General features: G+C 34.6%; 52 protein-coding genes, 1 tRNA gene and 1 riboswitch (1 of these 54 running past the window's edge). Of the genes, 23 read left to right on the plus strand and 30 right to left on the minus strand.

All coding sequences use genetic code 11. The features are described 5' to 3' along the window. Nucleotides 1-127 precede the first annotated feature (127 nt). Entirely contained in the window at nucleotides 128-898 is a 771-nt protein-coding gene (recX, locus tag LAB100_RS10560) for a recombination regulator RecX (RefSeq protein WP_119326995.1), read from the minus strand. A gap of 69 nt (nucleotides 899-967) precedes the next feature. Between recX and rlmD (LAB100_RS10565) the strand changes: the two genes are divergently transcribed. Then, on the plus strand, nucleotides 968-2350 hold the full coding sequence (gene rlmD / locus LAB100_RS10565) for a 23S rRNA (uracil(1939)-C(5))-methyltransferase RlmD (protein WP_119326996.1): 1383 nt from the start codon (nucleotides 968-970) through the stop codon (nucleotides 2348-2350). A 125-nt stretch (nucleotides 2351-2475) separates the two neighbouring features. Here the strand turns inward: rlmD (LAB100_RS10565) and LAB100_RS10570 are convergent, their stop codons facing one another. After that, a complete protein-coding gene (locus tag LAB100_RS10570; RefSeq protein WP_119326997.1) occupies nucleotides 2476-3573 on the minus strand; it encodes a mandelate racemase/muconate lactonizing enzyme family protein in 1098 nt (365 codons plus the stop codon). Between the two features lie 250 nt (nucleotides 3574-3823). On the opposite strand from LAB100_RS10570, the gene LAB100_RS10575 reads away from it, so the two are divergent. After that, a complete protein-coding gene (locus LAB100_RS10575; protein ID WP_371851221.1) occupies nucleotides 3824-4021 on the plus strand; it encodes a helix-turn-helix transcriptional regulator in 198 nt (65 codons plus the stop codon). Nucleotides 4022-4076: 55 nt separating this feature from the next. Here LAB100_RS10575 and LAB100_RS10580 read toward each other — a convergent pair whose 3' ends face one another. The 3 genes from LAB100_RS10580 to LAB100_RS10590 all read right to left on the minus strand — a co-directional run bounded on the left by LAB100_RS10580 (nucleotide 4077) and on the right by LAB100_RS10590 (nucleotide 6231). Beyond that, the gene (locus tag LAB100_RS10580) at nucleotides 4077-4787 is read right to left on the minus strand and encodes a GntR family transcriptional regulator (RefSeq protein ID WP_119326998.1); all 711 of its coding nucleotides are present in this window, start codon (nucleotides 4785-4787) and stop codon (nucleotides 4077-4079) included. Between the two features lie 237 nt (nucleotides 4788-5024). Further along, on the minus strand, nucleotides 5025-5375 hold the full coding sequence (locus tag LAB100_RS10585) for a VOC family protein (protein ID WP_119326999.1): 351 nt from the start codon (nucleotides 5373-5375) through the stop codon (nucleotides 5025-5027). Then, nucleotides 5365-6231 carry a DegV family protein gene (locus LAB100_RS10590; RefSeq protein ID WP_119327000.1) on the minus strand — a complete coding sequence of 289 codons (867 nt, stop codon included), beginning with the start codon at nucleotides 6229-6231 and terminating at the stop codon, nucleotides 5365-5367. Before LAB100_RS10590 ends, LAB100_RS10585 begins: the two co-directional genes overlap by 11 nt. Before the next feature lie 145 nt (nucleotides 6232-6376). On the opposite strand from LAB100_RS10590, the gene LAB100_RS10595 reads away from it, so the two are divergent. From LAB100_RS10595 to LAB100_RS10610, 4 genes are all read left to right on the plus strand, one after another. Next, nucleotides 6377-7558 (plus strand): galactokinase, encoded by a 1182-nt coding sequence (locus LAB100_RS10595; RefSeq protein WP_119327001.1) that lies wholly within the window; start codon nucleotides 6377-6379, stop codon nucleotides 7556-7558. Continuing rightward, nucleotides 7558-9003 (plus strand): UDP-glucose--hexose-1-phosphate uridylyltransferase, encoded by a 1446-nt coding sequence (locus LAB100_RS10600; protein WP_119327002.1) that lies wholly within the window; start codon nucleotides 7558-7560, stop codon nucleotides 9001-9003. Before LAB100_RS10595 ends, LAB100_RS10600 begins: the two co-directional genes overlap by 1 nt. Further along, nucleotides 9000-10001: a LacI family DNA-binding transcriptional regulator gene (locus LAB100_RS10605; protein WP_162894252.1), complete on the plus strand. Its 1002-nt coding sequence runs from the start codon at nucleotides 9000-9002 to the stop codon at nucleotides 9999-10001. The genes LAB100_RS10600 and LAB100_RS10605 overlap by 4 nt, the downstream gene beginning before the upstream one ends. A 605-nt stretch (nucleotides 10002-10606) precedes the next feature. After that, entirely contained in the window at nucleotides 10607-10957 is a 351-nt protein-coding gene (locus tag LAB100_RS10610; protein WP_119327004.1) for a DUF1516 family protein, read from the plus strand. A 75-nt stretch (nucleotides 10958-11032) separates the two neighbouring features. Here LAB100_RS10610 and LAB100_RS10615 read toward each other — a convergent pair whose 3' ends face one another. Continuing rightward, a complete protein-coding gene (locus LAB100_RS10615) occupies nucleotides 11033-11884 on the minus strand; it encodes an alpha/beta hydrolase (protein WP_119327005.1) in 852 nt (283 codons plus the stop codon). Between the two features lie 187 nt (nucleotides 11885-12071). Here LAB100_RS10615 and LAB100_RS10620 point away from each other — a divergent pair, with 187 nt between their 5' ends. From LAB100_RS10620 to LAB100_RS10630, 3 genes are all read left to right on the plus strand, one after another. Continuing rightward, the gene (locus LAB100_RS10620; protein WP_119327006.1) at nucleotides 12072-13103 is read left to right on the plus strand and encodes a branched-chain amino acid aminotransferase; all 1032 of its coding nucleotides are present in this window, start codon (nucleotides 12072-12074) and stop codon (nucleotides 13101-13103) included. A gap of 512 nt (nucleotides 13104-13615) precedes the next feature. Then, nucleotides 13616-14095, plus strand: a complete 480-nt coding sequence (locus LAB100_RS10625; protein ID WP_119327007.1) for a nucleoside 2-deoxyribosyltransferase — start codon at nucleotides 13616-13618, stop codon at nucleotides 14093-14095. Nucleotides 14096-14268: 173 nt separating this feature from the next. Next, on the plus strand, nucleotides 14269-15060 hold the full coding sequence (locus LAB100_RS10630) for an RlpA-like double-psi beta-barrel domain-containing protein (protein ID WP_119327008.1): 792 nt from the start codon (nucleotides 14269-14271) through the stop codon (nucleotides 15058-15060). 1234 nt (nucleotides 15061-16294) lie between these two features. On the opposite strand, the gene LAB100_RS10635 is transcribed toward LAB100_RS10630, so the two are convergent. Genes LAB100_RS10635 through LAB100_RS10645 form a run of 3 tightly spaced genes read right to left on the minus strand, consistent with a single transcriptional unit; the run spans nucleotide 16295 to nucleotide 19841 of the window. Beyond that, a complete protein-coding gene (locus tag LAB100_RS10635) occupies nucleotides 16295-17449 on the minus strand; it encodes a hydroxymethylglutaryl-CoA synthase (RefSeq protein ID WP_119327009.1) in 1155 nt (384 codons plus the stop codon). Further along, nucleotides 17449-18690, minus strand: a complete 1242-nt coding sequence (locus LAB100_RS10640) for a hydroxymethylglutaryl-CoA reductase, degradative (protein WP_119327010.1) — start codon at nucleotides 18688-18690, stop codon at nucleotides 17449-17451. The genes LAB100_RS10635 and LAB100_RS10640 overlap by 1 nt, the downstream gene beginning before the upstream one ends. After that, entirely contained in the window at nucleotides 18687-19841 is a 1155-nt protein-coding gene (locus LAB100_RS10645) for a thiolase family protein (RefSeq protein ID WP_119327011.1), read from the minus strand. Before LAB100_RS10645 ends, LAB100_RS10640 begins: the two co-directional genes overlap by 4 nt. Before the next feature lie 93 nt (nucleotides 19842-19934). Between LAB100_RS10645 and LAB100_RS10650 the strand changes: the two genes are divergently transcribed. Further along, a complete protein-coding gene (locus LAB100_RS10650; protein WP_119327012.1) occupies nucleotides 19935-20219 on the plus strand; it encodes a hypothetical protein in 285 nt (94 codons plus the stop codon). Here LAB100_RS10650 and galU read toward each other — a convergent pair whose 3' ends face one another. From galU to map, 3 genes are read right to left on the minus strand one after another with little or no spacing between them, the layout of a single operon-like run. Beyond that, nucleotides 20220-21137, minus strand: coding sequence for a UTP--glucose-1-phosphate uridylyltransferase GalU (galU, locus tag LAB100_RS10655; RefSeq protein WP_119327013.1), 918 nt, complete (start codon nucleotides 21135-21137; stop codon nucleotides 20220-20222). A 3-nt stretch (nucleotides 21138-21140) separates the two neighbouring features. Next, the gene (locus LAB100_RS10660) at nucleotides 21141-22094 is read right to left on the minus strand and encodes a YihY/virulence factor BrkB family protein (protein ID WP_119327014.1); all 954 of its coding nucleotides are present in this window, start codon (nucleotides 22092-22094) and stop codon (nucleotides 21141-21143) included. Nucleotides 22095-22109: 15 nt separating this feature from the next. Beyond that, nucleotides 22110-22904: a type I methionyl aminopeptidase gene (gene map, locus LAB100_RS10665; RefSeq protein WP_119327015.1), complete on the minus strand. Its 795-nt coding sequence runs from the start codon at nucleotides 22902-22904 to the stop codon at nucleotides 22110-22112. A gap of 131 nt (nucleotides 22905-23035) precedes the next feature. Between map and LAB100_RS10670 the strand changes: the two genes are divergently transcribed. Beyond that, on the plus strand, nucleotides 23036-23491 hold the full coding sequence (locus LAB100_RS10670; protein ID WP_119327016.1) for a flavodoxin: 456 nt from the start codon (nucleotides 23036-23038) through the stop codon (nucleotides 23489-23491). A 2-nt stretch (nucleotides 23492-23493) separates the two neighbouring features. Next, nucleotides 23494-23952: a GtrA family protein gene (locus tag LAB100_RS10675; protein WP_119327017.1), complete on the plus strand. Its 459-nt coding sequence runs from the start codon at nucleotides 23494-23496 to the stop codon at nucleotides 23950-23952. Nucleotides 23953-24248: 296 nt separating this feature from the next. Here LAB100_RS10675 and wecB read toward each other — a convergent pair whose 3' ends face one another. Further along, on the minus strand, nucleotides 24249-25391 hold the full coding sequence (wecB, locus tag LAB100_RS10680) for a non-hydrolyzing UDP-N-acetylglucosamine 2-epimerase (RefSeq protein WP_119327018.1): 1143 nt from the start codon (nucleotides 25389-25391) through the stop codon (nucleotides 24249-24251). A 398-nt stretch (nucleotides 25392-25789) separates the two neighbouring features. Between wecB and fba the strand changes: the two genes are divergently transcribed. The 3 genes from fba to LAB100_RS10695 all read left to right on the plus strand — a co-directional run bounded on the left by fba (nucleotide 25790) and on the right by LAB100_RS10695 (nucleotide 30281). Then, complete coding sequence (fba, locus tag LAB100_RS10685; protein WP_057867538.1) at nucleotides 25790-26659, plus strand: class II fructose-1,6-bisphosphate aldolase; 870 nt, start codon at nucleotides 25790-25792, stop codon at nucleotides 26657-26659. 194 nt (nucleotides 26660-26853) lie between these two features. Beyond that, nucleotides 26854-29763 (plus strand): L-type lectin family protein, encoded by a 2910-nt coding sequence (locus LAB100_RS10690; protein WP_119327019.1) that lies wholly within the window; start codon nucleotides 26854-26856, stop codon nucleotides 29761-29763. Nucleotides 29764-30101: 338 nt separating this feature from the next. Continuing rightward, nucleotides 30102-30281 (plus strand): hypothetical protein, encoded by a 180-nt coding sequence (locus tag LAB100_RS10695; RefSeq protein ID WP_162894243.1) that lies wholly within the window; start codon nucleotides 30102-30104, stop codon nucleotides 30279-30281. A 184-nt stretch (nucleotides 30282-30465) separates the two neighbouring features. Here the strand turns inward: LAB100_RS10695 and LAB100_RS10700 are convergent, their stop codons facing one another. The 3 genes from LAB100_RS10700 to LAB100_RS10710 all read right to left on the minus strand — a co-directional run bounded on the left by LAB100_RS10700 (nucleotide 30466) and on the right by LAB100_RS10710 (nucleotide 36065). Then, complete coding sequence (locus tag LAB100_RS10700; RefSeq protein WP_119327021.1) at nucleotides 30466-32709, minus strand: HAD-IC family P-type ATPase; 2244 nt, start codon at nucleotides 32707-32709, stop codon at nucleotides 30466-30468. Nucleotides 32710-32718: 9 nt separating this feature from the next. Next, a complete protein-coding gene (gene eno / locus LAB100_RS10705; RefSeq protein WP_119327022.1) occupies nucleotides 32719-34002 on the minus strand; it encodes a phosphopyruvate hydratase in 1284 nt (427 codons plus the stop codon). A gap of 91 nt (nucleotides 34003-34093) precedes the next feature. Next, nucleotides 34094-34159: riboswitch (Fluoride riboswitch) on the minus strand. Between the two features lie 562 nt (nucleotides 34160-34721). Next, nucleotides 34722-36065: an FAD-dependent oxidoreductase gene (locus tag LAB100_RS10710; RefSeq protein WP_119327023.1), complete on the minus strand. Its 1344-nt coding sequence runs from the start codon at nucleotides 36063-36065 to the stop codon at nucleotides 34722-34724. Nucleotides 36066-36270: 205 nt separating this feature from the next. Between LAB100_RS10710 and LAB100_RS10715 the strand changes: the two genes are divergently transcribed. Beyond that, nucleotides 36271-36705: a GNAT family N-acetyltransferase gene (locus LAB100_RS10715; RefSeq protein ID WP_119327024.1), complete on the plus strand. Its 435-nt coding sequence runs from the start codon at nucleotides 36271-36273 to the stop codon at nucleotides 36703-36705. 57 nt (nucleotides 36706-36762) lie between these two features. Beyond that, complete coding sequence (locus LAB100_RS10720; RefSeq protein ID WP_119327025.1) at nucleotides 36763-37446, plus strand: EAL domain-containing protein; 684 nt, start codon at nucleotides 36763-36765, stop codon at nucleotides 37444-37446. Between the two features lie 76 nt (nucleotides 37447-37522). Here LAB100_RS10720 and LAB100_RS10725 read toward each other — a convergent pair whose 3' ends face one another. Next, nucleotides 37523-38875: an FAD-dependent oxidoreductase gene (locus tag LAB100_RS10725; protein ID WP_119327026.1), complete on the minus strand. Its 1353-nt coding sequence runs from the start codon at nucleotides 38873-38875 to the stop codon at nucleotides 37523-37525. 252 nt (nucleotides 38876-39127) lie between these two features. Between LAB100_RS10725 and LAB100_RS10730 the strand changes: the two genes are divergently transcribed. After that, on the plus strand, nucleotides 39128-40324 hold the full coding sequence (locus LAB100_RS10730) for a GGDEF domain-containing protein (RefSeq protein WP_119327027.1): 1197 nt from the start codon (nucleotides 39128-39130) through the stop codon (nucleotides 40322-40324). A gap of 296 nt (nucleotides 40325-40620) precedes the next feature. On the opposite strand, the gene LAB100_RS10735 is transcribed toward LAB100_RS10730, so the two are convergent. The 4 genes from LAB100_RS10735 to LAB100_RS10750 form a co-directional block, all read right to left on the minus strand. Beyond that, nucleotides 40621-41274 (minus strand): YczE/YyaS/YitT family protein, encoded by a 654-nt coding sequence (locus LAB100_RS10735; RefSeq protein ID WP_119327028.1) that lies wholly within the window; start codon nucleotides 41272-41274, stop codon nucleotides 40621-40623. A gap of 273 nt (nucleotides 41275-41547) precedes the next feature. Then, the gene (locus LAB100_RS10740; RefSeq protein WP_119327029.1) at nucleotides 41548-43008 is read right to left on the minus strand and encodes a multicopper oxidase family protein; all 1461 of its coding nucleotides are present in this window, start codon (nucleotides 43006-43008) and stop codon (nucleotides 41548-41550) included. Between the two features lie 272 nt (nucleotides 43009-43280). Continuing rightward, nucleotides 43281-43910 carry a DUF421 domain-containing protein gene (locus tag LAB100_RS10745; protein WP_119327030.1) on the minus strand — a complete coding sequence of 210 codons (630 nt, stop codon included), beginning with the start codon at nucleotides 43908-43910 and terminating at the stop codon, nucleotides 43281-43283. A gap of 8 nt (nucleotides 43911-43918) precedes the next feature. Next, a complete protein-coding gene (locus tag LAB100_RS10750) occupies nucleotides 43919-44368 on the minus strand; it encodes a DUF3290 family protein (RefSeq protein WP_119327031.1) in 450 nt (149 codons plus the stop codon). Between the two features lie 162 nt (nucleotides 44369-44530). Between LAB100_RS10750 and LAB100_RS10755 the strand changes: the two genes are divergently transcribed. After that, the gene (locus LAB100_RS10755) at nucleotides 44531-44965 is read left to right on the plus strand and encodes a MarR family transcriptional regulator (RefSeq protein ID WP_119327032.1); all 435 of its coding nucleotides are present in this window, start codon (nucleotides 44531-44533) and stop codon (nucleotides 44963-44965) included. Nucleotides 44966-45004: 39 nt separating this feature from the next. Beyond that, on the plus strand, nucleotides 45005-46171 hold the full coding sequence (locus tag LAB100_RS10760; RefSeq protein WP_119327033.1) for an MFS transporter: 1167 nt from the start codon (nucleotides 45005-45007) through the stop codon (nucleotides 46169-46171). 158 nt (nucleotides 46172-46329) lie between these two features. Here the strand turns inward: LAB100_RS10760 and LAB100_RS10765 are convergent, their stop codons facing one another. From LAB100_RS10765 to LAB100_RS10780, 4 genes are all read right to left on the minus strand, one after another. Continuing rightward, on the minus strand, nucleotides 46330-46836 hold the full coding sequence (locus tag LAB100_RS10765) for an acyl-CoA thioesterase (RefSeq protein WP_119327034.1): 507 nt from the start codon (nucleotides 46834-46836) through the stop codon (nucleotides 46330-46332). Between the two features lie 574 nt (nucleotides 46837-47410). Next, nucleotides 47411-47484, minus strand: a tRNA-Arg gene (locus LAB100_RS10770). Nucleotides 47485-47754: 270 nt separating this feature from the next. After that, the gene (locus tag LAB100_RS10775) at nucleotides 47755-48972 is read right to left on the minus strand and encodes a DEAD/DEAH box helicase (RefSeq protein ID WP_119327035.1); all 1218 of its coding nucleotides are present in this window, start codon (nucleotides 48970-48972) and stop codon (nucleotides 47755-47757) included. Nucleotide 48973: 1 nt separating this feature from the next. Then, nucleotides 48974-49969, minus strand: coding sequence for a Gfo/Idh/MocA family protein (locus tag LAB100_RS10780; RefSeq protein WP_119327036.1), 996 nt, complete (start codon nucleotides 49967-49969; stop codon nucleotides 48974-48976). A gap of 123 nt (nucleotides 49970-50092) precedes the next feature. Here LAB100_RS10780 and LAB100_RS10785 point away from each other — a divergent pair, with 123 nt between their 5' ends. From LAB100_RS10785 to LAB100_RS10795, 3 genes are all read left to right on the plus strand, one after another. After that, the gene (locus LAB100_RS10785) at nucleotides 50093-51433 is read left to right on the plus strand and encodes an APC family permease (protein WP_119327037.1); all 1341 of its coding nucleotides are present in this window, start codon (nucleotides 50093-50095) and stop codon (nucleotides 51431-51433) included. Nucleotides 51434-51502: 69 nt separating this feature from the next. Continuing rightward, nucleotides 51503-52828 carry a PTS transporter subunit EIIC gene (locus LAB100_RS10790; protein WP_119327038.1) on the plus strand — a complete coding sequence of 442 codons (1326 nt, stop codon included), beginning with the start codon at nucleotides 51503-51505 and terminating at the stop codon, nucleotides 52826-52828. Then, nucleotides 52828-53718, plus strand: a complete 891-nt coding sequence (locus LAB100_RS10795; RefSeq protein WP_119327039.1) for an alpha/beta hydrolase — start codon at nucleotides 52828-52830, stop codon at nucleotides 53716-53718. The genes LAB100_RS10790 and LAB100_RS10795 overlap by 1 nt, the downstream gene beginning before the upstream one ends. A 163-nt stretch (nucleotides 53719-53881) precedes the next feature. Here the strand turns inward: LAB100_RS10795 and LAB100_RS10800 are convergent, their stop codons facing one another. The 5 genes from LAB100_RS10800 to gatB all read right to left on the minus strand — a co-directional run. Next, nucleotides 53882-54172, minus strand: coding sequence for a hypothetical protein (locus tag LAB100_RS10800; protein WP_119327040.1), 291 nt, complete (start codon nucleotides 54170-54172; stop codon nucleotides 53882-53884). Beyond that, nucleotides 54165-54440, minus strand: coding sequence for a DUF2089 family protein (locus LAB100_RS10805; RefSeq protein ID WP_119327041.1), 276 nt, complete (start codon nucleotides 54438-54440; stop codon nucleotides 54165-54167). The genes LAB100_RS10800 and LAB100_RS10805 overlap by 8 nt, the downstream gene beginning before the upstream one ends. Before the next feature lie 94 nt (nucleotides 54441-54534). Further along, complete coding sequence (rlmD, locus tag LAB100_RS10810) at nucleotides 54535-55893, minus strand: 23S rRNA (uracil(1939)-C(5))-methyltransferase RlmD (RefSeq protein WP_119327042.1); 1359 nt, start codon at nucleotides 55891-55893, stop codon at nucleotides 54535-54537. 577 nt (nucleotides 55894-56470) lie between these two features. Continuing rightward, on the minus strand, nucleotides 56471-57475 hold the full coding sequence (locus LAB100_RS10815; RefSeq protein WP_119327043.1) for a diacylglycerol kinase: 1005 nt from the start codon (nucleotides 57473-57475) through the stop codon (nucleotides 56471-56473). 12 nt (nucleotides 57476-57487) lie between these two features. Next, nucleotides 57488-57671 carry the final stretch of an Asp-tRNA(Asn)/Glu-tRNA(Gln) amidotransferase subunit GatB gene (gatB, locus tag LAB100_RS10820; protein WP_119327044.1) on the minus strand. It continues 1247 nt past the right edge of the window, so 184 of the gene's 1431 nt are visible here — the last part of the coding sequence; its start codon lies beyond the right edge, outside the window — the gene reads right to left on this strand; its stop codon occupies nucleotides 57488-57490.

The raw sequence follows: 57671 nt of genomic DNA on the forward strand, positions 1-57671 counted from the left end.
CCGAGCTTGGAGACAATTGCGAATTTCAATTGGCTTCAAGTCGTGTCCACCACGTTCCAGTGGCTCACAGATTTTTTACGGACGACGGCATCCTTCAACTTAACCGTTATAAAAGTAAGAAAGAACCTCAATCATCTGAACTCAAAACTCTTTTTATTTCATCAAAGTGATAACCCTTTGTCATCAAATAATGGATTAATTTTTCTGGTTTGTCATAACGATGTTGAACCTTATTTACTAAAACCTTTAACTTGGCTAGTTCTTCATCTTCATCTGGCTCCAAGTCCAAATTATTAAGTACTATTTCAATTACTTCATTATTAAATCCCTTTTGATAAAGACTTTGTTTAATTTTCGTCAGCATTTGTTTAAAGGAAGCTCGTTTTTGTTTACGAACTTGTTTTTTGGCAAAATCGGTCGCATTCTCTACCAAAATATCTTGATCAATATCCAAAATTTTATTCTGAACAATATCATTCGGTACACCCTTTTGAATCATTTTTTGTTCAATAATCTTCGGTCCATTAGCCGTCGTTCTCAATTGCGTATTGATAAAACTCTTTGCATAAGATTCATCATCTAAATAATGCAAATTCTCCAGTCTTTGAATCACATCGTCAACAGCATCACGATGATATTCCTTTTTATATAGGTAATCTTTGATTTCTTTTTTGGTTCGTAATTGATAACTCAAATAGTTTACAGCATCGCCATAAGCTTTATTCACATTCTCTCGATCTTGTATTTCTTTAATCTGACTATCGGTCAATTCTGTTTCATTCATTAAACGAAATTCGATTAAAGTTGTCTCCGCAACTGGGAACGCATACTTACCATCTAAGTAAACGTTATAGCGTCCTTTACGTTTCTGTGCTTGTATTTTTGTGACTTTAGCCAATATATTTTTACCTCACCATGTTATACTCTCAAGAGTAAGTTTATCTCAAAAACGTTCAAAGGAAAAATTATGCATACAAACAATATTACGAAAGATTTAAAAGTCGGTGATAGATTTCCACTAACTATCAAACGTATCGGAATCAATGGCGAAGGTATTGGTTTCTTCAAACACGTGATTGTCTTTGTTCCCAAAGCTGTACCTGAAGATGTCATTGTCTGTGAAATCACCGATGTTCATGACCGATTCTTAAATGGTCGCATTCACAAAATTAGAAAGGCTAGTCCTTTCCGTAACCCCGATGCTCCTAAATTAGCAGATGAAGTCGGCGGACTCGAATTTGCTCACATCAATTATCAAGATCAATTGCACTTCAAAAGTAACATTCTTCGTGAATCACTGGAAAAATATAAGCCTTATGCTCACGAAAAATATATGATCAAACCAACTGTTGGTTCAGTTCAACAAGAGAAATATCGTAACAAAGCTCAATTTCCTATTCAAGAAATTGATGGTGAGATTCGTTGCGGATTATACAAAACTGGTACTCAAGAATTAGTTGATCTCAAAGAAATGCCTACTCAAATGGATTTAACTATGAATGCTATGCGTAAAATTGTTCAAATGGTTAAAGACCTCGGAATTCCCGTTTTCAATCCTGAACAAAAATCTGGAATTCTCAGTATGATTGTTATTCGTGAATCAGTTGAATTCAACCAACTCCAAATTACTTTCATTACTCGTTCACCAAAATTCGTTAAAGAGCATCAATTGATTGAACGAATTCAAAAAGAAATCCCTGAAGTAAGTTCTATTTCTCAAAACATCAACAAAGAAGATAAAGCTGGAGTTTGGGGCGATGAAACAAAATTACTTTGGGGCGATAAATACCTTCAAGAAGATATCAATGGATATCTCTTCAATTTCTCACCACGAGCCTTCTTGCAACTAAATTCATTACAAACCGACAAACTATATGATTTAGTTACTCAAGCTTTGGAACCAAACCAACGTGATATTCTTCTTGATGCTTATTGTGGTGTTGGTACGATTGGTATCACTATGGCTGAAAAGGTCAAACATGTTTATGGTATTGAAATTATTCCTGAAGCCATCGAGGATGCTAAAGCAAACGCCAAACTAAATGAAGTTGAAAATGCTGATTATTATGTTGGCTCAACTGATGAAGTTTATCCTCAACTATTAAAAGATGGTAAAGAAGTTAATGCTATCGTTGTCGATCCACCAAGAACAGGCCTTGACAGTAAATTGGTTACTACTTTAGTCAAGAATCCTGTTAACAAATTAGTTTACGTTTCATGTAACCCATCAACTCTGGCCAAAGATCTAGTTCTCCTAACAGATCAATATCGTGTAGTTTATCTTCAACCTGTTGATATGTTCCCTCAAACACCACATGTTGAAACTATTGTAAAAATGGTCCGTAGATAAAATTAAGGCCAGTTGCTTTCTCAAATTCGGTACATTACGAATTTAAAAATAAAAAATAACGTCTATTAAAATAGTATTCAAGGTATGTAAAAATACTTGAATCTTTTAATAGGCGTTATTTTTTATTAAAAATCAGTAATATAATTTTTCAACTTATTCTCTAACAAACCAATTCCCAAACCGATACTTTGCTCTGGTATCTCAATATTTCCGCATTTATCCTGAATTCCACCAATAAAAGGACTATCTGCAATATAATCCAAACCATCAAGATCAATATATTTTATGCTCGACACGCCAGAACTTATATAAGCTGCCGTGGTCAAGGCAACATTTGCTTCAGTTGTACAGCCAAATAAACAATCTATTCCATGTCTTTTAGCAAAACCAGCTATTTCAATTGCTTCCAATGGTCCGCCACATTTGATCAGCTTAATATTAATGGCCGTCCCATAGCCATGATCAATAATATTTTTGGCATCTTCTAAATTAAAAACCGATTCGTCAGCGACTATCGGAATAGTAGTTTTTGCACTAATTTTTTTCATTGCTTCATAATCTAGAATTTTTACAGGTTGCTCAATAAACTCAATGTTTAACTTCGATTGATCAAATTCTCTAATTGCGGTCAAAGCTTCTTCATAGTCCCAGCTCTGATTCGGGTCGATTCTAATCGAAACTGTTTTTGGAATTAAATCCTCTAACTGTAATATTCGACTTAATTCATCATTTCCAGAAATCATCTTGTACTTAATATGATGATATCCTCTAGCTAAAATTCGCTTTGTTTCTTTAATAGTTTCTTCAGAATTCAAAACACTAACGGTCGTATCATTAGCTAATACTCTCTTATTATTTGATATACCCAATTCTTCCGAAATTCCTACCTGGTTGGACCTAGCAAGAGCATCCAGAATGGCTGTTTCCATCCCATAACGAATAGAAACATGATTAATAAATCCTTGTAAAGATAAGAGTGTATCTTCAACATCATCATTTAAGTGTTCATCAAAAAAATCTTTGGCAAAACGATACATTTCATCGCGACTTTCACCGGTCAACTTAATATTTTCAGCTGATTCACCTAAGCCAATTGAACCATCATCCAATCTAACACGGCAAAAAATTCCTTTGAGATTTTTTGACATCCGAATACTAGTAATAAACGGTCTTTTTAAAGGAATATCCAATTTACTAATTTGATAGCCGATTATCTTTACCATGATTTAACCTCCAGCCACTGACCTCAAATATTCCAAATCGTCATTTTGAATTGCCTATACTATAACCCCAAACACTATTAACACGGTACAATTTAACATCAAAATTGCGAAACCTTTTTATTACAATAATTATCTGTAAAAAGAAAATAATTAATTACATTTACGAGTATTTAATTATCATAAATCTTTGCTATTGGGTAAAGTATCCTTTACAGTAACCTGTAAATAATTTAGAAATCAGGTTTTCAAAATGATTAAAAATAACGTTAGGAAGTTTCGGCAAGAACACAAATATTCACAAAAACAACTAGCTGAGATGGTTCATGTTTCCCGACAAACGATCATTTCCGTTGAATCTGGTCGTTACCAACCAACTCTAGAACTAAGTTTTAAATTAGCTCGAGCTTTTGAAAAAACCGTTGAAGAAGTTTTTATTTATTATGAATAATATTGTTGTTTTAAATAATTACCGAAAATTGGCATCATATAAAAAATTATCTCTTTTAATTCTCAATATTATGTCTGACATGATATGAAAATTCATCACTTCGAGCAACACTCAACGTAAACTCAATAATCTGATGATTCAAATCATAAGTCGTTCGTTTCAAATGCAAACAAGGAGTACCTTCTTTTAGATTCATAATTTTACTATCACAAGCGCTAATAATTCCAGCAGAAAAGTATTCATCCGCATAGCTGATTTCTTCTCCAAAATCATCCCGAAAAACATCATACATTGATCTATCCTGTAACATTTCTTGATTCAAAGTCGGAAATAATTTTTGAGGCAAAAAACTTCTCTCCAACATCATGGGCACATTATCAGCTAAGCGTAACCGATCAACGCGAATAATAATATCTCCTAATTTCAAATTCATGTTTTGAGCAAAATAAGCATTGATATCCTTTTTTTCAAAATTAATAATTTTAGTACTAGGCGTTTTGCCTAACATTCTCATCTGTTGGCCAAATTTAAAAGAACTACCTAAATCACTATTTAAGTTGATACGATTGACAAAAGTACCCTTGCCATGAACCCTTTTGACCAGATCAGTCGCCTCTAATCCCAATAAAGCATTACGTATTGTATTACGTGAAACCTCATACTTATCAGCCAATTGTCGTTCAGAAGGTAGTTTTGCGTTAGCTGGTAAGTTCTGAATATAACTCGTTAAAAGATTGATTAATTGTTCTTGAAGGTTAATTTTCATAAGAAAGATTTCCTTTCCAAATAACTATATGATAATTGTATGAAGCACCAAAACGACTTGCAATTATTTGTCTGAAAATGGACATATTGTCATTTCAGAAAATCTTCTATCAATACTGTTTAATGTAAAAACAAAAACAGCGTCTATTAATAAGCATTCAAAGTATATAAAATATACCCCGAATCTTTTAACAGACGTTATTTTAATTGATAAATTTAGAATTGGAAAAACAGTGCATTACGCCTTAGCAACTACAAAATAATTACCTTCAGGATCTTGAAAATTAAATGTTAAAACACCATTAACTTCAGTTATTTCCCCTGCACTGATCAGTTCATCATGCAATCGGTCAAAATCATTGGAGAAAAACATTAAGGATGGAACATTTTCTGACACTTCTGGAGAATAGATTCTAATATAATCCTTTGGAAAAATTGATAGCTCTACTTCGCTAGAAATTCCTACAATAACGTTCTGATACCCACCGTTTAGAGTTTGTCTGGCAACTACTGTTGCTCCAAATTCTTCAGTCCAAAACTCAACACTCATATCAACATCATCGACGTAAATCATAATTCTAGTCTTCATCTTCAAAGTCCTTATCCCAGACGACACCCATAGTCTTTTCACCTGTATGAACACTGATAGCTGGTCCTAAATGGCTAGTTGATACTCGTGCTTCAGGGAAATTATCTTGGAAATCGGTCGACCATTTAGTCAACATCTCCCGGTTGTTAGAATCAACTACGGTAATATGTAATTTCCAATCTGGATGTTCTTCTGCATATTTTTGTATTTCTAATGAGATCACTCTAAAAGCTCGATGCATCGTACGTTCTTTGCCAATCGCAAATATCTTGCCATCCTTAAAAGTTAGCAAAGGTTTAACGTCTAATAAACTACCGATAATAGCGGAACGATTACTCAATCTACCAGTACGACTAAGATGTTTTAAATCATTAACAGCAAAATAAATATCCGTCGAATCACGCAATTCTTCCAATTTTGTCATAATCGTTTCTGGAGCTACATTCTTTTGAGCTAAGGAACCAGCCAACATGACTAAATCAGCTTCAGCGGCACTGGCAGCCATTGAATCAAATGGATAAACTTTGGCCTTATCATAGCTCTTAACAAACATTCGTAAATTATCCATAAATGAAGTAATTCCTAAAGATAAATGAATTGAAATAATCGTATCGTAGCCTTCTTCGACTAAACGATCATAGGCTTCCTGAATCTGCCCCATTGATACTTGAGCGGTCGTAGGAAGTTCTGGTTCATTACGTAAGTAATCATAAAATTTTTCGTCAGTTAATTCTTCGGTTTCTTTATATTGGTTATTACCAAGAATTACTGTAATTGGTAAAACGGTAATATTGTACTTCTTGATTTGTGCGGGTGTTAAGTAAGATGCTGTGTCAGTTACTACTGCAGTTTTCATTAACTTCTCCTTTTCCCATAACGTACATTCCATTCTTATAATAATAACATTTTATTAAAAATATTAAATCTTAAGGTCTTGTTTTAGTTATCAGAAAGCGCTATCATTTTGTTAAGTAAATATTTAGTAAAAATGGAGAATGATTATGGACACTAACACAATTTTGCAAGGTTACAAAAACATTTTTAATGAATCTGCCGATAAGCTCTTTTTCTCACCTGGACGTATCAATTTAATTGGTGAACACACTGACTACAATGGTGGCAATGTTTTCCCTTGTGCTATCAGTTTAGGAACATATGCAGCTTTTGGTAATCGTGATGATCAAACTATCAAAATGTATTCAGAAAATTTACCTGATACTGGTGTTATCACGGTTTCTTTAGATGACTTAAAGTACAACAAATCTGATGACTGGGCTAATTATCCTAAGGGAATGATTTATTTGATAACTCAAGCTGGATATAAGATCAATCATGGCTTCAATCTTTATATTCAAGGTAATCTTCCTGATGGCGCCGGTCTTTCTTCATCAGCCTCAATTGAATTGTTGATGGGAAATATTTTAAATGATGTCTTCAAATTGGGAATCGATCAACTAGATCTTGTTAAAATGGGCCAACAAAATGAGAACAACTACATCGGTGTTAACTCTGGTATTATGGATGAATTTGCCGTTGGGATGGGTAAGAAAAATCAAGCTATCCTATTGGACACTAATATCATGGAATACCACTATGCCCCTGTTGAATTGGGAAACCACGTCATTGTTATCATGAACACTAATAAACATCGTGCCTTAGCCGATTCTAAATACAATGAACGTCGTAGTCAATGTGAAAAAGCCTTAGCCCTTCTCCAAACTAAACTAAACATTAAATCTCTTGGTCAACTTTCAATTGACGAATTTGACCGTAATTCTTATTTAATCAATGATGATACTTTGATTCGCCGTGCTCGTCATGCAGTTTTTGAAAATCAAAGAACCCTCAAAGCTATTAAGTATCTTAAAGACAATGACTTAGTAAACTTTGGTAAATTAGTTAATGCCTCTCATATCTCACTTCACTATGATTATGAAGTAACAGGTATTGAACTAGATACTTTAGTTGAAGCTGCTTGGCAACAGGATGGAGTCTTAGGAGCCAGAATGGTCGGCGCTGGCTTTGGTGGCTGTGCTATCGCTTTTGTTGAAAAAGATAAAGTTGAAAACTTCAAGCTTAACGTCGGTAAAATTTACCAAGAAAAAATAGGTTACGCTGCAGACTTTTATATTGCTGAAATTTCTGACGGACCTAGCGAAATCAAAATCGGGGTGGAAAAATAATGTCTTGTGTCGATAAATTTGTTGATCAAATAATCAATACTGATAACGATTATCAAGCTTTAGATAGAATCTATCTTTACAATCGTATCTGTGCATTGGTTGGTGATGATAATCATCAAACTGATGATGACATCAAAACCGCTTTGATAAATACAGCCATCAAAAATAATAAAATTGAAGATAATCAGACAGCTAAAGAAATCTTGAATGATCAATTAATGGATTTTGTCACACCCTTACCTTCAAAAGTTAATCAAAAATTTTGGGATCTTTATCAAAATGACCCCGAAGAAGCAACTAATTATTTCTATCAATTAAGTCAAAATAACGACTATATCAAGGTCAAAGCCATTGCAAAAAATATTTCCTATCAAACAGCAACTGACTACGGTAATTTAGAAATAACTATCAATCTTTCTAAACCTGAAAAGGACCCCAAAGCCATTGCCGCTGCCGGTAGACAAAAGCAAACTGGTTATCCTAAGTGTCAACTTTGTATAGAAAATGAAGGTTACTTAGGAAGATTAGGCTACCCTGCCCGTAGCAATCATCGAGTAATTCGTTTTACTCTCGGTGGACAAACTTGGGGATTTCAATATTCTCCTTATGCTTATTTCAAAGAACATGCTATTTTCTTAAATAAAATTCATCAACCAATGATTATTAATCAACATACTTTTAATAATTTGTTGGAGATTGTCCGTATCTTTCCACAATATTTTGTTGGAAGCAATGCCGATTTACCAATTGTCGGTGGTTCAATGCTTAGCCATGACCACTATCAAGGTGGACGACATAACTTTCCAATGATGAAAGCCAAGATTGAACGAGAAATTGATATTCCTGTCGACAACGTCAAAGCTGGAATCGTTAAGTGGCCTATGTCAACCATTAGATTGACTAGTTCTGATCCTGAAGAATTAGTTAAGGCAGCTACATTGATTCACGAAAATTGGATGAACTATTCTGACGAATCCGTTTCAATCAAGGCTTATACTGACGAAACACGACACCACACCGTAACTCCAATCGCCTATCGTAATGGAAATGAATATGTCATGGACATCGTTTTACGAGATAATCAAACATCTACGAAATATCCAGATGGAATTTTCCATCCCCATCAGGACGTTCAACATATTAAAAAGGAAAATATCGGATTGATCGAAGTTATGGGACGGGCAATTCTTCCTGCTCGCCTTAAAATCGAACTAAAAGAAGTAGAAAAATACTTACTCAATGAATCAAATGATATTGCTGAATATCACCGTCCTTGGGCCGATCAATTACAGGAAAAATACAACTTTAACAAAGATAATGTTTCTGAAATAGTTGAAAAAGAAACTGGTTTAGTCTTTGCCCGCGTTCTCGAAGATGCTGGTGTCTTCAAATGGAATCATCAAGGACAACTAGCTTTTGACAAATTCATTGGTAGTTTAAAATAATGGCTACTCTAAGGGACATTGCCCAACGTGCCAACGTATCACCAGCTACGGTCTCACGTGTTCTCAATAATGACTTAACTTTATCAGTTACTGACCAAACTCGAGCCAATATTTTAAAAATTGCGACTGATTTAAACTATCAAAAAGCTAATCATCGTAATACCCGTTTCCAAAAACATATTGCTCTAGTTCAATGGTATTCTGAATCTAAAGAACAAGATGATCTTTATTACATGACCGTTCGTGAAGGTATCGAGCAACAAGCTCCGACCTACGGTTTTGATATCATTAGAATTTTTCATAATGATTTAGACGAAATCCCTCAAGATATTGATGGTATCATTGCAGTTGGAAAATTCAGTCATCAACAAGTCACTAAGTTAAACAATATTTGTTCCAAAATTGTTTTTATCGACGACGACCATTTTGCTGAAGGATTCGATTCAGTTTTGACCGACTTTCGTTACGGCATCAAACAAGTTGTGGATTATTTTGTGGAACAAGATATTCAAGATATTGGCTTGATTTATGGTGAAGAAAAATCAACCGATAACTTACGAACGATTCATGATCCCCGATATGATAATTTTAAATTGGCAATGGATCAACATAACTTATTTAATATTAAATATTGTTTTAAGGGCAGTTTTACAAAGGAATCCGGTTATCAACAAATGAAAAAAGCCATCCAAACCTTATCAAAATTACCTCAGGCATTTTTTATCGCCAATGATCCAATGGCAACAGGTGCTTTAAAGGCCTTACAAGAAGCTAATTTAAAAGTACCCGACCGCATCAACATCTTTAGTTTTAATAACACTTCTTTAGCCAGTTACGTTAATCCCGAACTGAGTTCAGTGGACGTTGCAACAACACAAATGGGTTCAACCGCAGTTGATTTAATGCAAGACATCCTTAATAATCCACGTCATGTCGCTAAAAGAGTTGACTTAGCAACTAAGCTAATTTTTAGACAAAGCGCACCAGAGATACTTTAATTTTTTTATACTGATGAATTTCTAATACCATGGATTTTTCATTTAAGTATGCCGCCCGTAACGAAACTAGGAATGGTCTGGAACGCTGCGGGCACAGATTTGAACCAACTCAAATTCGGAGTTGTTTCAAATACTGGCCTTATTCTAAGTGGGAAACCCACTAAGAATAATGTCGCGGCTGAGACCATCCTAGCTTCGTTACGGGCTAGATAATTGCTTGATTTTTTTTATTTTATTTTAGACTTGGTATTTACATAAAAAGAGACACTAATGAATATAAAAATCATTAATGTCTCTTCTTTAATATGTTTAGCAAAATAAAATAGTCAACAGACACTTTAGCCTGGAATAAAAATTAGGATTAGCTCAGCCGTGATATTTCACTTAGTGGTTTACCACTTAGTGAAAGGTCGAGTTTGAAGACCGTGGGCATAAGCCCATGGGCTCCAAGTCGTGCCCACAGCGTTCCAGCTAAATCCCAATTTTTGTGGAAGGCGGGAATTAAATACCAACCAAACTTAAGTAAGAACTGTAAATTCTTAATATTGTTTTTTTATTTGTAAATTGGTGTTACTTTTATACTTGTTAGTTTAGGAGGAATATTTATGGTTTGGTTATGGACACACTTAGTAACTTGGATAGTTATGGCGATTATGATCTTATTAGCTTTATTTACAAATAAAAATACCAAGATTTACGAAATGATAACTAGGGTTGGTTATTTAATTATTATTGCCACTGGTATCAAGCTAGCAATTAGAGCTTGGTCAGTTGAACCAACACTATTAATTGTTAAGATTATCGTTGCACTTATTTTCATTGCCTTAGTTGAAATTGCTTTTGCCCGTAAGGAGCAAAAAACAATCAATGAATCTTTAATTTGGGCAGTAATTATCTTTTGCATTGTAACGGCATTGATTGGGTTCGCCTTAGCTGGTTGGTATCCTTTCGTTTAAAAATAAAAAGACGGTCTATTACAGATACGGTATGTGTAAATAACATACAATATCTGTAATAGACCGTTTTTTTAATTATTTTTTCCACAAAAAGTTTATCAACAGCTTATCCACTTCTTTATTTTCGTGTAATTTACTGTGTTGTGCCATTTTACCCATGATCTTCTTTTCTTTATACGAATGCGCTCTTCCAGATACTAAATACTTTAAAGACTTAGAAGAAGCATTGCTGACGGATCCATCTGAATGTGTTCCATCATTCTTATCACCATAAATATTCAAAACATCGGTATTGGTTGGATAAATTTTTCTCAATTTGAGCAATTGTCGATACGACTTATCCATTTTTTCTGGCTTGCCATTGCTGTTCAACTTCATCTGATTGGGTTTGTCATCCATTCCTAAAATTCCATTAAAGTGACCCGCAATATCAACAACTTTGTTTATTTTAGGCATACCCTTTTTACCAGCATTTTCCAAAATATAATAATTAATTGCCATATTTCCCATGGAATGCCCGACCAAGTTAACACTATTAAATTGATAATCTTTCTTCAACAATTCAATGACATTCTTGGCCCATTTACCTGCAGTATAATAATCAGTCATCTTATTGTTATCATAATTAACTTCAACAATCGGATTTTTTGAACTTTTTGGAATTGAACCAATCAATTTTGCATAGCCATTGGGACTTACATTTACTCGAACGACTTTTCTTGTCACTCCTGCTTCTTTAGCAGCATTGGTCATATGTGTTTCGGCATTAAAACTACTGCCATAACCGTGAAAAAATAAAGTAGGTGTAGAACTTTGAACATACTTTTCAGAATTAGTAGCCTGTATATGTTTACTAAAGCCAAAGAAACTGCCTACTACAACAATAATTGCTAAAACAACTGGAAGAATAATTCTTTTTTTATTCATAATTTCCCCTCCGATACTTTTCTCTTTTATTGTAATCACCGTTATAATATTGTCCTAAGAATATGACTTAAATTAGAAAACATTAAATTCCTTATTGACACTTAACAGCGCTTTAATTATGATAAGTCTAATAAATCTAATGATATTTTAATTTATTAGATTTAATTTAACAAAGGAGATATAAAATATGGCAAAAGCAGATGCAACAAAAATTGATTGGAACAATTTAGGTTTCAATTATATGGACTTACCTTACCGTTTTATTGCTCATTGGAAAAACGGCGAATGGCAAGACGCTGGATTAACGGAAGACAGCACACTTCATATTAGTGAGGCTTCACCAGTCTTGCACTACGGTCAAGCAGCTTTTGAAGGTATGAAAGCTTATCGTACACCGGATGGTCATATCCAATTGTTCCGTCCTGATCGTAATGCTAAACGTTTAAAGGACTCATGTGAACGTCTCTTGATGCCCGTATTTCCAGAAGATAAATTCGTTGAAGCAGTAAAATCAGTTGTTAAAGCTAATGCTGACTTCGTACCACCTTATGGCAATGGTGCCACACTTTATATCCGTCCTTTGATTATCGGTACTGGTGAACAAATTGGTGTTCACGCAGCTCCAGAATATATCTTTACTATCTTTGCAATGCCTGTTGGCAATTACTTCAAGGGTGGCTTAACTCCTGTCAACTTCACAACTTCTCAATATGACCGTGCCGCCCACAAAGGTACTGGTCAAAGTAAAGTTGGTGGCAACTATGCAGCTAGTCTTTACCCTGGTGCTAAAGCACACGACAATGGCTTTGCTGACTGTGTTTACTTGGATCCAATTGAACATAAAAAGATTGAGGAAGTTGGTTCTGCAAACTTCTTCGGTATCACTAAAGATGATGTCTTTGTAACACCAAAATCACCTTCTATTCTTCCAAGTATCACAAAGTACTCATTACTTTGGCTTGCTAAGAATCGCTTAGGTCTTGGCGCTGAAGAAGGAGACGTTTATGTTGATCAATTAGATCGATTTAAAGAAGCCGGTGCCTGTGGTACTGCCGCAGTTATCTCACCTATTGGTGGCCTAGAACACAATGGCAATCTTCACGTCTTTTATAGTGAAACTGAAGTTGGTCCTGTAACTAAAAAATTATACGAAACCTTAACCGGAATTCAATTTGGTACTGTCGAAGCTCCTGAGGGTTGGGTTCAAGTTGTTGAATAATTAATGTCATTATTTATAAATACAAAAGAAGCCATGGCAAGGGGTGCCATGGCTTCTTTTAATTATATTGATGTTATATTGTTGAGAAAATCGGTTATACACTGAAAACAAACTCGAATCGAAGGGTAAGCGAATTTACAATGTATTAACGATTGATGAGGTAGCAGGATTTAAGTAATAATACCTTCAATTCCCTGTTTATTGATAGTCCTAAAGGCCATTAAATATGGCCGTCCCCAGAATTACCATCACATAATTCAGGTCTGAATTTTATCGCCAAGCAAGAATTTATTACCACTGAAACCTTACAAGACATATTGTATATTTATTTTGCCACTAGCTTTTATCCTAATATGTAAACTTTTCTATCAAAAATTAGAATATTTATTTATGTAATTAATGGTATATTTCAAATACTTACTATCTTTATTTGAATTTAAAATTAGTTTTCTTCTATTAATGTAACCATGATAAGATATTACAGAACCACTAATAGAAAGAGGGATTTTTAAATGAAAATTTATTTTGCCAATGGGCTATTTGCTTTAGCTGACCGTATGTTCAACGAATTCGTTGTTGAAAAAATCAGAAAAATGGATGATCAAATCGAAGTTTACCTTCCACAAGAGAATGGTGATATTAATGACAAGATGAACTATGCCGACTCAATCAAAATTGCTCAAGAGGATAACAAAGAACTCTTGTCATCCGATTTAGTAGTCGCAATTCTTGATGGTGACACAATGGACGACGGTGTTGCCTCAGAAATCGGTTTGGCCTTTGGAAAAGAGATTCCAGTTATTGGAGTTTATACTGATCTACGTCAACATGGTTACGAAAACCCTGAAAAGCTTGCTGCCGTAAGGGGTCTTGGCGAAAATCCTTTCGCATATATTAATAATTACACTATTGGTTTAATTAAAATGAATGGCGTAATGGTTAACAATATTGACGATATGTTAAGTGCAATCAAAAAATATTCCGAAAAATAATTTGTGTTTTTTGACAAAATTGTATTTCAATTCGATTACGCAGTCTTTACAGTTAAGTTATAACTAATTTACAGTTGGGTTATTTTCAACATTTCATGACCTAGACGTTATATGATTACTCTCGTTGAGAAAATTAATAAATAAGTTTTTTAATTCGGGGGAATCCTTTTATAATGAAGATCAAAAATATTGCAGCATCAATCCTAACAGTTACAACTCTTGCTTTAATGGGAGTAACAACAGCCACACAGACTGTTAGTGCTGCAACAGTATCAATGGATACCAGTAGTGTCATCTATATTTCAAATGCTAACGGAGCACAACTTTATTCGCTCTCTGGCCAAAATGGTTCAATGGTAACTACAAATCAAAGTTTAGCTAATCAATCTGGTTGGCAAACAAACAAGACTATCAATGTTGATGGTTCTGTTTACTATCAAGTAGCAGAAAATACATGGGTTGCTGCGGGCGATACAACTGACCAAGCACCTGCTGTTGCCGTTAATAAAGATATGTACGTTCAAGCTAATGGTGGCGTAAATATTTACGATGCACCAAATGGTAATTACACAGGTTTCGTTAATGGTGGCGATAAGGTTTATGCCTCAGAAAGTAAAACTGATCAAAGTGGTGCTACATGGTACAACATTGGTAATGGTTGGATTAAATCTGACTTCCTTTCAAATGATAACGTTAAAGAAACATTAACAATGTCTGCAACAGCTTATGATCCCGTTGTCTTGGGCTCAGATATGGGTTACAGTGGTGTTGCCGCTAACCTATCAAAATTCCCTAAGGGAACACATCTAAGAATTACAGACAGTAACGGTAAGGTTTATGACCGTGTCGTAAATGATACAGGACTTTTTGCTTACAGCAATCCTAATCAATTAGATATTGCTATGCCTAATTCAGAGGCATTACAATTTGGTCGTCAAAATATTACTGTTCAAGTACTTGGATAATTAAATTTAATATAGATATTAAGAAAGGATTGAATCTGTGAGGGATTCAATCCTTTTTTGACGTACAAAAAAAGAGCCCTCACTCATCGAGGACCCTCAAAATATGCGTGATAAGATGAAATTTACTGCAGTTTCATCAAATGAACCTTACTACTTAAAAACATATCTCTCTTTTTATAATATGTATTTTATTTCAATTAAAGAATTCTAGCGAAACATGTAATGATCTTGTGCGACTACTCAATAAAGTCGATCTTATGTACACTCTTGTCACTAGCTTCTAAAGTGCCATTGAACTGTATAGCCATAAATGGATACTGTTCCTAACACTTCACCGTTACCACATATCTAATATATCATCTAATAACAATGTTTACAATTTTTTGATTCAAAAAAAGAGCCCTCCATTGAGGACTCCTAGTAGATATAAGTGGCAAGATGAAATTTACTGCAGTTTCATCAACGTTAAAATGAATCTAAACCTTAAATGAATCTTACTACTTGAAAACATATCTTACTATAATGCTATACGTAATTCGTTCAACTAATGGATCCTAGCGAAACACGTATTGAGTTTGCGCGACTACTTTTTAGGTCGATCTTATGTTAACTTTTGTCGCTAGTTCCAAAAATGTCGTTGAACTGTACTGACTCTATCTTTCCTTTGTTTCTTACTAATCCTATCATACTAAACGATAAAACTTTCTTAATCAAACTATTCTAGGGCTACAGTTCCTGACACTTCATCTTTACCACATCTATAATATAGCACCTTTAGTAAGCGTTTACAAGAATTATGTTTATTCACTATTTATCCACTAAAAAAGGGTTCTCACTTGTGGAGAACCCCCTAGTTAGATATAAGTGGTAAGATGAAATTTACTGCAGTTTCATCAACGTTAAAATGAATCTAAACCTTAAATGAATCTTACTACTTGAAACATATCTTACTATATGAATCTATATTGTTTGTTCAACTAAAGGATCCTAGCGAACTATGTATTGAGCTTGCGCGACTACATTAATTAGGTCGATCTTATGTTAACTTTTGTCGCTAGTTCCTAAAATGCCGTTGAACTGTATTTCCTTCATTTTTTTGCTCTTTACTAATCCTACCATCTCCTGAAAAAAACGATAAAACTTTCTAAATCAAAATCTTTTAGGGCTACAGTTCCTGACACTTCATCTTTACCACGTCTTTAATATAGCATTGTAAGTAAGCGTTTTCAATACTTTATTTGGACTTTTTGTAAAGTCGTTCATTTTCTTTAATTTCACTTAAATAGAACTTAGTATCAACGGTAATTGGATCAACAATTGTACCATCTTGATATTCAATCTGATACATCTTTTCATAATTTGAAATACTTAGTTTTTGACGATTAGTCAACATTTTTTGTAAAGCACTCTTATCCACAACTTGTTCAAAATCTGGTTGAACTTTGGCACTGTACAATTCCCCTACAGCACCTGAACCATAACTAAACAATAATAATTGTTCATTTGGTTGTGCGCCATAAACGAGATATGATAATAGGCCTAAATAAAGCGAACCAGTATAAAGATTACCGACTTCTCGACTAAACTTAATACTTTCCTGATAATGTTTTGTTAATTCCGCATACTTAGTATCTGAAACAGTTTCTTCAAGTGTTCTAAGTGCCTTAGTCCCCATTTTAGTATAAGGAATATGGAACAACATTGTTGAAAAATCATCTGCTGTCATACTATATTTATTTTGAAATTTTTGCCATAGAGTTTGAAAGAAATCGACATATACTTGATTAGAAAACTTTCCTCTAGCAAAAGCAGTTTTAGAGAAGGTTGGACGCCAGAAATCACCAACGTTTCGGGTCATATAAACTGATTTATGATCTAATTTCAAAACCCGTGGATCTTTACTAATAATCATTGCCACTGATCCAGCACCCTGAGTCACTTCTCCTGGTGTTTTAATGCCATAACGAGCAATGTCTGTAGCAATTACTAAAGCTTTTTTATCAGGATTTAAACTGACAAAATCATAAGCGCTTTGTAGACCCGCAGTTGCTCCATAACAAGCTTGTTTTATTTCAAAAGCTCTGATATCTTCTGGTAATTCCAAAAGGTCCATTAAAAAGGCAGCACTCGATTTAGATTCATCAACACTGCTTTCAGTTCCAACAATCAATAATCCGATGTCTTTTTTATCTTCAGAGGTTAAAATACTGTCAGCGGAACTAGCTGCCATAGTTACAGCATCCTGATAAGGTTGTGGAACAGCTTGTTTATCTTGACCGATTCCAATCGTGAACTTATCTGGATCGACATTTCGAGCCTTTGCTAATTCAACAATATCAATGTAATCCTTAGGCACATAAAAGCCTATTTTATCAATACCTATATCCATTATTTACTCCTCAACTCCAATAATATATTTTCTGCATTCTTAATCGTATATTCTTTAGTTCGATTTAATTCTTTTGCAACCAATTCAATTTCGTCACCGATTGCACCTGCTGAAACTGCTAGTGATTTACTCTGTAACCCCATATGCCCAGCTTGGATACCTGTTGTTACTAGCGCTCTTAAAGCCGATAAATTATTAGCCAAACCAACTGATCCAACAACTGATTGCAATTGTTTGCTATTTTCAATTCTCATCATAGCCAAACTCAATTGTGCCATTGGCAAAGCTCGAATTGCTCCACCAACACTACCTAATTCAATTGGCATCTTCAACATACCTAGTAATCTATTACCAACAATTTGCCAATCACTGAATGGTTGATATTCCCCCGATTCTAAAGCAAAACTATGGGCAGCGGCCTCTTGAGCTCGAAAGTCATTTCCAGTAGCTAGAAGGACTGCATCTATACCATTCATAATACCTTTATTATGTGTAACCGCCCGTTTGACGGATTCTTTAGCAAAAGTAGCCAATTGAACAATCCTCTTGGCTACTTCCTCACCAGACATCTCTGACGTCTTTAATTGTTCAAAATCAATTTCAGCTTTAACAGTAATAATCTGACCTTGACCACTATTGGACAAAATACTACATAAGACATCCCCTGATATTAAATCTGATATTTTTTTGGCGGTCTTCTCTAAAATTGTATTAACCAAATTTGCTCCCATTGCATCAACTGTATCTATCCCTAACTCAACTTCAACAAAATTAGGATATTGATTAAAATTCAAGGAAACTATCCCGCCACCTCTTTTTATCAAGCTAGGGTGGGCCATTTGAGCAAATTCCCAAATCTTTGATTTGTTATCTTTTAAAATACTCAACTGTTCTGCTGTTATTTTTTCCAAAACAATTTGTCCATAAACTATTCGTGACGTAGGATAAGTTTTAAAGCCTCCACTATTTTTAATCCTCTTAGCTGCGTTAGAAGCAGCTGCTATAACTGAAGGTTCTTCAATCACCATTGGCACTACGTACTCTTGACCGTCAACTAAAAAATCAGTTGCAAAACCATATGGCAAACTAAAACTGCCAATTTGATTCTCGCTTAGACTGTCAGCTAAATCAGTCGAAATAGTCTGTCTTTTTTTCAGTTGTTCTGCCTGTTGGACTGTAATATAACCATGATCTAATAGAAACTGTCTACGCTGTTCATCAGTCATCTCATAGATTTTCATATAAGTTTTACACCCATAGCCATAGCCATACCACCGCCAATACACAATGAAGCTAGCCCTGAAGTCTTATGCTCTTGTTGTAAAGAATTTATTAACGTAGCAATCATTCTAGTTCCGGTAGCCCCTAGGGGATGTCCTAAGGCAATAGCCCCTCCATAGATATTCAAACGATCCATTGGTAATTGTAAATCTCGACTTACAGCTACCGCTTGAGCTGCAAAGGCCTCATTAACTTCAAATAAATCATAATCGTTCAAATCAGTATGATAACGGTCAAAATACTTATTAATTGCATAGTATGGAGCATATCCCATATAGTTAGGATCAATTCCAATTTCAGTGTATCCAGTAACTTCGGCTACATAATCAAGCCCTAATTCCTTAGCTCGACTAGCTCTCATCAAAATAAGTGCTGCCGCCCCATCATTGATCGGTGAAGAATTGCCGGCCGTTACTGTTCCCTTTTTATCAAAAACAGTTCTTAATTGTCCCATTTGTTCCAATGTAGTTGCCGGACGAATTGATTGATCGGTTACAATCTGTTCACCGTCAACTTCAATTGGAATAATTTCTTTGGCCAAATTTTTTTCTGCTTGATGAGCTTTTTGATGAGAATCATAAGCAAATTTATCTTGTTGTTCTCGTGTTACATGATATTTTTTAGCAACATTTTCAGCTGTAATCCCCATGGGAAGGTGATTAAAAGCATCATTTAAGCCATCATTAAACAGTGTATCTGATAATTTAGGACTAACTTCCATTTTTCCCGTTCTAGGAGCATAGAAAGGTGTATTTGACATACTCTCAACACCACCAGCAACCACAATTTCAGCATTTCCCATTGTTATGGCAGAAATGCCTTCATAAATTGCTTTCATACCTGATCCACAAACTTGGTTAACTGTCATCGCAGTAGCATCAACACGTCCGCCAACATTCAATTCAATCTGACGAGCGGTATTTTGTCCCATACCGGTTTGATAAACATTTCCAAAAATAAATTGATCGATAATTTTAGGATCAATTTTATTATTACTTAATAATTTCGAAACTAACTGTGTTCCTAACTGTACTGCTGATAAACTAGCAAATTGACCTCTAAATTTGCCAATAGCGGTTCTTTTTGCATCTATAATTACGATTGGATCCATTATTTATGTCCCTTCAAACTTGGTAGAATATCTTTAAGCCTTTATCATAATTTAATTACTCAATAAAAACAAATAAAAGGTTGGAAAATTCTTATGCGTACTATTGATTTAATCTTATTACTAAACGATTTTAAAAAGAATAATCGAATCTTTGTCGAAATTGATAATCAACGTTTAGCCGTCGTCGATTTAGAAGTAATCGACGATGAAATAATTCTTAAAACTTCCAATAAATTGCACGGTTTAAAAAATTGGGAATTTCTTCTGCTCCTTAACAAAAAAGAATATTATGAAATGCCGGTTTTCTTTAATATCAAAAACAGCCATCGTCAACTCTTCGGTTTCAGAGTTGCCAATGACTGCTTATTACTCGGTTAATTATTTAGAAGCTTTTTTATTGTTAGAAGTTTTTTCTTCTGCTTGTAGTTTCTTGGCAAGATCAAGAATATATGGTTTCAATTCATCTTTAACTTCGGGATGAGTCAATCCATATTCAATATTTGTCTTAACATAGCCAAACTTATTACCAACATCGAATCTTTGCCCCTTAAATTCATGAGCAAAAACGCGTTGTGTCTTATTCATACGATCGATTGCATCTGTTAATTGGATTTCATTACCAGCACCTGGTTTTTGAGTTGCTAGTAAATCAAAAATTTCAGGTGTTAACAAGTAACGACCAATAATGGCAAGATTACTTGGAGCATCTTCAACTTTTGGCTTTTCAACAAACTTCTTAACGTTGTATAAACCCGGTGCATTCTCTCCTTCAGGATCAATCACACCATATTTAGAAACATCTTTTTCAGGAACTTTCATAACGGCAATTGTCGAAGCATGAGTTTTTTCATAATCATCAATCAATTGTTTTGTCAAAGGAACCTTATCTTTCATCAAATCGTCGCCTAACATAACGATAAATGGTTCATCAGCAATAAATGATCTAGCTTGAGCAACAGCGTCACCCAAACCATTTGGATGAGCTTGACGACTGTAATACAAGTTAACACCTAAATTAGTTGTATCTTGAACAACTTTTAATAATTCAGTTTTATTCTTAGATTCAAGATTTTGTTCCAATTCTGGTACAGAATCAAAGTGATCCTCGATTGAACGTTTATTTTTACCAGTAATAATTAAAATATCTTCGATACCTGACGCCTTAGCTTCTTCGACGATAAATTGAATTGTTGGTTTATCAACGATTGGTAGCATTTCCTTTGCCAAAGCCTTAGTTGCTGGCAAAAATCTTGTTCCTAATCCTGCTGCTGGTATAATTGCTTTTCTAACTTTCATTAATTATTCTCCTTTTTCATGCGACTGCAAATAACTAGTTAATCTACCAGTACTTTTCCTTAAATATGGACCACCAAATGCTTCCGCAAAAGCAACATTGATTGCATTTCCAAATAAAAAGATTGTCACTGACATATTCACCCATAATAAGAACACAATAATAGCTCCAATGGCACCGTAGTTATCCCAAGCTGACCCAAAATATTTCAAATAATATGAAAATAATTGAGACAATCCTAGAAGTCCGATACTAGTGATGATCGTACCTGTTATTATGTAATAAAACTTCAGATGGATATTAGGTAAAAAATAAAATAAAGCAAAAACGATCAAAAACATTATAACAATAGCAAACGGCCATTTCCATCTCATAAATTCATCCAAAAGCCGCGAATTCACATGCAGCAACGGAATGAGCCAATTCAAAAAAATTTGTCCGAATGTAAACGTTACAATTGCCGCTACACCAATAACCAGTAACATTAGAGTTGTAAGGAAAGCTAAGCCTCGACGAATAATATAATTGAGGAAGGTTTTTTCAACAAAAAGACTATTAACGTCCAAGCCGTATGCTTCATTCATGGTCATTTGTACTATATTTAAACCACGAGAAATCGCCCAGAGAGCCACAATAATACCAATTGACAAGATACCTCTATTTGAACTAGACAAAACTTTTATAATCGTTGGCAATAAATAATGGTGCAGATCATCTGGCAAAATAAACTCAATATATTCAATAACCGTGGGTTTATCTAATCGCAACAACGGAATCAAGTTTCCAACAATAATGATGGCTGGAAACAGCGACAATAAAATATAATAAGTTATTGCTTTTGAAGCCAAAGGCACGTTAGAGTCGCTCATTGCTTGAGTGACATATTTAACAAAGCCAATAAACTTTTGACGCTTGTTTAGCGATTGTCGAAATAGTGGTATCTTTTTTTCTTCTCCCATTATTCACACCAACAATTAAAGTAAGTATTTAGCATCATATTCTGGATCTTGTGATGTCAAGATCTTAGGACCATCTTTAGTGATAGCAATAGTATGTTCATATTGAGCCGAATCGGTTCCATCAGCTGAAACAAAGTATTCCCAACCATCAGCTTTAACGAACTTATCTTTAATTTCCCAAGTACCTAGATTAACCATTGGTTCAATTGTAATTGTCATACCTTCACGTAATCTTAAACCTTGACCCGGTTCACCATAGTGAGGAACATTGGGAGCTTCGTGCATTGTAGGTTGAATACCATGACCAATTAAATCACGGACATCGCCCATGTGGTTTTCATCTTCAACATAGTGTTGAATTGCATGACCAATATCACCAATGCGATTACCAATAACTGCTTGATCAATTCCTAAGTAAAGTGCCTTGTGAGTAACATCCATCAACTTTTGATCTTCAGCTGACAAGTCGCCAACAGCATATGTCCAGCAAGAATCACTTTCATAGCCATTCAAATTAACTGTCATATCAACTTTTAAAACGTCGCCACTCTTTAAGATAAGGTTCTTTCTGGGAATACCATGAGCTACTTCATCGTTAACGCAGACACAAGTTGCATATTTGTAACCTTCAAAACCCTTTTCTGATGGACGACCACCGTGAGATTCAATATAGTCATTGGCAAAGTTTTCGATTTCCATTGAGGAAATTCCTGGTTTGATAATATCACGCAAACCAATATGTGTATTAGCAAGTAATTCTCCGGACTTTCTCATTCCTTCAATTTCTCTTGCAGATTTTAATGTAATCACTTTTTAACATGTCCCTTCAAAAAAATGTTAATTTCATTATAACATTCCAGTGGTTTTTGATTTAGATAGCTGGTAATATTAATTTTTGCTATAATATCCCAAGATATATAAAGTTGAGGCGACAATTTATTATGACAAAAGTAAAAATCGTATACGCCAGTATTACTGGTAATGACGAAGACATCGCATATGTACTAACAGAGAAATTTGAAGAACTTGGTTGTGATGTGGATATGAGCGAAGTTTCTCAAACTGATGCAGCTGACTTTGAAGATAGTGATATTTGTGTTATTGCTAGCTATACCTATGATCAAGGTATTGTACCTGATGAAGCTCTGGACTTTTACGACGACATGCAAGACCTTGATTTAAGTGACAAAGTCTACGGTGTCTGCGGCTCTGGTGATACCTTCTATGAAGACTTTTGTCGTGCCGTCGATGAATTTGCCAAAAGATTTGAAGATATCGGTGCCACTAAAGGTGCTGAACCTGTCAAAGTTGAACTTGATCCTAATCAAGATGATATTGATCATCTCGACAACATGGTGGAACAAATCTACAAAAAGGCACAAGAAATGGATCTTTAAAAATGAATTTAATAAAAAAATATCGTAATTTTTGGGTGTATTGTTTCTTTGGGTTTCTAGCATCGTTGATCAACATTGGCATTTTCGATATCTCCCATAACTACTTTCATATTCCTTTGTGGATAGCTAATACGGTTGCTTGGTTTATTTCCAACTTCTTCTCATTTTTCGTTACCAAGCTGTACGTCTTCAAGTCAGAAATGGAAAATTTCAAAAAACTTTTTCAGGAAGGTTTTGTTTTCCTAATTTCTCGAATCTTTTCATTGATCTTTGATGATCTCTTTATGATTTTTGCAGTCTTGATTCTTCCTTGGAATAATCTGATAATCAAAGCTATCGATCAGATTATCGTCGGACTTTTCAACTACTTCTCTTCTAAACTTATTTTTAGTTATAATAATCGCCATTTGATTGAACGACTTAAAAGTTTGAAAGAAAAACGAAGTCGGGATGAAATTTGATTTGATATTAAAACACCCATTACTTCAAAAAAAGAGTAGCATCTATTAAGTTTCTCAAGGTATATCCGTATACCTGAATACTTAATAGACGCTGCTCTTTTTTATATCTAAATTTAAAAATAACTAATTAATAAAGTAATACGCTAGTCTGAAGCAACAAAGAAAATGGGCTCAGTCACGAAATTATTCTTTGTGACAATAAGGCCGAGCTTGAAGACTGTCGGCAATGCCAAAAGGCTCCAAGTTGTACCCACTATGTTCCAGCCCAATTTTCTTTGTTGTGGAGGACGGAATTTTTATTCAAATTCACTTGGTCTATCAGTTGTTTGTTTAAAGTAATAACTGATTGAATCAAGAATTCTATCCGACGCGTTACCATCACCGTAAGGGTTCTTAGCATTGGCCATACGATCGTATTCAGTTTTATCCGTAATCAAACGAGTCATTTCTCTTTCAACTACTTCGGCATCTGTTCCAACCAACTTCAAAGTTCCAGCTTCAACACCTTCTGGACGTTCAGTTGTATCACGCAAAACCAAAACTGGTTTACCTAATGATGGTGCTTCTTCTTGAACACCACCAGAATCAGTCATAATGAAGTAACTTCTTGATGCTAGGTTATGAAAATCTACTACATCTAATGGTTCAATCAAGTGTACTCGATCAACATCACCTAAAATATCCTGAGCTGTCTTTTGAACAACTGGATTCAAATGCACTGGATAAACCAATTCAATATCATCGTGCTTAGCAACAACCTTCTTCATTGCTTGGAAAACTTGTTTCATTGGTTCACCTTGGTTTTCACGACGATGCATTGTGATTAAAATCATTTTCTTATCAGGATCGATCACATCTAAGATATCATGATGATAATCTTTATGAACGGTACTTCTCAAAGCATCAATGGCTGTATTTCCAGTTACAAAGACATGGTCACCATTGTGATTTTCTTTTAACAAGTTTGCTTTACTTTCATTTGTTGGGGCAAAGTAAATATCGGTTAAATCATCAGTCATTTGACGATTCATTTCTTCTGGCCATGGTGAATACTTATTCCAAGTTCTCAAACCAGCTTCAACATGTCCAATGGCTGTTTGGTGATAAAAGGCTGACAAAGCAGCACTAAACGTTGTAGTTGTATCACCGTGAACTAGGACAATATCAGGCTTTTCTTTTTCAATAATACTATCTAGTTCCTTCAAAACCAATCCTGTAATACCGCTAAGTGTTTGACGTTCCTTCATGATATTTAAATCATAATCAGGCTTGATTTTGAAAATTTCCAAAACAGAATCTAACATTTCACGATGTTGAGCCGTCACAACCGTCACTGTTTCGAAACGGTCACTGTTTTGTTTTAATTTCAAAACTAATGGTGCCATTTTAATTGCTTCTGGTCTCGTACCAAAAACAGTCATAACTTTAATTTTATCCAAAATTATCACCTCAATAAATTAGTTCCAGTATATCAAAGATGGCTTTATTAATATAGGTAGTTACGATTTCTATTAATTTGTGAATAGATATGGTTATAATAAAAACATTATGATAAATTTAACAGTCCTCGTCATCCTTAGTATCTTAACAACACTTCTTGCTTTTTTCATAGTTATGGCAATTTACAACACTTTCATTAAATCAGATAGCAAAAAATATTGGTGGTTGATCCTATTCTTTCTACTAATTCTCTATTTAATAACGTTTTATATCTATTTTCATTTTAGGTAAAACGCTTACTGAAATACTTTTTTAAAAAAAGTATTAATTTCACTCACTTTGAGTTAGAATTATTAATGTATTCAAAATAATGAATGGAATTTTTGGAGGATTATCGATGGTTTTAACAAACGGTAACGAAATTTTCAATAACGCCCGTAAAGGCAAATATGCTGTTGGTGCTTTTAACATCAACGACTTGGAATGGACACGTGGTATTTTAGCCGCTGCTCAAGAAACAAATACACCTATCTTGGTTCAAACATCAATGGGTGCTGCTAAGTATATGGGTGGTTACGAACTATGTCTACACCTTGTACAAGACACAATCAAATCAATGGGTATTACAGTTCCAGTTGTAATGCACTTGGATCATGGTAACTACGAAGCTGCCAAGGAATGTATCGAAGTTGGTTACAACTCAGTTATGTTCGATGGTCATGACCTACCATTTGACGAAAACCTTGAAAAGACAAAGGAAATCGTTAAGTTAGCTCATGCTAAGGGTATGTCTGTTGAAGCTGAAGTTGGTTCAATTGGTGGTACTGAAGATGGTATTACTGGTCTTGGTGAATTAGCTGATGTTGAAGAAGCTAAGACACTTGCTGCTACTGGCGTTGACTACCTTGCTGTTGGTATTGGTAACATTCATGGTGTTTACCCTGACAACTGGAAAGGTTTAAGCTTTGACCGTCTACAAGAATTAGCTGCTGAAATCTCAACACCACTTGTTCTTCATGGTGGTTCAGGTATCCCTAAGGAACAAATCGTTAAGGCTATCTCAATGGGTATTTCAAAGGTTAACGTTAATACTGAATTGCAATTAGCATTTGCTAAAGCAACTCGTGAATACATCGAAGCCGGACATGACCAAGATGTTGACGCTAAGGGTTATGACCCACGTAAATTGCTTGCACCTGGTACAAAAGCAATTACTGATACAACTATCGAACGTATCAAGTGGTTCGGTACACCTTCAGTTAAATAATTTAATTGATAAATTAAGACAAGGACTTTGGTCCTTGTCTTTTTTTGTTCTCAAAAAATTTTACTACTATATAGATTCATTTTTGAATAAAATATTATTAAAATTATGAGAACATACTTCTATGGATCCCATGATATACTCGAAAGTGAAAACGGTTACAAGTAAATATTCTGAGTATACGGAGGTATTCCCCTATGAAGGTAAAACAACTATTATGGTCAATGATAGGAATAATTATTTTATTCTTCATGTCCCCTATTAATATTTCTATCCAAGCTAAGGCTGCTGACATGCCTAATTTGGAACAAATATATAGTAATGCACCTCAAGGTATGAAGTTAGGCGATTATGTTGACATCCCTACCTCTTATAAAAAAACTAACAGCACTACTACTGTTCCTAGTTCTGGCAAATTGATCACAGATTACTCTACTAATATCATTCAAATGATCACTACCAAATCAACAAACAAACAACAGTTAGGTTCATTCTTTGGAAATATTATAACTGACAATGGTAATAGAACATATAACTATTTTGACTTGAATAAACCTCAAGAAATTTCCGCTTGGATTTATAGCGGTACTAGTAATGCGGGTGGAACGGCTACTGATGGTTTTGCTTTCGTTTTGCAAAATGATCCCGATGGTTCAAATGCCATTTCTAAAATCAACGGAACTCCAACTGCAGGACAAACTTTGGGTGTTTGGGGAAATGCCTCTGGTGGTGGTATTCAAAATAGTATTGCCTTGGAATTTGATCGTTATCAAAATACTTCAACTTCTGGCAGCACTAATAACTATGACAATAATTCTTACACCATGCCCTCTGGTTCAAATTATTCACAAGCCCTAAAAGATCAACATATTTCCTGGAATTATCCTGGTGATAAAAATTCTTATACTGGTAAAAATATTTTAATGCACCGTAGAACTCCAAATACAGTCACCAACCTTGTTCCAATGGCCGGTGATGATGGAGTAATGTTTCCGTATAATCCTCAAGACTTTTGGAGACATATCTTGATCACATATACGCCACCAGCCAGTGGTTCAACGATCAGTACTATTAATTATAAATTTAACGACAAATATCCTGATGGTACAAGCAAAAATTATGGATTTATTAATAAAGGTACTTTGAATGTTGACAATAAACAATTTAATTCTACCGATGGTAAAGTTTACTGGGGTTTCACTGCAGCCACTGGTTCCCCATCATCAGGAATTTCAGATGTCGCTATGGTTATAGAAAAAATGCCAGCGATCGCCGAAGTTAAAGCAACTGTCGATGCTCATGATTTAACAACTAATCGCAGCAGTTCCGAAATGGGATCTACGACAAATAATCAAGGTCTAACAGTTTACAATCCTTTGGATACTTATGATGGTGATGGTATTCAATTTGAATACAATCTTCAATACGTTTCAGGATTATCGGAAACTGGATCCATTCAAACTCAAATTGCTTTACCCGAACACGTTACTTATAGCGGTGACAGTACGGGTTCAATTGGATCCGTTGTATATTTGGATTCAAATGGTAAGGAGATCAAACGAACTAATATTAACAAATCCCAGATAAAAAAAGTCACTGTTACTATTCCAGCTACTAACAGCTATGACCCTCCAACTTACAAAACCATTGATGGTTTAAAATTAGATCTTGATACCTTAAAAGATCCACAAACTAAAATTCAAATTCTAATCAACGGATTTGCAACTGCACCTATTTCTAATCAGGCAACCATTACCGACGTTGAATCTGAACATACTTCTTACCGTAGTGATAACTACAGCGGAGACATTGTCAGTCCCCCATTAACCATCAGTAATGATAAATTAGTTATTGCCAACACGAACAGTTTGAACCAAACGGTTGATATCGGTAGTAAAGCCAAATTCACTGGTACTTTCAAAAATACATTCAATACTCCTTTTGATGGAAATGATTTGGCAGCTACTGTTCGTGTCTATGATCAAAATAATAATTTAATCGATATCAATCGAAATGAAAATATCACCGCTCTGTTAGGTAGTACTGAAGGAAAATTTGATTTAAGTTATGACACCTCAAACTTTAATGTCGGTCAAACTTATACTGTTAAAATAACTTTAAGTGATCAAAAAGAGCGTATTTCAAATACGTTAACTTACACGCTAACTCCTTCAGATAAGGATCTAGTTCTCAGTAAATTTACTTCTGAACAAGCTGCCTATGAAAGAGGTCAAGATATCACTCAAAGATACCGTACCAAATATTCAGACGGTTCCACTAATATTGATTTAACCAAAGCCAAAGTATACATGCAAATTGATAATGGTGACTGGGAAGAATCAACTATCTCAGCAGAACAAATTCTTTTCTCATATGATTTTAATATGACCATTCCTAAAAATACGCTTGAACTTGGCGATCATACTGTTAATATCTACATCAATGACGGTGTTCGTAAATCCAACACTTTACAGTTAAAGTTTAAAGTAATTGAAAATGGTATCATCCTAACCCCTAAAGAAAAAACTATCACTGTTTCTGACAACTCCCCTGTCAACTTGGAATGGTCTACTAAATTCTCTTCTGAAGTAAATAATGCTAAAGATCCTGTACCACAAAAGAAAGTTCTTCAAATTAGAAATTTGGACCAACCTGACATGCAGGAATTTAAAGATTTTTCTGTTTATCAAAACAGTGCTAACACAACAACTCCTATTGATTCATTCAAAAGCACTTTTGACTTTTATCTCAATCCAATCGATCTAAGAGGTAAAAATCTACTTTTGGACTTACTAAAAGAAGGTAAAAACGAAATCAAAATGTCTGTTACTGATGGAACCTATACTTCTAATGAAGAGACCGTTGTAATAAACGTACCTAAATTAACACTCGAAGCAACTCCTGAATTCAAGGACTATTACTCCAGTTCGAAAAATTCAACCTTTACAATGTCTTTAACTTATAACTACCTTGAAGATTCCAATTATACAAGTGATCTTAAAACCGTTCCTGTTTCACTAGTGACTTACTTAAAGTATGGGGATACTAGTACCGGTTTTCTTTCGGCCAATACTAGTTTGAATTCACCCGAAGAAAAAAATTTGTAATAAGTGGTGGAGTTTTCCAATTCCCATTCATTAAAGGAAACGACTATGAAATAGAATTAACTGTTTCTGACCCTTATGGCAGAGTTTCAAATGTTACTCCATTTACCTTCCATTATCTTGATAAATATTTTGCATTACAAGTCGACAAATATCAGTTTGAAGATATTAAGTATGACGACCCAACCAATGCCTTAATTAAACGTAAAGGTAACTGGAAAGTTCAAGTCGAAAGTACCAACAGTAAGTGGAATCTTTATGCTCAATCAAATGGTTTGTCAAATGGTGATAATTTCAAAAAAGATTTAGTCTTTGTTGATGATTCTGGAAATATCAACGATTTGAATAATAAAACACTAATTGGTTCCCGTACAAGTAAACTTACTGGTCAAAGTAAAATTGACGACTTAACAGCTGACTGGACTGAAGATTCTGGTATTCTACTTCAAAATAATAAACCGGATCTGTCCGGTGACTATAATGGCGTGATCCATTGGGATTTGGAAGATGTCCCTGATTAAAAATAACGAGAGCGGGAAAAAACACGTTTAGTTTCCGAGCATTAATGTAAATAAGGGTGGTAACTCGATTTTGAGTTACCACCCTTATTTGGATTAAGCGGAAGAAGCTGTGTTCTTGTTCCGCGTTTATGCTGCATGTTGGGGAAAAACTAGTTATGGCCCAATCTCGTTATTTTGTGGAATTCTAATTGCGGTAATAACTAACTTTAATTACATCTAGTAGCAAAAACATCGCACAACAGATTACAAAAATCAGCAATACATTCATAATACCTGCACCTAATCCAAACATACTGATCAAACTTGAAATTATCAAATTAAAACAGATAACTGTTCCAACTGCTTTACTCGTAGGAATGGACCAGAAGTGGTCTCTTGTTCTCGTCGATAGAATCATTCCCATTGCGGAATAAATCAAATAGACAAACAACATACCGCTTATTTGTGTTTGATTAAAATTAGTATAGGTTACACAATACCAAAGCATCAAGAATCCCAAGGCCAACCAACCTATTGTGTAAATTGCCGAAATTTTCGTAAGATTTTTCAAATTCCAGTTTTCCGGCAAGTGGTTTATTTTGACTCGATCAGTTCCTAATGTCAATGTGACACAATCATTAAAAATCACTATAAAAACTATGATATTTAATGACACTGGAAAGAAATTGGTAAATAAATATCCAAAAGTTAAAAGCAATGCTAATTGAGCTGTTCTGGCCAACTTGGTAATTAGCCAGGTCATCATTCTCTGATAAACCCGATGTCCAGAATCAATTAATTTAGTAATTCCTATCAATGGAGGTTCAGTTAAAATGATCTTAGCTGCTAACTTCGAAATATCTGTAGCTGTATTAATAGCAATCCCAACATCAGCTTGTTTTAAAGCTGGGGCATCATTCACACCATCGCCAGTCATACCTACAACATATCCCTTATCTTGTAAGGATTTAACAATTTTGAACTTATCCTCTGGATAAACATTGGCAAAACCACCAAAGGATAAAGGATCAGATAACGCTGATTCAAGATTACCTATCCTACTATTAAGACCAATTTTTTGAGCAATTGCCTTAGCAGTTGAAATGGTATCACCTGTCAACATCAAGACAGTAATCCCCTGTTTTTTCAAAGTAGCAATCGTTTGAGACATATCATTTTTTATTGGATCTTGAAAAGTCAATAAACCAATAATCTCTTGATTGATCGATAGAACCATAACTTGAAGCCCCTGAGCAGATAACTCAGTAATCTTTTTCTCAATAGGCTTATCTAAATTTCCCTTAATGGGAGATCCCAAAAAGATTTCGTCTCCATTTTTGAGAATGGCCTTTGCTCCCTTTAGTTTAGGATCAAAGGAAACTTGTTCTTTAATATTTGTTACTGTTACATTATCTAGTTTGGCTTTTTTTAATATTGCCAAATCTAAAGGATTTACACTACTTGGTTTAACTGTCGCTAACGCATACTTCAATAATTGAACTCTATCTAACCCATTCAGGCTAACAACATCAACTACTTCGGGCTGATTTTTAGTGATTGTTCCCGTCTTATCCATTAATAGAATATTCATTGAGGCGGCTTCTTGAATTCCGGTCAATCCTCCCACTAAAATTCCCTTTTTAGAAAGAATTCCAGCTTCCAGAGAATTAGCAACGGCAAAACTCGATGGCATTGAAATAGGAATAGTTGCCACAAATAAAATAACCAAGAATGGCAACAATGACATAATTGGCGTATGTCTTATCAAAGCAGTAATCGCCAAAATAACCGCTAAAACAATATCCAAATAAGCCAAATATTTAACTACTGTAAAAAGTAAATTCTCTAATCTACCTGGCGCCTCATTTGTTCTGACTAATTCAGTTGTTTTACCTAGAGAGCTATTCTTACCTGTTTTTTCAACTAAAACATCTGCCGTACCCTGAATTACAGTTGATCCTGAATACAATCTATCATCTTCTACTTTACTTATTGCCTTTGACTCCCCAGTAATAACGGATTGATCAACTAAAATCATCCCGTCGATCACTTTACAATCTGCCGGGATAATTGATCCTACTGATAGATGAACCACATCTCCCGGTACCAATTCACGGCTAGAAAGTCTCTGCCACTTACCATCTCGTAAAACACTGGCATAGGCAATAAGTTTTGTATTTAATTCGCCAATTGATTCTGCGGCTCTATTCTCTTGAATAGCACCATCAATTGCCGAAAATAAAAGTAAAGCAAAGATGAAGATCACTTGGATATAATTCCCCAGCAATAACTCAATAACCAAAGCTAATTCAATGATATAAGGAATCGGTCCAATCATTCTCTTTAAAATCAAGCTGAAAAATGTTTTTTTGATTTGAGGAGTTTCATTATAACCATACTTCTTAACTAACCCTTCAGCTGCTTGTGTAGTAAGCCCTTTTTCTTTCATGATTATTGACTAATCAAAATCAACGTCATTAGGGAAGTGAGCCAAATTTGATTCCTTGCCTAACTCCTCTTCAATTCTCAACAATTGATTATACTTAGCCAAACGTTCGCCACGAGCAGGGGCACCTGACTTCAATTGTTCAGCATGCATTGCAACTGTAAAATCAGCCAAGAATGAATCTTCGGTTTCACCTGAACGGTGGGACATCATTGTTGTATAGCCATTCTTTCTAGCCACGCGGATAGCTTCCATTGTTTCAGTAACAGTACCAATTTGATTCAATTTGATCAAGAAGCTATTGGCCATACCCTTCTTGATAGCTTTTCTAAATAGAGCAGGATTTGTACATACATTATCATCTGTAACAATTTGGACACGATTACCATTCTTTTGTGTGAATTTAGCAAAATTATCCCAGTCATTTTCACCAAATGGATCTTCCATTGAAACAATTGCTGGATACTTATCTAACAATCCTTCATAATATGTGCCCATTTCTTCAGCACTACGTTTCTTACCTTCAAATAAGTATGAACCATCATCTTGAGCAAAACTTGAAGCAGCAGCATCAAAGGCAATACCGATTTCTTCACCAGGAACATAACCAGCATCTTTGATAGCACGATTTAATTCGTCGATGGCAGCTTCACTTGATGGAAGATCAGGAGCGAATCCACCTTCATCACCTAAACCTGTTTGATAGCCTTCTTTTTCAAGATTCTTCTTCAATTGATGGTAAACATTAACGATTTTTTCAAAACCATCACGGAAAGTTGTACGTTTTATTGGTGTAATCAAGAATTCTTGCATATCAATTCCATTGTCAGCATGTTCTCCACCGTTAATAACATTGTGGAATGTTTGTGGCAATTCTAAGTCAACACCACCGAGATAACGGTAAACCGGAATACCTTGTGCGTTAGCAGCAGCCCGAACATTTGCAATTGAAACACCTAAAATTGCATTAGCACCTAATTTTGCCTTGTTGGGTGTACCATCAAGATCAATCATCATTTGGTCGATGTGAGCTTGATTGAAAGGATCTGCACCTTTTAATTTATCATTGATCAAAGTATTAACATTCTCGACAGCTTTTAAAACTCCCTTACCGTCTAATCTGTCACCACCGTCACGTAATTCAACTGCTTCATTATCACCAGTTGATTTACCTGATGGGACACTAGCACGGCCTAAGATACCATTAGAAAGAGTTACATCTGCTTCAACGGTTGGATTACCACGTGAATCAAATACTTCTCTAGCCTTAACATTCTCGATTGTTACTTTTGTCATAATAAATACTCCCTTTCTCAATCATAAAAAAAAGACGACTACTCCAAATAAAAACCCTCAATAATTGCCCTCAATTATTACTGGTATTTTAAATAGAGTAGACGTCATCAATTACGATCAAGTAATATTTTCGGCGAACGTCATCGCCTCTTCGAACAAGCTCATAGTATAATACTTTTTTTATTTAAACAAGTATAAAACTTTGATTTTCCTTGTTATTTCAACGATTGTGAAATGTTTTAAATTAAATAAAAAAATATTTTATAGCAATATATTCCCCTATACCCTTGGTACATATACATTACAGAATTTCTATATATTATTTATTCAAAGCCTTAATATTGTGAAATTAAGATAAACTTGTTATACTGTCTTTGTACCAAAAAGAAAGCGCTAACATAGAGAAAGGAGGAGCTACCATAGTAACTTTGTTAATTTCTAGAATGAGTTTTCAAAGTCTATCTTCCGCCTCCCATGTAGAAAATTAAATCTATGACTAGCTCATTCTAGATACTTAGTTGATTTTTTGTAACTCCCAATTACAATATCGATAGGGTAAAAAAACTCATTTCTTAAATTTGCCCAAAATACAATGGACCATAATAATCTCCCCGTTTAATTGAATACCCCATCATTCAATGACGAAAATTAATTTCTTATCCCTATCAAAAATCAACCATATAAAAAACCAGTAGGTTCCCCGCCTACTGGTTTTTTATTTATTCATTGTCTTCCTTAGCAATTGCTTGTTGAGCTACCAAGTTTAGATAATTGAATGGATTATCATAATTTGGTTGGAACAACATATCAACAAAAGCTAAATCATCGATCGTATTTTCATTTTGAATACAAATAGAGATTGCGTTGGCTGATTGAGCCACCTCATGCTTGCTGAATAACTGAGCACCCAATACTTTTCGACTATCCTTGTCATATATCAGGTAAATCGTCAGCATATCCGTTGTTGGCATATAAGTTGGACGATAGTAATCATGGAATTTTACACAATCAGCATTAATTCCATTTGCTAAAGCCTTTCTCAAAGTCAAACCTGTTTCAGCTAATGTATATCCAAAGATCTCCATAGCTGTAGTTGCTTGAGTACCCATGTATTTTCTAATATTTCCAAATACATTGATACCAGCTAAAGTTCCTTGACGTACAGCATTTGTTGCCAACGGAATATATTTCAATTCACCCGTTGGATTAAACTTTACAACACAAGAATCACCGGCTGCATAAATATCTGGATTAGATGTTTGCATATAGTCATTAATAATGATTGCCCCGTAACCGTCCATTTGAACTTGACCACGTAACAAATCAGTATTAGCAAAAAATCCAGTACAGACAATAACTAAATCAGCCTTATAAGCATGACCAGCCTTTGTTTTAATTGTCAATTGATCACCGTCAACAATTTCAGCAACACGTTCGTCCAGTTGAACTTTAACATCGTGTTCCTTCAATTTATCAATGATTTCCTCTGACAAACCTTCATCAACATAATTATTCAAAATTTGCTTACGTGATTGAATTAATGTTACATCATGAACAGTATTAGCATAACTTTCAGCCAATTCTACCCCAACATATCCAGCACCAACAATAGCGATACTGGGATAATTTAAAGCTGACTCATAAATCTTCTTAGCTTGTGCATAACTCTTACATAACAAAACTCTTGGATTATCCATCCCACCGATTGGAGGAATACCAACTTCTGAACCAGTGGTCATAATCAGCTTGTCATAAGTGTCTTCAAAAATATCTTGAGTTTGCAAATCTTGAACAACAATTTTTTTATTTTTTGTATCAATCTTGATAACATTATGTTTCATATGAACCTTAGCACCATATCCCTCAAGGGTGGTAGGATCTGCATAAAACATATCCTCAAGATGATTTACGATACGGCCTAAATACGAAGCTATTCCACATGACAAAAACGCAATATTATCTTCACGTTCATAAACAGTTACATCTGCTTCTGGATGTTTTTTTAATATTTGTTCAACTGCAGCTGTTCCAGCATGTGTACATCCGACAACAACAACTTTCAATAGTCGGTTCCTCCTCTATAGTACCTTTTTATACTAGATTTCATTCATTACAGCATAACACAACATATAGTTAAATTATATCAATCAATTTTTTATTTCATTTGTTAGAAAATGTATTTTTTTATATCAATTATCGAACCAAAATTTGTCCATATTTGTAATATAATAATCATGTGTTGACTTTTTTAATAATGGGGCTTAATTAATGAATAAAATAAAATACAGTAATAATGTCAATTCAGATATCTATCAAGATAGTATTAATATTCGCAAAGCAGTTTTTATTGATGAACAAAACGTTCCAAAGAATTTGGAAATAGATGATAATGAAGCTAATTGTACCTATTTCAATCTTTACGTTGATAATCAGCCTGTTGCCACAGCTCGTTTCTTTCCCACAGAAGATAATGGCATTCATGTTCAACGAGTCGCTGTCTTGAAAAATTTTCGACATCAAAATTTAGGCTCAAATTTATTGAAAAATATTATTAAATTTGCTCAAAAAAATAATTACAAATATGTAATTTTAGGTGCTCAAGACCATGCTCAATTATTTTACAAAAAACTCGGTTTTCATGTTGTTGGCAATCAATACCAAGAGGTTGGAATTCTTCATCATGACATGAAACTAGACTTGTAGTAGTATTTAACTATTGTGTACGGGATTAAAATGGGAGTGCTGTAAAGGAGTTTGACTATGTATAGATTTTTTATTCAGCCTCAACTTGACAAAGTTAATAATTCACTCATTGGTTACGAATTATTAATGAAGAAAAAGACTGACCAAGGTTGGAGACCACCTGAAAACTTTTCAGATGTACCTTCACATACAATGGCTTCAGTATTGGTAGCAACTACTAAATTGCTATCATTAAAAATAGGTTCAGTTTCAGTTAATATCAATCGTAATCAATTGATGGATGCTGAAGTTCGTGAGGCAATCATTGAATCTCAACGTATCCTACGTCCTTTGCGTCTGGTCGTTGAGTTAACTGAAGATACTCCTGACGAAGATTGGCCTAATGATAAATTGATTCCATTGATCCAAGATTTTATCAACTACGGAATGGACTTTAGTCTGGACGATTGTGGGACTGGAGTTAACCAATTTGATAAAATTCAGGATCTAGTTCCATTAGCTTCGGAAATTAAATTTGCTATTCAAAACTTTGGTGAAAAGTTACGTGATCCTAATATCGAAGATAAAGTTATCTTTTGGCGTGATTTTAGCAAAAAAAATAATTTGCGTTTCATTCTTGAAGGTATCGAGGACGAAAATGACGACAAATTGGCTGACTCTTTAGAAATTGATCTACGTCAAGGTTACTACTATGGCAAACCACGCTTGTTGAAATTAAAACGCGATGACGATAAATTTTAGGTAGAAAAAAAGAACGATGTCTGTTTAAAAAAGTTCAAGTTATACTCGAATTTTTAACAGATATCGTCCTTTTTTATTACTTACGTTCTTGACGTTCTTTGGCCACAGCTTGTTGAGCCACTAAATTCAAATAATTAAATGGATTATCATAATTTGGTTGAAACAACATATCCATAAATGCTAAGTCATCAATTGTATTCTTATTTTGAATACATACTGATATTGTGTTAGCTGATTGTGCCACTTCATGTTTACTAAATAATTGTGCCCCTAAAATCAAACGATTATCCTTATTATAAACCAACTTAATCGTTAACATGTCTGTTGTTGGCATATATGCTGGACGATAGTAATCATGATATTCAACAGCGTCTGCGTTCATTCCACTACTCAAAGCATGCTCCAAAGTTAGTCCTGTTGAGGCAATAGTATATCCGAATAATTCCATTGCAGAAGTTGCCTGCGTCCCCATATATTTTTTAATGTCACCAAAAATATTGATTCCCGCTAAAGCACCTTGACGAATAGCATTAGTTGCCAAAGGCATATAAGCTGGTTTGCCAGTAGGATTGAAATTAACGGTACAAGCATCCCCTGCAGCGTAAATATCAGGATCAGATGTCTGAGTATACTCATTAATGATGATGGCACCGTGACGATCCATCTCAACTTGTCCTCGCAGCAATTCGGTATTAGCTACGAAACCAGTGCAGACAATAACCAAATCAGACTTATGATCATCCTTATTTGTTTCAATAACAACATTGTCATCATCATCCCGATCAAAACCAGTCACTCTTTCATTCAAGAAAACATTTACTTTATTTTCTTTTAATAAATCAACGACTTTTTCAGACATATCTTGATCAATATAATTGTTTAGAACTTGATTTCTTGACTGAATTAACGAAACTTCATGATCGGTATTGGCATAGCTTTCAGCCAACTCAACCCCAATATAACCACCACCGACAATTGTAATATGCTTAAACTCTTTAGCTGTTTCATATATTTCACGTGCTTGGGCATAACTCTTACACATGAGTATTCTTGTATCTGAAATTCCCATGATTGGTGGAACTGCCACATATGATCCAGTTGTCATAATCAATTTATCATAGGTGTCATTAATAATTTCATGCGTCTTCATATCTTCGCACATGATAGTTTTTTTCTTAGAATCAATTTTTAAAACATCATGCTTCATTTTAACCTTAGCGCCCAAAGCCTCTAAGTCCTTAGGACTAGCATAAAACATATCCTCCAAATGCTTTACTTTTCTTCCTAAATAAAGCGCTATCCCACAAGATAGAAAAGATATATTATCATCACGTTCATAAACGGTTATCTCTGTCTCCGGATGATCTTGTAAAATTTGCTCAACAGCTGCCGTTCCAGCGTGCGTGCAACCCACTACTACTACCTTCATAAATTTACCCCTCTGAAATTTAGATCAAATTAATATTAATTATTGAATAACTTAACAAATCATTAATAGATTTGCTTGATACTTAGTATCATTATAAACTTATATTTTTATAAATAAATAAGTGTATACTGATATACGTTTAAACAAAAACATTTTATCAAAATTCACCATCTAATAAATATTACTATATATTCATGTTAAAATTGTTTTATGCAAAAAATCAAAAATTAAATTAATAATTAAGGAGTAAATTTGCCAGATATTATCTTAGAAAGAATTATCAATAATTACTTGAACATCAATTCAGCAATTATTACTTTAGTAACAATCGGTTTAATTACAATCATTACCATTGTTGCCTATTCGCTCGAAAGAAGAATCAGCGAATCTTCACCACTCCATCGTCGAATTGCAGCTCACCTGATTGAAGGATTAATACTTGGTTTTAGTATGGTTATGTTGCAACAGATATTCCATATCCTTAACAATGGTTCTGTCAATAATGGCTGGCTCTATGCTAATGCTCAATTGACCATTCTCTTGTATTGTATGTATCTAATCCGTAATAAAATCACCTTATGGATCAATCTCTTAATGCCCTTTCTCTACTATGGTTCGATGAATACTCAACGTTTAAATAATAAGGATCTACCGTATTTTATTATTTCTTATATTTTCCTAGTTGTTATTGTAATTTTCATTTATTTCCAAACTGATAAACTTCAAAACTCCGAATGGAAATACCTGGGAATGCAGATTCTCTTTGGATTATCTTGGTGGATTTTACTTTGGGTCGATCACGATTTTCCACTGATTGAAATTTTAAACATGCTTCTTGTCTTCTTGATCTACATGTCTATAATCCGTTTCTGTGCTAAAAAATTACAAGATGAAATGCTCAACTATAATGATTTACAAGTTCAAGTCAATTATGATGAGCTGACTGGTGTTAGAAATAGATCAAATTTAGACAAGACAGCCAAAGAAATCTTCGATACCTACTCGAAAGAAAGTGTTCCTTTAACTATTGCTATGTTTGATATTGATCACTTTAAGGAATTCAACGATCAATATGGTCATTCAACCGGCGATGAGGTTCTCAAACATGTTGCCCATACAATTGAAAGGGAAATGTTTTTAACCGACACTAAAGGTCAATTATTCCGTTTTGGTGGCGAGGAGTTTATTATTATCTTCCGCGGAAAAACTCCAGCAGAATGTAAGCATATCATCATTGATCTTAGAAATACTCTAGTCAAAACTCCGTTGATCCTCAATGGTCAAAAACTAGATGTTTCAGTTTCATTTGGAATTTCTAAGCTAAAAAATGAAGATACCGAATTTAAAGATTTATTCAACCGTGTTGATCGGTATCTCTACGAATCTAAAAATTCCGGACGTAATCGACTTACCGTTGAAGGAACAACTTATGATTTTGACATGTTATAGTAAATTTCTTACAAAAAAAGTTCAGTATGATAGCCATTTTAATGGTCGTCACACTGAACTTTTTACTTATATTTAAAAAGATTTATTCTTTGATTTATCAATAATTTACACAAAAAAATAGTGAGAAATTAATCTCACCGTCGGGAAGGAATCAGTTGTTTTTGAATCTGGTAGTCCCTACTAGTCATAGTAAACCATGTCACCGTTCACCGCAAGAGTATAAACGAATAATTTTAACTCTTTACTGAATTAATTTATTAATATTTACTTATTTTTAAATAAATCGTTATGGAATCTTAAAATGAGTAATGATGTTTTAATGATGGGACAACTATTTTATCAGAAATTCCAATAATAATTCCCTGACAAAACATTGCTAAAACTGTTCCAATTCCGACAGACAATATACTGCCTGTCATTACATAACAGATGATCATAATTGTTACCGGTGGAATATAACTAACTAATTGTCCCCAACCAGCTGAACCGTGCAAGTATTTAAATCTCAACAAATATGCCAATTCATCATTAGGATGTTGAATCAAATTGCAACGCTGATAAATTGAAGTTCCAACTGAAACACCAATCAGTCCTAAAACATCGATCACCAAGCGCCATACAATTGGAAAATTACTTATCCGCAAAGGATTCATAATATCTGAGAAGAATCCTACCAAATAACTAAATGGTAACGAAAAGAGCAGATTAGATAAGAAAATATGACCGTCAAATTTTCCTAATAACAATTGATTAGTAATAGTCACTATCACAGCATAAACAAACAAGGTTGTACCATAACTGGAATGTAAAAGTGACGATATATTGACCGCCGAAGCCGTCCAAACAGCACTTCCCATATTACTATCAATCATCAGCGCATTTGCAAAAGCATCTAAAACAATTGCAAAAATCAAATACCCCAAACGAGTTTTATATCTACCCTTTTCCAAAACTAATCCCCTCGATTTTTCCAATTAATAAGAGCCTAACTACATAAACATCAATTAATTTAATCAAAAATAACAGTATCCATTAAGCCCTTCGATACACACGTGTATCAGCCTTAAAAGACACTGTTATTAGTTTTAATTATTTAATATAAACCAACAGATACACTAGTCTGGAGCAGCAAAGAAAATGAGCTCAGTAGTGAGATTTTTCTTCGTTACGGAAGACGGAAAGTATAGAGATCAGTTTAATTTAGAGTGAAAACGTTGTCAACGTTATTTACTAGGATGATTCATTTCATCCATACTTAATAAATGATATTTATGCTCATGATTTGGATCATAGGCTTCAATTTGTGCCATCATACCAGTATCTTCATGTTCAAGAATATGGCAATGATACATATAAACACCGAATTTAGTAAATTGAACTGCAATTCTGACAGTTTCACCAGCATTAACACCAACCGTATCTTTCCAACCGTGTTCATTTGGATATGGTGCCTTGCCATTACGGCTAATTACTAAGAATTGGCATCCATGCATATGGAATGGATGAATCATACCTCCATCCATCTCATTAGTATTGACGACATCCCATAATACTGTATCGCCAATCTTCTGCTTACGATCGATTCTTTGCATATCAAAGAGTTTGCCGTCTAATCTTACTTGGTCATCCATACCAGACATGACCGTCTTAGTTACTGGAAGGCCTGGAGTTACTTTAGGTGCATCAATTGTTGTAAGATGCTCTGGCAGTTTAGTATTGTCAGGAGCATACTCGCCAATCTTAAATTTCATAATTGGTGTATCATCACTCATCAAAGTTACTACATCGCCGGGCTTCTTGTCACCAAAATCAACAATGACTTCAGCACGTTCAGCACAAGTTAACATTAATTTAGTGAATCTTACTGGTTCAGGTAAAGTACCACCATCAGAAGCAATTTGCGTAAATTCATGGTCATCATCGAAATGCAATCTCCATTCACGGCGATCAGAACCATTCAATATTCTTAAACGAATTCTTTGAGTAGTAACATCAAAGACACCATTAATCGTACCATTGACCAATGCATACTTACCTAACGTACCATCGACATCATAATCAGCTTTATAATCAAGTTGATTATCATGATAATTTCTATCTTGTAAAATGATTGGAATATCATCAACGCCATAGTTTCTAGGGAATGGCAACTTAGCCTCTTCAGTGTCTGTAACAACAACTGCTGCGGCCAGACCATTCCAAACTTGACGGGCAGTATTTGGACATGGATGTGGATGAATCCAATCTGTTTGTGCAGGTTGGTCCAAAGTAAAGTCAATATCACGGCTACCACCCGGATAAACTGGAGCGTGAGGACCACCATCAACAATTGGTCCAGTAACATTTAATCCGTGCCAATGGAAAGTTGTTACTTCAGGCAACTCATTTACAAGATGAACATGATAATGTACACCCTGCTTCAAAATAATTGTTTGTCCTAATAGTGAAGCGTTGTAGCCCCAAGTCTTAGTCTTAGCTCCTGGTAAAATTTGAGTTTCACCCTCTTGAGCTGTAATCGTGTAATAAACATCGTTACCCTCAACCTTATCCGGCTTAATAGCTGCGGGAATATTTAGAGGCTTATCTGGAAAATCGGCCTTCTCTAGTGGAATATAACCACCATCATGTAAATCAAATACTGGTTCATCGAAAAAGTAATCCGTGTAAACTTTTGAATCTGACATTTATAATCGCCACCTATTTCTTAGTTTTTGATTGAAACGCGCAAATACAATTTACTAAAGCTTCTATAAACATACCAATACCCATCATATACATTGCTATCATATTCTTATCTGCGAAAACAAAGTACAGTAAAATTGCATAAAAAATTAGCATGAATAATGCAAAGACTTTAGATCCACCTGCCATGTTATCACCACCAAAATTTGATACAGTTCTATTCTAATACAGTTGCCACAACTTTAAAAATTAAGTTTGGCATACCTAAGATATTTTAATATTTATACACAATCAATTGACCATCAATATAATTAGCCAAATATATCTCTGAGGCTTCCAGATGCCTTTGTTCCAATTCATTATCAATCCATGTTTCATCTTTACCAATCGTCGTGAGCTCTTCATAATCGATCTTACCATCAAGAATAATTGGATATTTAAGACTATCTTCATTCTTCATTACGATAGTTAACTGACCGTTACGTTCAAAAACAGCTCTTTTGACATTTCTAATATCCATAACCCCGGCCTGACGCAATTTAAAGGCAAGATCATTAGCTGATAATCCGTTACGCAAAGCCAAATCTGCATCAATATGACCATTTTTAATAATCAATTGTGGTGTTCCTTCGATCACCTTCTTAAAGAAATTATTATGATTCGTCAAAAATTTAGCAACAAACACTACCATTGTCCAAATTAATAAAACCATTGTAAATTGCATGATCGTAATGCTGGAATTGTAGATCATACCTCCGACAATACCACCTAAAACATAGTTTTGTAGTTGGTCAATAGCACTAGTTGGTGCTATATTGCCTCTTCCAAACAAATTGATCTGTAAAACCATGATCAAAAATCCAATAATAAATTTTAAAGTCAAATCACCATAATTTAAAACCATTTGTGCACCTACTTCTTAATTAATGTAATCTTGTCTGAGTTAATTAAACTGGCCTTCGATAAAGTATAACTATTTAAACTATTGTCAAAACTGACTCGATAAATATTTTTGCCAGATTTGATCAGCATCCCTTCAGTCAAACTAGAACTATTGGAATATAGTTTCTTAGCAGATACCTTCTTATCTTTTGCCACCGACCGCATTAATTCTAAGGTTTGATTAGTCTTATTATTGATATCCAGTTGTTGCTCATAATTGTTGTAATTGATACCAATAAACAAAATTATTCCGAAGGCAAAGATAATCAATAGATCTCGATACTTATTATCAGAACGATTTCTAAAATATAGGAAGGCTGTTACAAAAATAGCTGCCGCCAAAATAATAATTCCTATAATAAAAAGAAAATTAGGTTCATTATTATGATTTACCAAATATTGATATGAATAAAAACTCATTTACATCCCTCACATCTTTTTTTATACGATCAGTATAGCAAAAAAGGCTTACCGGTAGACGAGCAATGCCTCAATTTTTCTCTCAGTGATGTTTTCTTGCGCAAACATTATATAAGTATCATAATACGTAAATGTTAATAATTTTTATAAGGGGTGATCTTTATGAATACTAATTCTAATCTTTGTACTTGGTTAAGTATGAAACATTTTGAAAATGATATTCAAACCAAACTTGAAAAAGTCCTTATCAAATACGACTTATCTCCTGTTGAATTCAGTTTTCTTCATTATCTGTATGATCAATACGATTCTAAAGCCAGCCTTTTAGAAATTAAAGATTCACTTAAGCTCAGTTCCGCGGCTGTTTCACGTATGGCGGTCCGTTTAGAAAACAAGGACTGTCATCCCATTGTGCGCTATCACAGTGACGACAATCAAAAGGAAGTCTGTCTTCAAATCACTGATTCAGGTATCAAACACTTTAAGGAAGCCTTTCAAGTGGTCGATAAATCTCTAGATGAATCATTCGCTAGTTCAGACTTTCAAAATTTAAGGGATATGATTTTAAATACCAATACGACAACTAAAGAATCTTAATTGATTCTTTTTCTTTGTTCAAATAACTCGGGGAAAATTATGCATAATTACAAGTTCCAAACTATTATCTTAGTTCTATTATCATTTGTGCTTGGCAACAACGAATTCTTAGTCATGGGAGTTTTATCAAATATATCTAAGACTTATCAAGTTCCCATCGCTAACGTTGGGCTCTTAGTAACTGCTTTTGGTCTGATTTATGCCATCAGTACACCAATCATCACCTCTTTAGTTGGTAACTTCAATCGCTACTATACCTTAGTAGGCTTAACGGTTATCTTTATTATTGGTAATACCTTGAGTGGTTTTGCCAGTAATTACTTAATTCTGATCATTTCACGAATAATTTCCGCTGCTGTTGCTGGAGCTATTCTTTCAATCGCAATGACTTTTTCTAGTGTTATTGCTCCTAAATCAAAACAAGGTATCGTTGTTTCCTGGATTTTTTCAGGTTTTAGTATTGCATCAGTCTTTGGAGTACCATTTAGTACTGCCATCAGTAACATTTTTGACTGGCGAGTTACCTTCCTGATCATTACAGTTGCTAGCGTCATAACGTTGGTATTATTAATGTTGTCATTACCAAGAGATCTAAAACAACCCAGTAGCCCTTTGACACACCAATTTAAGTTATTGAAAGATTCGAGAATCTATGTCGGCTTCTTATTGCCATTTTTCTCAATTGCTGGAATTTACGTTATCTATACTTACCTACAACCACTTTACAGTCGACTAGGATTTTCCAATCATAGTTTAAGTATCTTCTTAGCAATTTTTGGAATTGCTTCATTATTTAGTAATCAAATATCAGGGCAAATCACTGAACATGGTGGATTGAAATTTATGCCTAAAGTTTATCTCTTTGATATTATTACTTTACTATTACTACCTTTCACACTAGGCAATAAATACGCTGGCTTGGTAAATCTCCTAATTGTAGGTTCCGTGATGTATCTCGTTAATGCCCCAATTCAACTGCATTTTCTCAACATTGCTGAAGAATCCTATCCACAAGCTATGGCATTGGCTTCATCCTTAAATCCAATTTCTTCTAACTTAGGAATCTCCTTGGGCTCAGCCGTAGGTTCAATGATCGTTGGTAATCTTGGCCTAGGTTACGTTGGCTTTGGTGGTGCAGTATTTGCTGTTTGTGCTTTGTTAGTCAACTTAAAATTGAATAATGTAAATAAAAAAGTTACCGATTAATTTCGATAACTTTTTTTATTAAAAAAATTCCTTGTTAAAGATAAAACGACAATATCTGTCGTACCGTTTTGCTAAGATAAATTTATATTTAAAATAAATTACTAGGATAACTCCCTAATACGTTGACGATCAAGAGAGTAAAAGTGAAAAAGCAAATGTTATTGTTGCCAAGGAAATTTCAAACTAATATTCTGATTAAATTTCTCCTGTTGCATCAGCTTAGCTAACCGTTCAGCTTGTCGATCATGATATCCGCTACAAACATATTCAGCTTCGTCAGAATCAGGTACAATTCCCGGTAAAACTATGTCTTTATCCGTTACAACAAAAGTAGAAAAACAGGTTAATCCCAAAAACCTTTTACCCGTTTTCAAATGTTCACCAATGATTTTAGTGAAAACCTCAATTGAACGACTACCTACTCCTGATACGTAAGATTCGGTACACATTGAATCTTGCAAACCAAATGGCAAAATAAAGTTAACCTGATCAATTGAAGCAGTGACAGTTTCAATTCGAGCTACTCGTGACGCTGCAATTGAAGAATTATCGTCAATCGTCATCAACGTTTTGCCACCAAAAACTGTATTATGCTCATTTAAATCCGATGAGAAAACTCGATGATTACTAATTGACAATGTCTGCGTACATTTTAATGTTTCCATTTTCTACTCCTTATTTTAAAAAATCATAACGCCGCTTTGCTGAAGATCACGACTTATTAATTTCATTTATCATTCGAACAATGAATCTCATAAAAGATAAATCCATTGCTACAAAGAGTTAATTTCTAAATTATATCTCATAGTTATTAATATTCCAAAGGCGAAAATTATTCTTATTCAATCAAGAAAAGAATCCTAATAACTAGTTTCACCAGTGATGGACTGTAAAGAATCGCTCTTGTATACTAAAGTCATAACATCTAAGGAGTTATTTCTCATGAAAAAAACTTACAATGGAAAAAATACAACAATGACATTAGAAATAAATAGACCTACAAAATGGTATCAATGGTTAATTATTACCCTATTACCTCTAGGAATCTTATATCTTATAATTAACAAATAAAATAAGGGATTATTATGATAAAAGTAGTATTTCTGTGTTCCAAAAGAGTTCCACGAATGTGTCAAAAAAATAACTAGTCATAACGATAATATGACACACAAAAAGCCCACAAAAGCTCTTATATAAGCTTTTGTGGGCTTTGTGAAATATTTGAGGATATAGTTAAAATGATCCCTCCCGGAATCGAACCGGGGACCTACTGCTTAGGAGGCAGTTGCTCTATCCAACTGGGCCAAGGGACCATAAACACACTTTTTATTTTAACGCAAAAAGTGTGTAAATACTAAATTGATTAATGATGTAATGAAGTCTTTGATTTATTACACTTTTAATAAACATCTTTACGGATACACTCGTAGCAAAAAAGAAAATGGGCTCAGTAGTGAAATTCTACTTAGCTCACGAAATGAGGTTAATAGAAGGCCGAACTTGAAAACTGTTGGCAAAGCCAAAAGGCTCCAAGTCGTGCCCACTACGTTCCAGCCCAGTTTTCTTTGTTGCGGAGACGGCATCTATTTCTTATTAAAATTACGTTTTCCTTTATTCTTTTGATCACGTAAACGTTTCTTAGGTTTAACAGCAGGTTTGCTACTCTTATTAACCGGACGCTTCTTCTTATCAAAGACCGGTTTCTTAGAAAGTTTACCTTCATGATCAACATAAGTCTTTGTAATTTCTACATCAACCATATCTTGAAGATTTCGCATATCATGGTTATTACCAAAAGTAATCACGTTACCACTCTTGCCCATACGTCCAGTACGGCCAGAACGGTGAACATACTCATTGTTATCACGTGGCATCATATAGTTAACAATCATATTAACATCACTAATATCCATTCCACGCGCTGCTACATCGGTCGTTAATAACAAATTAACTTTCTTATTTGAGAACAACTGTAACGCCGTTTTGCGCTGCTGTGATGACATTTTACTGTCTAAAGCCACAAAGTTAGTCTTATCGTGATTCATGTCACTGATTACTTTATGCAATGAACGTGAGTTACCGAAGAAGACGATTCCCAAGAACTTCTTATTATGAGCCAATTCACGCAATATAGCGTTTTTAACAAACTCATTGTTGGCATCAACAAAGTAATGCTTGATTCCGGCAGTATAGCTTGTATCGTTACGTTGGTCGATTACTAAGAAATCTTTTCCAAACCACTTATGCATTTCTTGGAAAATATCATTTCCAGTAGCGGAGAAGAACGTCATTTGTACATCAGCAGGCATTTGAGAAATAGTACTACGAACGCTCTCTAACTTGCTTTCGTTCAACATCTCGTCGGCTTCGTCAACGATAACGATATTGATCTTACCTAGTTTAACTTTGCGAGCTTCCATTAATTCATTCAAACGTCCCAAAGTTGCCACGATAATCTCAGGCTTTTCTTTTAATTTCTTCAATTGGCGAGTGGGATTAGCCCCACCAGTCAAAGCTTGGACCTTACAATCAACCAATTTAGCTAACGGTTGAATAACATCTCTTACCTGCATTGCCAATTCTTGAGAAGGTTCAAGTATCAATACTTGTAAACCATCCTTAGGAACTAAAGTTTCTAACATTGGCATGACAAAACCTAAAGTCTTACCTGATCCAGTTGGTGCCATTGCTACTAAATCCTTACCTTCTTTAAAAGGCATATAAACGGCATCTTGAATCTTGGTTAAAGTTTCAAATTGGTTTTGTTTAAAATAATCTTGATATAATTTTGGTATTTCCAATTTATTTTTCCTCATCTGCGTCAAAAACAAGTCCAGCACTTGTTCTTGCTTGTTCTAGAACCTTGTTTACTATTCTAGCGTATTTTAACAGTTTATCATAAGAAGTTGTATCATTCTCATTCATAATTCTAGCAAACTCACTAGCCTCGGAATCCATTGGGTTTTCACTCTTGTTAGCTGGAACATCAGTAATATTCTTGTTATCGTCAGCCCAATCCAAATGATTAATATCGCCACCATTATCTAGTAACAAAGTATCTCTGCCAAAATAGATTTCTGAAGACATGTATGAATTCTTAGTTTTTCCAATAATAATATTAACGTCGAAATTAGGATACTTCAAAGTTAAACTACCGCTACCATCAACTCCTGATGCCAAAAATTCAGCGTTATAAGAAACTTTATCCGGTTGTCCAAATAAAACAACAGCATCATAAACCGTATAAACACCTAAGTCATATAGAGCTCCACCAGAGAACTTGGTTGTAAAGACATTAGGATTCTTGCCATCTTTATAGGCGTCATAACGACTAGAATATTTCATATATGAGAAAGTTGCCCCACTCAATTCGTTTTGATGTTTTTCAACAATCATTTGAATTTTCTTGAATATTGGCTCGTGAATATGTCTAGCAGCCTCAAATAAATAAACACGCTTTTCATGAGCTAATTTATCCAAAACGGCAAATTCTTCAATAGTTGATGTACTTGGTTTTTCAACAATCACATTCTTGCCATTTTCAATTGCTAGTTTTGCTTGACTAAAGTGCAAGGCATTGGGTGATGCAATATAAACTGTATCAAAATCTTCCTTGAAGAAATCTTCTAAATCAGTACTAATACTGATATCCTTTTTACCTAGGTCCTCAATAAAACTTTGAGCCTTTTCCTCGGTACGTGAATATACATGGGTTAAAGCAAAAGTTTTCGTTTCATCAGTTGCTTTAACGAATTGTTCTGTGATCCAATTTGTTCCTATTATTCCTAAACTAATCATAAAATCACCTCTGACTTTAATTTTACTTATATGTAAGCGTAATTACCAACAAAAAAATATTCGAATCCTATCATTATGGTATATAATTTTATTTTATACCATTGAGGGGAGTATTTTTGCTTTATGAACGACGAAACAGATAAATTTAGTCTGAAAAGAGATCTTGGTTTCTTCTCAGCACTATCAACAGTCATGGGACTGGTCATTGGAGGGGGAGTCTTCTTCAAGATCTCCAGTGTTACAGCTGCCACTGGCTCATCTAGCTTAACCATTATTGTATGGCTTCTAGCTGGATTTATAACCATCAACGCTGGTTTAACTGTCGCTGAGTTGGCGTCTGCCTTGCCAGTAGCCGGAGGTATCTATAAATATATTGAGTATATCTATGGAAAAGTTCCAGCCTTCCTATTGGCTTGGGCACAGTCGGTTATTTACTACCCAGCTGGAATCTCTGCTTTATCAATTATTTTTGCAACACAAGTCATGAATCTATGCAATATTTCTGGCAACTGGCAGATTCCTATTGCAATATCTTTAGCAGTTTTTCTCTATCTTGTTAATCTATTAGGGGCTAAAGTTGGTGGAAGAATTCAATCTATCTCACTAATTGCTAAACTTATTCCAATCATTTTGATTATCGTAGTTGGTATTTTTACACCATCAGCACATCCAGTTACAATTTTTCCCGTTACTTCTGGTAGTCACAGTAATTTCTGGTCATCACTTGGCGGTGGTTTATTAGCTACTATGTTTGCTTTTGATGGTTGGATGAACGTTGGTAACTTGGCCGGCGAAATGAAAAAGCCTGAAAAAGATTTAGCAAAATCAATTATCGTTGGATTATTTTTCATAACTTTAATTTATGTTTTGATCAGTTTTGTTTTCATCAAAGCATTACCATTTCATCTAATCCCTGGAAATCAAAACACTGCTTCTGAAGCCGCAATCAAAATTTTTGGTGATATCGGCGGAAAAATCGTTACGATCGGTATTCTGATATCAGTCTTTGGCTCTGTCAACGGCTATACAATGACTGGTCCTCGTGTAAGCTACGTTCTTGGAGTTGATGATGAAATCGTCTTCTCTAAATTCTTCTCTAAGCTAACTAAAAATACTCGCGTACCAGCAAATGCCGGTTTAATTCAAACAATTATCGCCATTGCCATGATCTTCATGGGAAGCTTTGACTATCTAACCGATATGTTAGTTTTCGTAATGTGGATTTTCTCCATGATGATGTTCATCGGGGTCTTTATTCTTAGACGAAATGAACCCGAATTGGAGCGTCCTTACAAGATAAACTTTTATCCATTGCCACCACTTATTGCTTTAGCAGGTGGAGCTTATATCATCATCTCGACTCTTCTGCGCCAACCTGATTTGGCATTTATGGGAATTGGAATAACCTTATTGGGGCTTCCAATTTACTACATTCATTATCACAATAAAAAAAGGTCGCTTTAATGGCGGCTTTTTTTGTTGGAGGTTATAATTTTGGTGGGTACAATTATGAAATGAATTGCAGGTGTTTTCATGAAAGTTCAATTCAAAAATAAGCTCGAGGAAAAATTGGTTCGGGGAACTTTAAAGATCCAAAAGCTCTTAATTTATCGAATCATTCAGCGTACTTTATTACTGATCTTTCCGTTTGCTTTATTTGGTAGTTTTATTAAGATTATCCAAACAGTCATCTTAGGAAAAGAGGGATTCTTAACTGATATTTTTCCTACCCTGAATAATGATTTTATTTATCGGCAAATCGACAATATCACCAATGGTTTATACGACTTGTCACTTGGCTGGGTTTCTGTTATTGCTATTTTTGGTGCGGCCAAATATACTGCTAAATATTATCATCGTGACGATCAATTAGCTGGAATTACTGGAATCAGCTCATTATTAATTGTCGACTATGCTTATTCAAAAATTCAGCCGGTTTCCTTCCACACACAAATTCTCGGTATGAAAGGATTACTGTTTGCCATTATTTTGGGCATGTTTATTGGCTGGCTTTTCAAAAAAACAAGTCGACCAGCACCAAACTTAGAAGACAAAGCCACTACTAGTGTCATCGAACGGGCATTTATTTCCTTAAAACCAATCGTTTTCTCCCTGTTAATTGCGATTATTTTTAGTACTCTGATCAATATTACTTACTATTCTGAAGCACCAGGTAACTTTATTAATTCTTTAGCAACTGAATATACTTCTCAGAATAGTTGGGCTCAATTATTAAAAACTTTGGTTTTTGCCATTTATACACTTGTCATGTCCTTCTTTGGCTGGTCGGGAACTTATTCCGCTTTAGGTGTTGAAAAAATGGATATCCTCTCAACCGTCAATTTGAATTATGCCCTACAAAAACATACCGCTTGGAATGCCCCTAACCCCTTTACTAGTTCTACACTCTATCACGCTTTCGCTACTTTTGGCGGGACAGGAGCAGTTTTAGGATTAATAATTGCGATTCTAATTGTTTCTCATGATAAGGATTTCCAAACCGTTGCACGTTGGGCAATGATTCCAAGTATTTTCAATATCAGTAGCGGAATTATGACCGGAATTCCAATTTTATTTAATGTCATTTTCTTAATTCCATTTATTCTTGCTCCAATTGCTAACATGTTAATGGCTGCTTTAGCAATTGCCTTGCACCTCATGCCACCAAGCGTCTATCCTGTTCCAATCGGTACCCCAGGACCACTAATAGCCTTCATTGCCACTAACGGCAGCTGGCAAGCTCTGTTCTTCTCTGTCCTGGCAATAATCATCTCAACGTACATTTATATACCTTTTGTTAAAATGGCCGCCAAAGTGAAACTATTGGACAATCTAGGTCTTGAAGAAGGTGACCACTGATGAAATTTAGCAATTTAAGAAAAAATAAGAATTTCAAATATCTAGTAGCCCTTATCATTATCTTCATTCTCTTAGGAATACCGTCTTATATTTGGACCAGACGTAACGTTACTACCTTAGCCGGTCGCTATAATTCACCTATGTCGCCAGTTATTATGATTCCCGGCAGTAGTGCCTCAGCCAATCGTTTTGATGATTTAGTCAAAACAGTTAACCGGCAATATGGCGAACATCATAGTCTTTTGAAAATGACTGTGCACACTAATGACAAAATCACTTATACAGGTAGTATCCGTCCTAATGATGACCGTCCCTTTATCGTCGTCGGTTTTGAAAATAATAATGATGGCTATGCTAACATAAAAAAACAGGCAGCATGGTTTAACCTCGCCTTCAATAAACTTAAAGCAAGGTATCGTTTCAACAGTTTCAACGCCTTTGGTCATTCCAATGGTGGTTTGATTTGGACCTACTTCTTAGAGAATTATTTTGACGATTCTACTATCAGTATTAATCAAATGTTAACTGTCGGTACACCTTATAATTTCGAGGAAAAAAATACTTCCAATCGAACTCAAATGCTACACGAACTTGTTAAGAATCGTGATAAGATTCCTGAAGACCTAACCTACTATTCCATTGCCGGAACACAGCTTTATACTGACGATGGCATCGTACCATTAGGTAGTGTTGATGCTGGTAAGTATATTTACGAAGGTCATATCAAGCATTACACCCTCATAACTTTGACCGGTTCCAAAGCTCAACATTCGGATATGATCGATAGCAATCAATTTATTACTATTTTCCATCAATACATTGTTGGCAATGGGGTCAATAATCCTGGTCGTAGTAAAACTAATAAAAAAGTTCCTAAACCTCGACAGTAAAATGTATTTGCTAATCGTTAGTTGTTTAATTCTAGACATAAAACAAGAACAGCGCCTATTAAGAAGTTTCTCAGTGTATGTAACTGAAACTTTTAATAGACGCTATTTTTATTATCTGACTACATTTAATTACATGGAATTAAAAATCTCCAATGTCAATTTTTTATTGATTCATCTTATCTTTTGCTCTCATCTTGTCCATTTCTTGGTGAATTTTTTTATTCTTAAAATCACTACCGGAATGATACAAACCAATAAAAGCTGCTAATCCAATAACGGGCATAAATATATCTCTATAATTCCATTCCATATTTCCAGAGAAAATAAAATATAATACTAACAAAGAAAAAACAACCGGTAAGATTGCACCAAGGTATTTATTTTGAATATAACCTGTAAATGACTGAAAAGCTATTAAAACAACCACAATTACGACGAATATTAAGCTATTCATGTTTATTTTCCTCATACTTTTCGATTATTTTTTTTGCTACATCAAACTCTAGTTCCTTATCCAGTACCATTTGCATGACTGATACTTCAAATGTATCTTTATTTTGATCTGAAAGTTTTATCCGATCTATCAATTTATCAACCCTTAATCGAACAGTCGGATAACTTACTCCATAATCTTTTGCTAATTTTTTTAAAGAACCAGAAGCTAGAATGAATCTCTTTATAAATTCTTGTTCCTCCGGTTCCAAACTAATAAACCAATTCAATTCATTGCTCCTTTCTTTAACTTTATTTACTTTAGTTTAACATTATTAAAGTAAAAATAAAAAAAGATATTCACAAAAGTGAATATCTTTTTTATTACTTCAATTTAAGTTGTGTAACAGATTCAATATGATTTGTCATTGGGAACATATCAACTGGTGTAACATCACCAATTTCATATGTATCGCTTAACAATGATAAATCTCTTGCTAAAGTAGCGGGATTACAACTGATATAAACGATCTTTTCTGGTTTGATATTCTTCAATGAATCAATCAAAGAACTTGCCAATCCTTTACGTGGAGGATCAACCATCAAAACATCAACGGAAACATCATTCTTAGCCCACTCGTTCAAGACATCTTCAGTCTTACCAACAACGAAATCAGCATTAGTAATATTGTTTAACTTGGCATTTTGGTCAGCATCTTTAACAGCATCTTCAATAACTTCAATACCTGTGACATGTTTAGCTTTATCAGCCAAAGAAATACCGATTGTACCAATACCTGAATAAGCATCAACAACATTTTCTTTGCCAGTCAATTCGGCCTTGTCGATTGCCAATTGATAAAGGTTTTGTGTCTGAACTGGGTTAACTTGATAGAAAGATCTTGGTGAAATTCTATAAGTATGACCTAAAATCTTATCATCAATATATTTTTTACCGCCAAGTAATGTCATCTTTTGACCAAAAATAACATTAGTATTCTTAGAATTAATATTTAAATAAAGTGACTTAACTTCGGGATTAGCCAAAATCTCATTAGTAATATCTTTGTAATGTGAGATATCTGGTGTTCTTGAAACCAAGACAATCATCATTTCACCGGTAAAGTAGGCACGACGAACCATAATAGTTCTGATTTGGCCCTTTTGATTTTGTTCATCAAATCCACGGACATTGTATTTACGTAAGATATCACGTACACGAATAATTTCTTCATCAATCTTAGTATCTTGAATCAAGAAATTCTCCATTGGTACAAGATCATGTGAGCGACGACGATAAAAACCAGTAGTCAACTTACCATTTACTTGACGAACTGGCACTTGAGCCTTGTTACGGTAGTTAAATGGTGATTCCATGCCAAGCGTTTGGTTAACAGTAATATCTTTCAAACCAATCTTGTTAAAGTCAGTTACAACTTGATCGTGTTTAAATTCCAATTGCTTGTCATACTTCAGATGACTTAAAGGAGCGATTCCCGTTTGAGCGTAAATAGCATCAATATCATGTACACGATCAGGAGATTCCTTTAAAACATCTAAGGTTCTGGCAAAACCGAAGTTCTTATTTACACGAGTAATCACTGCCTTAACAGTTTCACCTGGTAGAGCATTATCTACGAAAAGTGTAAAATCATCAACTTTAGCAACACCTTTACCTTCGTATGATAAATCCTCAATATTTAATTCTATTTCTTGGTTCTTTTTTAAGTTTGGTTTTTCCATTTTTCACCTATACATAGAAAAAAGAAGTGTCAAAAAGGTTCTCTTCAAATTTGGTTATAACTAATCTTACTGAATCAGTTTATGCTTTCCGTCGTCCGCGAAATCTCTGTGGATTGCTGGAACGTGGTGGGCACAACTTGGAGCCCCTTGGCGCTGCCAAGTGTCTTCAAGATTGACCTTATTCTAATCTTGCTACGCAAGCTAAGAATAATTTCACCACTGAGCATCCACAGAGGTTTTGCTCCCGACTAGAGTTTTGCTTCTAATATTGATAACTAAAAATGTAGTATTGCGGATTTTAAAGTTCTTGACTCTTATTAATTATAATCATACATATACATACAAATAGAAACACTAACTAGTCCGGAATAACAAAGAAAATTGGCTCAGTAGTGAAATTCTACTTAGCTCACGTAGTGAGGTTAGTAGAAGGCCGAGATTTGAAACAATTGTGTACTTCAATTGGTTCAAATTCGTGCCCACTACGTTCCAGCCAAATTTTCTTTGTTATGGAGGACGGCATCCTTAACCAAATCTGAGAACGAATCCTTATTTTGATCCACTTCCCAATTCTTTTTTATTTATCTTCTTTTTCTTTATCGAGATTTTTTTCTTCTTCGATAATCTTTTCACCAGCGTCTTTTTCACTGAGAGTTGATGAATTAATAGCTTTAAGCGGAATTGAATCAACGTTTGCATAAATATTAAGATGATTATGCAAATTGGTAAATTCCATTGGTGCATCCCCACCATACTCTCCATCAAGGTTAACCATCAAACGATTACTGTCATTTGCATGAACTGAAATCTTCTTGGTCTTAGTATAAATAACCTTTGGATTATAAACATGACGACCACCATTTAGTACTAAAGCAATCAAATGAACTAAATCTCTTAAATTCGTTTCTTTAACGATAATTAATGAGAAAGTTCCATCACCAATAACTGAATTAGGAGCAATCTGTTCCATACCACCAATTGAATTAGTCAAACCAATCAAAAACATCGTGGCTTTGCCGTCAAAAACGCCATCGTCATATTCGATGTGCATATCAATAGGACTAACTCTTGGTAACATTTCGGCACCCTTAACTAGGTAGGCTAAGTATCCCAAAATTGACTTGTACGCTGAAGGAACTTCATAAGTCAGTTCAGTCATTGAACCACCACCGGCAATATTGATAAAGTACTTCTCACCTGCTTGACCAATATCAACTGGTAATTTTTGTCCTTTAAGGATTACCTTTGCTGCCTCAACCACGTCATCACGCGGTATCTTCAAAGCTCTAGCATAATCATTGGTTGTTCCGGCCGGAATGATCGCTAATTCAGGACGTTTTTCTAAATCAGCTATCCCATTAACAACTTCATTGATCGTACCATCACCACCAGCAGCTACTACTAACTCAAATCCCTCTTTAGCTACTCGTCTGGCTTCGTCTTTAGCTGAGTTCTTCTTCGGTGTTGTTCGATAAGCACTAGCCTCATAACCAGCTTTTTCAATAATATTCAAAATGTCTCCAACATTACTGTTCATGGTCTCGTGGCCTGAAGTTGGATTATAAATAAGTCTAGCACGCATATCTTTCCCTCACTAACGACTCTTTAACTCTGCCATCAAAATCTTGTTAACAACCTTAGGGTTGGCTTGTCCATGTGTTTGTTTCATGATTTGGCCAACCAAGAAACCAACAGCACGATCTTTACCATTCTTAAAGTCATCGATTGATTGTTGGTTATTATCAAGGATTTCTAAGATCATTGGTTTCAAAACAGCT

This window comes from Companilactobacillus musae, assembly GCF_003967595.1.
Classification (GTDB): domain Bacteria; phylum Bacillota; class Bacilli; order Lactobacillales; family Lactobacillaceae; genus Companilactobacillus; species Companilactobacillus musae.

Bases quoted from the DNA above. Each gene is read 5' to 3' on its own strand.
- LAB100_RS10575 (WP_371851221.1), top strand. From the start codon at position 3,824: ATGATTAAAAATAACGTTAGGAAGTTTCGGCAAGAACACAAATATTCA.
- LAB100_RS10625 (WP_119327007.1), top strand. From the start codon at position 13,616: ATGAAAATTTATTTTGCCAATGGGCTATTTGCTTTAGCTGACCGTATG.
- LAB100_RS10745 (WP_119327030.1), bottom strand. From the start codon at position 43,910: ATGGTTTTAAATTATGGTGATTTGACTTTAAAATTTATTATTGGATTT.
- LAB100_RS10585 (WP_119326999.1), bottom strand. From the start codon at position 5,375: ATGAAGACTAGAATTATGATTTACGTCGATGATGTTGATATGAGTGTT.
- LAB100_RS10760 (WP_119327033.1), top strand. From the start codon at position 45,005: ATGCATAATTACAAGTTCCAAACTATTATCTTAGTTCTATTATCATTT.
- eno (WP_119327022.1), bottom strand. From the start codon at position 34,002: ATGACAAAAGTAACAATCGAGAATGTTAAGGCTAGAGAAGTATTTGAT.
- LAB100_RS10640 (WP_119327010.1), bottom strand. From the start codon at position 18,690: ATGAAAATCTATGAGATGACTGATGAACAGCGTAGACAGTTTCTATTA.
- LAB100_RS10700 (WP_119327021.1), bottom strand. From the start codon at position 32,709: ATGAAAGAAAAAGGGCTTACTACACAAGCAGCTGAAGGGTTAGTTAAG.
- LAB100_RS10755 (WP_119327032.1), top strand. From the start codon at position 44,531: ATGAATACTAATTCTAATCTTTGTACTTGGTTAAGTATGAAACATTTT.
- LAB100_RS10630 (WP_119327008.1), top strand. From the start codon at position 14,269: ATGAAGATCAAAAATATTGCAGCATCAATCCTAACAGTTACAACTCTT.
- LAB100_RS10620 (WP_119327006.1), top strand. From the start codon at position 12,072: ATGGCAAAAGCAGATGCAACAAAAATTGATTGGAACAATTTAGGTTTC.
- LAB100_RS10615 (WP_119327005.1), bottom strand. From the start codon at position 11,884: ATGAATAAAAAAAGAATTATTCTTCCAGTTGTTTTAGCAATTATTGTT.
- LAB100_RS10595 (WP_119327001.1), top strand. From the start codon at position 6,377: ATGGACACTAACACAATTTTGCAAGGTTACAAAAACATTTTTAATGAA.
- LAB100_RS10675 (WP_119327017.1), top strand. From the start codon at position 23,494: ATGAATTTAATAAAAAAATATCGTAATTTTTGGGTGTATTGTTTCTTT.
- LAB100_RS10780 (WP_119327036.1), bottom strand. From the start codon at position 49,969: ATGATTAGTTTAGGAATAATAGGAACAAATTGGATCACAGAACAATTC.
- LAB100_RS10670 (WP_119327016.1), top strand. From the start codon at position 23,036: ATGACAAAAGTAAAAATCGTATACGCCAGTATTACTGGTAATGACGAA.
- LAB100_RS10765 (WP_119327034.1), bottom strand. From the start codon at position 46,836: ATGGAAACATTAAAATGTACGCAGACATTGTCAATTAGTAATCATCGA.
- LAB100_RS10610 (WP_119327004.1), top strand. From the start codon at position 10,607: ATGGTTTGGTTATGGACACACTTAGTAACTTGGATAGTTATGGCGATT.
- LAB100_RS10570 (WP_119326997.1), bottom strand. From the start codon at position 3,573: ATGGTAAAGATAATCGGCTATCAAATTAGTAAATTGGATATTCCTTTA.
- LAB100_RS10600 (WP_119327002.1), top strand. From the start codon at position 7,558: ATGTCTTGTGTCGATAAATTTGTTGATCAAATAATCAATACTGATAAC.
- LAB100_RS10725 (WP_119327026.1), bottom strand. From the start codon at position 38,875: ATGAAGGTAGTAGTAGTGGGTTGCACGCACGCTGGAACGGCAGCTGTT.
- LAB100_RS10715 (WP_119327024.1), top strand. From the start codon at position 36,271: ATGAATAAAATAAAATACAGTAATAATGTCAATTCAGATATCTATCAA.
- fba (WP_057867538.1), top strand. From the start codon at position 25,790: ATGGTTTTAACAAACGGTAACGAAATTTTCAATAACGCCCGTAAAGGC.
- LAB100_RS10580 (WP_119326998.1), bottom strand. From the start codon at position 4,787: ATGAAAATTAACCTTCAAGAACAATTAATCAATCTTTTAACGAGTTAT.
- rlmD (WP_119327042.1), bottom strand. From the start codon at position 55,893: ATGGAAAAACCAAACTTAAAAAAGAACCAAGAAATAGAATTAAATATT.
- galU (WP_119327013.1), bottom strand. From the start codon at position 21,137: ATGAAAGTTAGAAAAGCAATTATACCAGCAGCAGGATTAGGAACAAGA.
- LAB100_RS10645 (WP_119327011.1), bottom strand. From the start codon at position 19,841: ATGGATCCAATCGTAATTATAGATGCAAAAAGAACCGCTATTGGCAAA.
- LAB100_RS10650 (WP_119327012.1), top strand. From the start codon at position 19,935: ATGCGTACTATTGATTTAATCTTATTACTAAACGATTTTAAAAAGAAT.
- LAB100_RS10795 (WP_119327039.1), top strand. From the start codon at position 52,828: ATGAAATTTAGCAATTTAAGAAAAAATAAGAATTTCAAATATCTAGTA.
- LAB100_RS10690 (WP_119327019.1), top strand. From the start codon at position 26,854: ATGAAGGTAAAACAACTATTATGGTCAATGATAGGAATAATTATTTTA.
- LAB100_RS10635 (WP_119327009.1), bottom strand. From the start codon at position 17,449: ATGGATATAGGTATTGATAAAATAGGCTTTTATGTGCCTAAGGATTAC.
- rlmD (WP_119326996.1), top strand. From the start codon at position 968: ATGCATACAAACAATATTACGAAAGATTTAAAAGTCGGTGATAGATTT.
- LAB100_RS10790 (WP_119327038.1), top strand. From the start codon at position 51,503: ATGAAAGTTCAATTCAAAAATAAGCTCGAGGAAAAATTGGTTCGGGGA.
- LAB100_RS10750 (WP_119327031.1), bottom strand. From the start codon at position 44,368: ATGAGTTTTTATTCATATCAATATTTGGTAAATCATAATAATGAACCT.
- LAB100_RS10815 (WP_119327043.1), bottom strand. From the start codon at position 57,475: ATGCGTGCTAGACTTATTTATAATCCAACTTCAGGCCACGAGACCATG.
- LAB100_RS10720 (WP_119327025.1), top strand. From the start codon at position 36,763: ATGTATAGATTTTTTATTCAGCCTCAACTTGACAAAGTTAATAATTCA.
- LAB100_RS10800 (WP_119327040.1), bottom strand. From the start codon at position 54,172: ATGAATAGCTTAATATTCGTCGTAATTGTGGTTGTTTTAATAGCTTTT.
- LAB100_RS10740 (WP_119327029.1), bottom strand. From the start codon at position 43,008: ATGTCAGATTCAAAAGTTTACACGGATTACTTTTTCGATGAACCAGTA.
- LAB100_RS10590 (WP_119327000.1), bottom strand. From the start codon at position 6,231: ATGAAAACTGCAGTAGTAACTGACACAGCATCTTACTTAACACCCGCA.
- LAB100_RS10785 (WP_119327037.1), top strand. From the start codon at position 50,093: ATGAACGACGAAACAGATAAATTTAGTCTGAAAAGAGATCTTGGTTTC.
- LAB100_RS10660 (WP_119327014.1), bottom strand. From the start codon at position 22,094: ATGGGAGAAGAAAAAAAGATACCACTATTTCGACAATCGCTAAACAAG.